Source organism: Micromonospora sp. NPDC006431 (assembly GCF_042870725.1).
Taxonomy (GTDB): Bacteria; Actinomycetota; Actinomycetes; order Mycobacteriales; family Micromonosporaceae; genus Micromonospora.
In genome coordinates this window covers 1-52,325 of record NZ_JBIAHQ010000033.1, presented here as the reverse complement: position 1 = coordinate 52,325, position 52,325 = coordinate 1, and the positions used below count along the sequence as shown (strand labels likewise).

Sequence of the window (52,325 nt, the reverse complement as noted above, 5' to 3'; positions counted from 1 at the left end):
GAACCCGCCACCGTCAAGAACTCCCGCCTCCTCGGCTACACCCCCAACTGAATGCTCATTGCTGATCGGAGCCCCGCGCCCGAGGACGGGGACGCGATGACCATGGCCGCTGTCATGCAAGCCTGCGGCTTGAGCCATTGCACCGTCGCCGACGCCCATCACCTGCTTTTTCTCAACAACTCCTTCGATGGGCATGGGCCGATCGCACCCTGCAACACCTCGCCGGTCCCCACGCCGCGATCAAGGAACTCATCAGGGTTGTTCGGCCGGGCGGCCGCATCGTCCTCGCAGACCCCGACTACGACACTCAGGTACTCGACATCGCCGACCAAAGTTTGGCCCGGCGCGTGCTGGGATTCCGGGCTGATGTGCTCCTCCCGCAACGGCAGCCTGGCTCATCAACATGCCGGCCTTCTCGCCGCACACGGCCTGGTCGACGTCACCGTCGAACCCCGAACGCTGCTGGTGCGGAGCCCGACCGCTGTCGACAACGTTCTCGGCCTCGGCAGCTGGGCTGCCACAGCTGCTCAACGCGGCGCTCTCAACCCAGCCGAAGCGCGTGCGTTCGAAGACCAGTTCGATGACGCCGTCGTTGCACGCCGGTTCACATACGCAGTCACGTTCTTTCTCACCGCCGCCGCCGTCACATGAGACGGAAGCACCCACCTGGAGAAGACAGACGTTGAAGCGGAACTTAGATGGGGCCTCCGGCAACGCGGCCGGCCACCATGAACAAGGCGATGTGCACCGATGACTCCCGAGCTGCCCCGCGACCTGCCGGTGCTGGAACGCCGGGCGGTGCGGCTGGTGGTGCTCGACGCCGCCGAGCGGGTGCTGCTGTTCCACACCCGCGACCCGGACCACCCCCGCCTCGGCGTCTGGTGGGAGCTGCCCGGCGGCGGGCTCGACGACGGGGAGACGTATCTCGACGCGGCGGTGCGGGAGCTGCGCGAGGAGACCGGCATCGTGGTGCCGCCGGCTGACGTGGGCGCGCCGACCTGGCGGCGGCGGGCCAGCTTCATCCACCGGCAGCGGCGCCACCTGCAGGACGAGGTGATCGTCCCGGTACGGCTGCCGGGGCGGGGACCGGACGTGGACGAGGCGCACCGGCTCGACTACGAACGGGAGGACTACTTCGGGTTCCGCTGGTGGCCGGTCGCCGAGGTGGTCGCCGCCCGGCCGCGCTGCTATCCGGGGCGGCTGCCCGAGCTGCTGCCGGCGTTCATGGCCGGCGAGGAGATCGACGAGCCATTCGAGCTGTGGTCATGACGAATCCGCCGGCAACCGGCACAGTGGAGCGGTGAACCCTATCCACGGACCTCTCGCCCACTACGCCGAGCGGCTGCACCGCGCCGCCGGCGACGCGCACCACGTCGCCTCCCCGCTCGGCGCCTGGCTGCTCCTCGCGCTCACCGGCCCCGCCGCCACCGGCGACCTGCGCGGCGCGGTGGAGGAGGCGCTCGGCACCGACGTGGACCGCGCCGCCACGGTGGCCCACGCGCTGCTGTCGGCGCCGCACCCGCTGGTCGCCTCGGCCACCGCCCTGTGGGAGCGGACGCCCGCCGAGGGACTGGCCGGCTGGCGCGCGACGCTGCCGGAGCGGACGCAGACCGGCCCGCTGCCGGACCAGCCGACGCTGGACGCGTGGGCGCGGGAGCACACCGACGGCCTGATCGAGCGGTTCCCGCTCACCGTCACCCCGCAGACCCTGCTGATCCTGGCCAACGCCCTGGCCACCAGGGTGTCCTGGGCGGAGCCGTTCCGGGTGGCGCCCGCCGAGCAGCTCGGCGCGGGCAGTGCCTGGGCGGGCCGGCTGGAGCGGGTGCTGCGGGCCCCCGCGTACCGGCACCGGTGCGGGATCGCGACCACCGCCCGGGCCGGTGACGTGGCCGTGCACGCCGCGCCCGCCCGGCCGGTGTCCATCGCCGGCGGGGAGGCCGGCCTGCTGGTGGTGTCCGTCGCCGCCGACCCGGACGTGCCGGTGCCGGACGTCCTCGCCGCCGCCCAGGAGCTCGCCGCCGGTGCCGCCACCACCCCGGACGGCATCGGACCGGGCCAGCGGTCGCTGTTCGACCTGCCGCTGGGCGACACCCCGCTGTGGACGATCCGGGAGGAGCCGGTGCGCACCTTCTCGCCCGACGGCCGGGAGGAGCGGGCGAGCGCCGTGCTGCCGTGCTGGTCGGCGGAGAGCCGGCACGACCTGACGCCGCCCGGGTTCGGCTTCGCCGTCGCCGCGCAGGCGCTCGGGAGGCTCATGGGGGTGGCGGATCCGCGGTACGAGGCGGCCCAGTCGGCGGTGGCCCGCTACGGGCGGTACGGCTTCGAGGCCGCCGCGGTGACCGCGTTCGCCACGCGGACGGCGCTGCCGCCGGAGGGCGTCGCCCGGGTGGCGGAGCTGCGGTTCGGCCACCCGTACGCGGTGGTGGCGGTGGCCACCGACAGCGCGGGCGGGCCGTGGCACGGCCTGCCGGTCTACTCGGCGTGGGTGGCGCAGCCGCAGGAACTGCCTGAGGACGAGCTGGCGGATCCGCCGGCACGGTGGTGAGCGCGGGGGCCTCGGGAGGCCCCCGCGCGCTACGTGCGTAAGAAGGAAGGGCCCTTCTCCACTGGAGGCGTGGAAAAGGGCCCTTCCTTGTGTCAGGCCGCGACCGGCTCCCGTTCGGCGGCCCGGGCGGCGAGCCGGCGTTCCCGCTCCTGGGCACCGATCAGGTCGTCCGGGAGCGAGTCATCCACCTCGATGTCGAACCGGCGCAGCAGCCGGATCGCGAACCCGCCGAGGGTGACCAGCACGAGGGCCAGCCCGAAGCAGACGTACGCGAATCCGATGCCCCGGCCGGGACCGGTGCCGATCACCGCGCCCACCGACCCCGCGAGCGCCCCGCCCGGGGTGAGCATCGGCTCGAACAGGGCGGTGGCGCCCGGTGCGAGCAGCGCGAACCCGATGGGCAGGGTGGACCAGGCGATGGTCTGGTTGAGGCTGAACACCCGGCCGTGGAACCGCTGCGGCACCTTGACCTGGACGATGGTCGCGTAGATCGACTGCGCGGTGGTCATCGCCATGGCCAGCCAGCACATGCCGACGCAGATCATCACCAGCGAGGCGTCCAGGCCGATCAGCATGCAGCCGATCGCGGTACCGAGGTTGGCCACGAGCACCCCGATCATCCGCCGCCGGCGCGGGCCGCCCCAGAGCGACATGAGCACGCCACCGGCGATGGCACCGACCGCCTCGGCCAACGCCACCTGGGCCACCTGGGTCGGGGTGCCGAAGGAGAGCACCAGCGGGGTGGTGAGCACCAGGGCGGGGGCCAGGAAGATGTTGCCCAGCGCGAAGTAGCCGAGCATCAACCGGAAGCCCTTGTGCTGCCAGGAGTAGCGCAGACCATTGGCGATGGCCACCAGGAGCCGTTCCCGGGGCCGCCAGCCGAGCAGGTCGGGGAAGCGGACCACGGCCAGGGTGGCCACCGCGACGATGTAGCTGGCCACGTCGACGAGCAGGATGCCCTTCAGCTCGATCGCGGCGAGCAGGCCGGCCGCGAAGACCGGCATGAGCAGGGTGGCGAAGCCGGTGGAGAGCTGGGTGATGCCCATCGCGTGGCCGAGGTAACGCTTCGGTACCAGCTGCGGCACCGCCGACTGGAACGCGATCCGTTGGAACGACCCGGCCACGGAGCTGAGCGCCACCAGGAGGTAGATGTGCCAGAGGACCAGGTTGTCGGTCCACAGCAGCACGGCCAGGACCAGCTGGATCGATCCGGCGATGGAGCTGGCCAGCATCATGATCCGGCGCCGGCTGACCCGGTCGACGATCGCGCCGGCCACCGGGAGCATCAGCACACCGCAGATCAGCGCGAGCGCCCAGAGCAGGCCGAGGTCGGCCACCGACCCGGTCCGGTTGAACAGCCAGATCGGCAGGGCGAACGCGGTCAGCGCGGAGCCGGTGCTGGAGACGAGCTGCCCGACGGTGACCGACAGGAATCGGCCCATGCTCGGCTTGACGGTGGCCTTGGGCGGCCCCTCCGCCGCGCCCACCCGCATGTGGTCGAGGACCGCCCAGCCGGCGTCCTCGCCCTGGGCGTCCGGGTTGAGCGTCGCGATGTCCCCGGCGACCACCGCGGGGTGGACCCGGGTGACGATCTCGGCCAACTCCTCGGCGCGGTACTTAAGGAAGAAGTGGCCGGCCTGGTCGAGGACCACCAGCCCGAGGGTGTCGCTGAGGAACTGCCACTCGGCGTACCGCTCACGGTAGTAGTCGGTGACCGGGTCCTCGGAGCCGACGACCGAGACGATCGGGGCGCGCAGCTTCGTCGCCCGCTGGTCGAGCAGGCGGGTGAAGTACTCCTCGGAGGCGCGGGAGTCGGCCCGCATGTTGCTGATGATCCGGTCGGCCTGCTCCGCGTCCAGCTCGTCGGTGTCCACACCCATCGACTTGAGCCAGCTCGCGTAGTGCTTGTTGCTGCGGAGCTGCTCCAGCCGGTTGCGCATGGTGGCGAAGAGGCCCTTGGGGCGGGCGAACGGGAACATCGCGCCGATGTAGACGGCCTCGAGGTCCCGCCCGGCCGCCTCGACCTTGCGGGCCACCTCGGCGACGATGGCGCTGCCGACACCGCAGTGGCCGTAGAGCGCGAGGGGTCCCTCGACCCGCTCGAGGATCTCGTCGGCGACCCGGGTGGTCAGTTCGTCGAAGGGCAGCGCGTCCTCGCTGAGCCCGACGTCGTGCCCGGGGATGGCCAGCGACCACAGGGCGTGCCCGGCCGGCAGCGCGTCGGCGAGCGGCTGGTAGACGATGGCGCTGCCGCCGCCGTACGGGACGCAGACGTAGGACAGCACCCGCTTGCCGGCGGGGATCGGCTTGGTCAGCTCGTAGAGCAGCCGGCGGGGCCCCTCCTCGCCGCCGTCGCCGGAGATGAACGCGGCGAGGTCACGGATGGTCCGCTGCTGGAACAGGTCCATCACGCCGACCGGCCGGCCGCCGAGCTCGGCCTTGCGGATCTTCGCGACGACCTGGGTGGCGAGCATGGAGTGCCCGCCCAGGTCGAAGAAGTCGTCGTCGATGCCGAGCGTGTCGACGCCCAGCACCTCGGACCAGATGGCGGCGAGCGTCCGTTCGGTGTCGTCGCGCGGCTCGACCAGCGCCACCGACGCCTCGCGGGTGACCACGGGCGCGGGCAGCGCCTTGCGGTCGAGCTTTCCGTTGGGGGTCAGCGGCAGCGCGTCCAGGGTGACGAACGCGGCCGGCACCATGTACTCCGGCAGGGTGTCCTTGAGCGCGGTCTTCAACGCGGTGTGCTCCGCGGGCCCGACCAGGTAGGCGGTGAGCCGCTTGTCGCCGGGGCTGTCCTCGCGGACGATCACCGCCGCCTCGGTCACCCCGGGCTGCTCGCGCAGTGCGCTCTCGATCTCGCCCAGCTCGATCCGCAGGCCGCGGAGCTTGACCTGGTGGTCGATCCGGCCGAGGAACTCGATGACGCCGGTCTCCCCCGCCGTGTCGGTCACCCAGCGGGCCAGGTCGCCGGTGCGGTAGAGCCGGGTGCCGGGCTCGCCGGAGAACGGGTCGGGGACGAACTTCTCGGCGGTCAGCGCCGGCCGGCGGTGGTAGCCGCGGGCCAGCCCGACGCCGCCGATGTGGAGTTCACCGACGACGCCCACCGGGCACTCGTGGCCCGCCGGGTCGAGCACGTGCAGGCGCAGGTTGGCGATCGGCGCGCCGATCGGGACGCCGGTGAGCCCGGCCAGCCGCGCCGGGTCGCAGGGCCAGGCGGTGACGTCGATGGCCGCCTCGGTGGGGCCGTACAGGTTGTGCAGCCCGCACCACGGCAGCCGGGCGGTGAAGTCGACGGCGGAGGCCAGCGGCAGTTCCTCGCCGGAGCAGATCACCCGGCGCAGCGCGGTGGCCGCCTCGATGCCCTCCTCGGCGAGGAAGACGGTGAGCATCGACGGCACGAAGTGCGCGGTGGTGATCCGCTCGGCGACGAGCAGATCGCGCAGGTAGCCGGCGTCCTTGTGGCCGCCCGGCCTGGCCAGCACCAGGCGGGCGCCCTCGCGCAGCGGCCAGAAGAACTCCCACACCGACACGTCGAAGCTGGCTGGGGTCTTCTGCAGCACGGCGTCGTCGGCGCCGAGGCGGTACGTCTTCTGCATCCAGTCGAGCCGGTTGACGATGCCCCGGTGGGTGTTCGGCACTCCCTTGGGCCGGCCGGTGGAGCCGGAGGTGTAGATGACGTACGCCAGGTGCTCGGGGCCGGCGGACGGCTCCGGGTTCGTGGTGGGCTGGTCGGCCCAGGCGGACGGGTCGTCCAGGGCGAGGACGGTGGCGGCGGTGTCCGGCAGCACGTCGCGCAGGTGCGCCTGGACCAGCACCACGGGTGCGTCCGCGTCGGTGACCATGAAGGCCAGCCGGTCCGCCGGGTACTCCGGGTCCAACGGCAGGTACGCGCCGCCGGCCTTGAGCACGCCGAGCAGGCCGGCGACCAGTTCGACGGAGCGTTCCGCGCAGACGCCGACCAGGGTCTCCGGGCCGACGCCGGCGGCGCGCAGCCGGTGCGCGATCCGATTGGCGTCGGCGTTCAGCTCGGCGTACGTCAGGCTGCGCCCGTCGATGGTGACGGCGACCGCGTCCGGGGTGGCGGCGGCCCGCTCCTCGACGGGGCCGTGCAGGGTCTGCGTACGCGGGAAGTCGGCGGTGGTGTCGTTCCACGCCGCCAGCAGCGCCCGCTCCTGCGGGGGCAGCAGCTCCAGCCGGGAGACCGGGGTGTCCGGCGCGGCGACGATCGCGGCCAGCAGGGTGGTCCAGCGCCGGGCCATCCGCTCGACGGTGTCCCGGGTGAACAGGTCGGTGTTGAAGACCAGCTTGCCCCAGAGCCCGTCGACGGTCTCCACCGCGTGCAGCTCGAAGTCGAACCGGGTGGCCCGCAGCTCCATCGGCGTCCACTCGAAGCTGACCTCGTCGGACCCGGAGACGCCGGTGAACCGGCCCATCTCGTAGTTCTGCAGCACGAACATGGCCTGGAACACCGGGGACCGGCTGACGTCCCGGGGCAGCCCCAGCTCGTGGACCACCTTGGCGAACGGCACCTCGGCGTGCTCGAAGCCGTCCAGCACGCTGCGCCGGGTGCGCTCCAGCAGCTCGCGGAAGGTGGGGTCGCCGGCCAGCTCGGCGCGCAGCGGCAGCATGTTGATGAACATGCCGACCACGTTCTCCAGCTCCGGCGCGGAGCGGCCGGCCACCGACGCGCCGACGGCGAAGTCGTCCTGGCCGGCGTGCCGGGACAGCAGCACCTGGTACGCGGCGAGCAGCGTCATGAACAGGGTGCCGCCGCTGTCCCGGGTGAGGTCGTTGAGTCGTTCGGTGGCCGCCGGGTCGAGCTGGAACTCGACGAAGTCGCCCCGGTAGGTCTGGGTGGCCGGACGGGGCCGGTCCAGCGGCAGCTCCAGCGGGGTGATCCCGGCGAGCCGCTGCTTCCAGTAGTCGACGTGCGCCCGGGCCTGCGGGCCGTCCAGCTCCCGCGCCTCCCAGACCGCGAAGTCGCCGTACTGGACGGGCAGGGTGGGCAGCTCGCCGCCCCGGTACCGGGTGATCAGGTCCCGCAGCAGCACGTCCACCGACCAGCCGTCCCCGACGATGTGGTGCTTGCCGAGGAAGAGCACGTGGTCGTCGGGGGCCAGCCGGACCAGCAGGGCGCGCAGCAGCGGACCGTGCGCCAGGTCGAACGGCTCGGCGGCGGCCGCCTCGACCAGGGCCTGCGCGGTCGTCTCGTCGGGGGCGTCCACGATGGTCAGCGGCACCTCGACGGTCTCCTCCACCACCACGGTGGGGCGCCCGTCGGCGTCGGCCGGGAAGCGGGTCCGCAGCGACTCGTGCCGGGCGGTCAGCGCGGCCAGGGCGGCGCGCAGCGCGGCCACGTCGAGCGGGCCGCGCACCCGCAGCGGCACCGCGATGTGGTAGGCCGCCTCGCCCGGAGCGAGCTGGTCCATGAACCAGACCCGCTCCTGGGCGTACGACAGCGGCACCTCGGCGTCGGCGGGCCGGGGCGTGATCCGCGCGGGGGCGGCCTGCCGGGCGCGCAGCCGTTTGGCGATCAGCGCCTGCCGGGCCGCCTCCCGGGTCGGATCCTTCAGGTCGGTCATCAGCTGTTTTCCTCTTCCGCCGCGAGCAGCGCGGCGACCTCGGTGTCGGAGAGCCCGTCGAGTTCGGCGGCGATCCGCTCCTCGATCTGGGCGGCCAGGTCCGCCACCACGGGGCTGCTGAACAGCGCCCGCATGGGCAGTTCGACGTCCACCTCGGCCCGGATCCGGGCCATCGCCCGCATGCCGCGCAGCGAGTTGCCGCCGAGGGCGAAGAAGTCGTCCAGGGCGCCGACCTTCTCCACCTGGAGGATCTCGGCGTACACCTCGGCGACCAGGGACTCGGCCTCGGTGCGCGGGGCGACGTAGCTGTCCTCGGCCGGGACGGCGGTGGCCGGGGCGGGCAGCGCGGCCCGGTCCAGCTTGCCGTTCGGGGTCAGGGGCAGCGTGTCGAGCCGGACCAGGGCCGCCGGGATCAGGTGGGCGGGCAGCTCCCGGGCCAGTTCGGCGCGGACCGAGTCCTCGTGGGCCGGGCCGACCAGGTAGCCGACCAGCATCGGCTCGCCCGAGTCGGTACGCACCGCCGCGGCGGCCGCCCGGACGTCCGGGTGGGCCAGCAGGGCCGCCTCCACCTCGCCCAGCTCGATCCGCATGCCGCGCACCTTGACCTGGTCGTCGCGGCGGCCCAGGTACTCCAGCGTGCCGTCGGGACGCCAGCGGGCCAGGTCGCCGGTGGCGTACATCCGCTCCCCGGGCGGGCCGTACGGGCAGGGCCGGAAGCGCTCGGCGGTGAGGCCGGGCCGGCGCAGGTAGCCGCGGGCGAGCTGGGTGCCGGCGACGTACAGCTCGCCGACCACGCCCGGCGGGACCGGCTGCAGGGCCGCGTCGAGCAGCAGCGCCCGGGTGTTCCAGGTGGGCGTGCCGATCGGCACCGGCCCGGCCGGGACCGGCTCGCCCGGGGCGATCCGGGCGGCGACGCAGCCGACGGTGGCCTCGGTCGGGCCGTACTCGTTGATCACCGCGACGTCCGGGTGCGCGGCCCGCCACCCGGCGAGCTGCTCGCCGGTGAGCGCCTCGCCGCCGACCACCAGATCGGCGGTGGGCGACAGCTCGCCGTCGAGCAGCGGCAGGTGGCTCGGGGTGACCTTGAGGAAGGTGGGCCGGCCGCCGACCCGGGCCGCCGGCTCGTCGATCGCGGCGAGCCGGACCGTCCCGCCGGCGGTGAGCGTGCCGAGCAGGCCGGTGACGGTGAGGTCGAAGGAGACCGGCGAGGGCAGCAGCGCCGTGCCGGCCAGGCCCGGGTAGGTGTGCCGGGCCCAGGCCAGGTAGGCGGTCACCGCCCGGTGCTCCACCACCACCCCCTTGGGACGGCCGGTGGAGCCGGAGGTGTAGAGCACGTACGCCGGGTGCTCGGGGCGCAGCGGGGCGAGCCGGTCGGCGTCGGTGAGGTCGTCGTCGGCCTGGTCCGAACCCACCTCCCCGTCCAGCACCAGCGCGCCGGCCGGCACCAGGCCGGCGGTCTCCGGGGTAGCCACCACGAGGGCCGGCTCGGCGTCGTCCAGCAGGTACGCGATCCGCCCGGCCGGGTAGGCGGTGTCCACCGGGACGTACGCCGCACCGGACTTGAGCACCGCGAGGATGGCCACCAGCAGCTCGCAGGAGCGGGGCACGGCGAGCGCGACCCGGGCCTCCGGGCCGGCGCCCCGGGCCACCAGCAGCCGGGCCAGCCGGTTCGCGGCGGTGTTCAGCTCGGCGTAGGTCAGCGGCACGCTGTCGCAGACCAGCGCGGTGGCGTCCGGCGTGGCGGCGGCCTGCCGCTGCACCTCGTCGACCACGGTGGTCGGCGGCACCTCGTGCGCGGTGTCGTTCCAGGCGCCCAGCACCAGGTCCCGCTCGGCATCGGCGAGCAGCGGCAGCGCGGCGACCCGCCGCTGCGGGTCGGCGACGGCAGCGGCGAGCAGCCGGACGTACCGGTCGACGACCGCCTCGGCGGTGCCGCGGTCGAACAGCGCCGTGCGGTAGACCAGCCGGCTCTCGCCGGTGGTGATGTCGAACGCCAGGTCGTCCTTGGTGGTGCCCAGCTCCACCGGGTCCAGGCCGGAGTCGGGGATGAAGTTCAGCGCGGTCTGGAAGATCGGCTGCACGGACGGGTCGCGCTGCGGGTCGACCGCCTCGACGATCTTCTGGAACGGGGTCTGCCCGTGCTCCATCGCGTCGACCAGGCCGTCCCGCACCCGGGCGAGCAGTTCGGCGAAGGCCGGGGCGCCGGAGACGTCGCAGCGCAGCGCCACCGGGTTGACGAACATGCCGATCAGCGGGGCCAGCTCGGCGCTGTCCCGGCCGGCGGTGGAGACCCCGACCACCACGTCGGTGTCGCCGGAGATCCGGGACAGCAGCGCCGCGAAGCCGGCCAGCAGCACCATGTACGGCGTGGCCGCCGCGCCGGTCGCGAGGGCGCCGACCCGGTCGAGCAGCCCCTCGGGCAGGTCGAACCGCACCTCGTCACCGGCGAAGCCGAGCTGGGCCGGGCGGGGCCGGTCCAGCGGCAGGCCGGTCACCGCCGGCGCGCCGGCCAGGTGGCCGGTCCAGAAGGCGATCTGGCGGTCCAGCTCCGCGCCGGTGAGCTGGTCGCGCTGCCAGACGGCGAAGTCGGCGTACTGGATGGGCAGCTCGGGCACGGCGGGCTCGGCGCCGGTCAGCGCGGCCGCGCTGAACGCGCCGAGTTCCTGGTGGAACAGCACCGCCGAGTGGCTGTCGAAGACCGCGTGGTGCACCACGAACGCCAGCGCCCAGGTGTCGTCGAGGCGGATCAGCCGGGCCCGCCACAGCGGCGGGCCGTCCAGCGGGATCGGGTTACGCGCCAGCTCCGTGCGGATCGCCTCGAACGCCGCGAGGCGTTCTGCCTCCGGCAGGTGCCGCAGGTCGTCGGTGGGGATCGGGACGGGCTCGTGGGCCCGCACCACCTGCACCAGGGCGCCGTCGTCGACGCGCAGGTGGGTGCGGAGCGCCTCGTGCCGGGCCACCACCTGGTTGACGATGTGGGCTGCGGTGTCCGCGTCGATCCCGGCCGGGAAGCGCCACGGGACGGAGACGTTGTAGACCGGCGAGTGGGCGTCGAGCTGGTTGGCCACCCACACCCGCTCCTGGGCGAAGGAGGCCGGGAAGGTCCATTCCTGAGTCATCGCTGTGGTCTCCCGTTCGCGACTGCGGGGCTCCGCTCCGCTCCACTCCTCGCGCTCACTGGTGGGCCTCGCGTACCGAGCGGGGGCGCATGTCGGTCCAGACGGTGTCGACGTGGGCCAGGCACTCCTCGCGGGTGCCGGCGAAGCCGGCGTCGTGCCAGCCCGCGGGGAGGTCCCGGTCGGCCGACCAGATCGAGTACTGCTCCTCGTCGTTGCGCACGACCAGGAATCGGGGTTCGGCCATGTCAGTTCGCTCCAGGGGTGTCGGGGGTGTGCGGCTCGGCCATCGCGACGGCGATCTTGCGGGGGCCGGTGAACGGCTCCCGGCCGTGGGCGGCGGTCATGTTGTCCACCACCAGCACGTCGTCGCGCTGGTAGTCGAAGCGGACGGTGGCCGCCCGGTAGGCGGCGCGCAGGTGGTCCATGACGTCGGCGGGGATCTCGCCGCCGTCGCCGTAGTAGGTGTTCGACGGCAGGCCGTCGGCGCCGAACATGGCCAGCAGGCCCTCCTGGTAGTCCTTCGGCAGGGTGCTGAGGTGGAAGAACGTGGCGTGGTTGAACCAGCGGGGGGTGTCCGAGCCGGGCCGGTGGTGCACCACGTTCCGGACCGCCCGGGTGCGCAGGCCGTCCTTGCCGACCCACTCCACGGTGATCCCGTTCGCCACCGCGTACGCCTCGACCTCGGCCCGGTTCTCGGTGTTGAACACCTCCTGCCAGCGGGTGCCGAAGTCGCCGTGGAAGTTGCGCACCAGCATCCAGCGCCGCCGGATGAACTCCTCACGCACCGCCGGGTCGATCTCCTGGTAGACCCGGCGCACGTCGGCGAGCGGGGTGGCGCCCTGCGTCTCCGGCGCGGTGATGCAGTAGAAGAACAGGGTCAGCGGCCAGCGCGCCTGGTACGAGTTCTCGTTGTGCAGGAAGATCTCCTCGTCCGGCGGGTAGTCGGTCGAGGTGTAGACCCGGCCCTTGATGGAGTGCCGGGGCGACGAGCGCTCCGTGTAGGTCAGCGGCTCGCCGGAGAGGGCGCGGACCACCCCGTCGAAGCCGTCCACCCCGCCGACGTCGAAGCCGCGGAAGAGCAGCCCGCCGTGTTCGACGAGGGCGGCGCGCAGCTCGGCGCGCCGGGCGTCGATCAGGTCGGTCAGGGCCCGGCCGTCGTTCTCGATGACCACCGGGAGTGTGGTGATCGTGTCGCTCATGGTGCGGTGTCTCCTGTTCGTCGTGGTCAGGCGCGGGGCAGTCGCGGGATGGCCGGGATGGCCGCCGGCGCGGCGGGCTCGTCGGCGGGCTGGCTGGCGCGCAGCTCCTCGATCCGGGCGGCCAGCCCGGCCACCGTGGGGGTCTCGAAGAGGCTGCGCATCGGTAGCCGTACCCCGGTGGCCTTGCGCATCGCGGCGATGAGCTGCACCGCGACCAGCGAGTTGCCGCCGAGGGAGAAGAAGTCGTCGTCCACGCCGACCTCGGACACGCCGAGGCCGTCCCGCCAGACCTGGGCGATCACCTTCTCCAGCTCGGTCGAGGGCGCGGCCGAACCGCCGCCGGTGGCGGTCGGCGCGGAGACCGCCGGGTCGATCTCCGCCTCCAGGCTGTCCGTGGTCACCCGGGCGGCCCGCCGGCGGATGTCCGCGACGGTGCGGGTGGCGATCACCACCTGCGCGCCGAGTCCGGCGGTGAGGCTGCGACGGAACGCCTCCGCCCCGTCCACCGGCCGGATGTCCTCGGTCACCGGCGCTGCGGCGGCGTCGGCCGCGGCGGCCGGGGTTTCGGTGAGGCCCCCGGTGACCGCGCCCTGGTCCACCCGCCGCAGCACGAAGTCGCTGATCGCGACGAGTTCCCGGCCGTCGGTGTCCAGCAGGGACAGGTCGGCGGCCACCACCTCGTCGGTGGCGCTGTCGCGGTGCCGCAGGTGGCTGAGGAAGGACGCCGGCAGCGCCCCGCGCACCACGATCCGGCCGTACGACAGCGGCAGGTAGGTGCCGGAGCCCTGGCCCCGGCCGAACGCGGTGGCCACGTCCAGCAGGGCCGGGTGCAGCCCCCAGGAGGGCAGGTCGGCCAGCGCCGCGGCGGGGGCCTCGATCCGGGCCAGCTCCTCCCGGTCGGCCAGGTGGTGCTCGGCGAGCGCGGCCCAGCGTGGCCCGAAGGTGAGCATGCTGGTCCGCCCCCGGCCGAACGACGCGTCGTCGTCGACCCGCCGGCCGGCGACGGTGGGCGTACCCGCCGGCGGGGCGGGTTCCGCGGTCCAGCCGGCCGCGCCCCGGACGTGGGTACGCAGCTGGCCGGCGGCCAGGCTGGCGACGGTGAAGTCCACCCCGTCCTCGGTGGGGGTCAGCTCCACCCGGTACTGGGCGACGGTGCCGTCCGGCACCGAGAACGGCTCCAGGAAGACCACGTCGCGCAGCTCCACCGCGGCCTGCGGGCCGGGGGCGGGCAGCGCGGCGGTCACCGCGGCGCGCACCGACTCCAGGTGGGCGGTGCCCGGCACCACCGGCACCCCGCCGATCCGGTGCTCGTCGAGCAGCCAGTGGGTGCTGGCGGAGACCAGGCCGTGCAGCACGATGCCGTCCGGGCCGGCCACCTTCGTGGTCAGCACCGGGTGGTCGACCTGGCTGGTGACGGTGTCCCGGCCGGCGGCCCGGAACGCGGCCGGCGCGTTGGTCTCCACGGCCATGCCGACCTCGGCCCAGCCGCCCCAGTTCTGCGCCACCACCGGCGCACGGAAGCCGACCCCGGCCCGCGCGAACGCGTCCAGGAAGTTGTTCGCCGCGCAGTAGTCGACCTGGCCGAAACCGCCGATCACCGCGGTGATCGAGGAGCACAGCGCCACGAAGTCCAGCGGCAGGTCGCCGAAGACCTGGGCGAGGGCGAGGGTGCCGGCCAGCTTCGGGGCGAGCACCCGCTCCGCCTCGGCCCGCTCCTTGATCTCCGCCATGCCGCCGCCGGGCAGGCCGGCCGCGTGCACGACGCCGTCCAGCCCGCCGAAGCGGCTCTCGGCGGCCTCGCGTACCCGGCGCAGGTCGGTGGGGTCGGTGACGTCGGCCGCGAGCACCAGCACCTCGGCCCCGGCCGCCTCCATCCGGCGGATCGCCGCGATGGCCCGGCCGGCCCGGTCGGCGCCACCGTGCACGGCCAGGTGCTCGTCCCAGTCCTCCCGCTCGGGCAGGCCGGAGCGGGCCAGCAGCACCAGCTTGGCGCGTACCCGGCGGGCGAAGTCCTCGGCCAGGGTGATGCCGATGCCGCCGAGACCGCCGGTGATCAGGTAGCGGCCCTCCTCGCGCAGCGTGCCCGGCTCGCCCTCGGCGTCCACGGTGACCTGCTCGTACCCGGTCACCCAGCGCCGGTCGCGGCGCAGCGCCACCTCCGGGTGCTCCGGGTCGACCGGGCTGCGCAGCTCGGCGACCAGGGTGCCGGCGCCCCGCGCGGCGGCGTCCGCGTCGACCAGGCGGACGGTGAGGCCGGGCAGTTCCACCGGCAGCACCCGGGCCAGGCCGGCCAGGGTGGCGTGCTCCGGCCGGACCAGGTCGTCGCCGCGCACGTCGGCGGTGCCGGCGGTGACCAGGTCGAGGGTGCGGCCCGGCTCGTCACCGGTCAGCCCGGCGCCGGCGAGCGCCTGCACCAGGTGCAGCACGCTGAAGAAACCCCGGTCCTGGGCGGCCCAGGCGGCCTCGAGGTCCGTCCCGGCCGGCTCCCCGTCCAGGGCGAACGCGTGCACGACGCGCCGTGGCAGGTCCGCGCCGAGCGCGGCGACCAGGGCGTCGTGGTCCTCGCGGACGCCGGGACGCAGCCGGAAACCGGTGGCCGTGGCGGCGAAGGTGTCGCCGGCACGTACCTCGACCGGGTCGTCGCCGGCGGCGCGCAGCGCGGCGACCAGCGCCTCGCCGCGCGGGCCGTCGGCCAGCACCAGGCACCGGCCCAGCGGGCTGGTGGTCCGGGCCGGGGCGGCCTGGCGCCACACCGGCACCGCGAACCATTCCGGCAGCGGCCGGGGCCCGGTCTCCACCGGCGCCGCCACCTGCGCCACCGGGTCCGGGTCGACCCAGTAGCGGCGGCGCTCGAACGGGTACGTGGGCAGCGGCACCCGCCGCGCGTCCGGGTCGACGCCCAGCCGCACCGGTACGCCCGCGCACCAGAGCGCGCCGGCGCTGCCGAGCAGGGTGGCCAGGTCGCCGGTGGACTCGCCCGGGCCGGGCAGGCTGCCCAGCGGGGTGAGCTTGCGCTGTGCCTCGCCGGCCTTGGCGACCTGCATCCGGGCCAGGTTGGCCAGCTGCTTGCCAGGGCCGCACTCGAGCAGCGCCCAGGTGCCCTCGGCGAGCAGCGTGGCCACGCAGGCGCCGAAGCGGACCGGCTGGCGCAGGTGCGCCGCCCAGTACGCCGGGTCGGTGGCCTGCGCCTCGGTGATCCAGGTGCCGGTCACGTTGGACAGGAACGGCACGGCCGGCGGCCGCAGCGGCACGGTGGCCATCAGCGCGGTGAACTCGTCGAGGATCGGTTCCATCATCGGCGAGTGGAACGCGTGCGAGGTGCGCAGCACCTTGCTCTTGCCCTTGAGGGTGGCGGCGAACTCCTCGACGGCCGCCGTCTCGCCGGCCACCACGCAGGTGCCCGGGCCGTTGACGGTGGCGATGGCGAGCGCCTCGGGCAGCCGGCCGGCGACCGCCGACTCGTCCAGCGCCACGGCCAGCATCGAACCGGCGGGCAGCGAGTGCATCAGCCGGCCCCGGGCGGCCACCACCCGCAGCGCGTCCGGCAGGCTGAGCACGCCGGCCATGGTGGCGGCGACGTACTCGCCGATCGAGTGGCCGATCATCGCGGCCGGGGTCACCCCGGCCCGCTGCCAGGCGGTGGCGAGGGCGTACTCGACGGTGAACAGGGCCGGCTGGGTGTAGCGGGTCTCGGTGAGCTTCTCCCCCGCCGCCGGGTCCCGGCCGAGGATGAGGTCGCGGATGTCCAGGCCCAGCTCGGGGCGGAGCAGCTCGGCGCACTGGTCCACGGTGGCCGCGAACGTCGGGTCCTCGGCGTAGAGCTGGGCGCCCATGCCGGCGTACTGGGAGCCCTGCCCCGAAAAGAGGAAGGCCACCCGCGGGGCGGGGCCGTCGGTGACGCCCCGGTGCCCCTTGCGGGCATCGCGCAGGGCAGCGGCCGCCGCTTGGGGGTCGCCGGCGACGACGGCGGCGCGGTGCGCGTACTCCTGGCGGCCGACCCGCAGGGTGTGGGCGACGTCGGCGAGCAGCCCAGCGCCGCCGCCGGCGCTGCCGGACAGCTCGGCGCCGCCGCCGTTCTCCAAGTGGTCGGCGAGCCGGCGCACCGCGGTGTCCAGCGCGGTGGGGGTCTTCGCCGACACCTGGAGCAGGTGCGCCGGGCGGACCCGCCGCTCGGCCCGGTACGCGGCCGGCGCCTCCTCCAGCACCACGTGCGCGTTGGTGCCGCCGATGCCGAAGGAGCTCACCCCGGCCCGGCGCGGCGCCCCGTCGGTGTCCCACTTGGTCAGCGTGTTCGCCACGTAGAACGGGGTGTCGGCGAAGTCGATCGCCGGGTTCGGGGTCTCGTAGTTGATGGTCGGCGGGATCAGGCCGTGCTCCATGGCGAGCACCGTCTTGATCACGCTGACGATTCCGGAGGGCTGGCTGAGGTGGCCGATGTTGGACTTCACCGAGCCGATGCCGCACCAGCCCCGGTCCTCGGTGTCCTTGCCGTAGACCGCGGAGAGGGCGGAGATCTCGATCGGGTCGCCCAGCGCCGTGCCGGTGCCGTGCGCCTCCACGTAGCCGATGGTGCGCGGGTCGATGCCGGCCAGGCCGACCGCCTGGGCGACCGCCTCCATCTGGCCGTCGATGCTGGGAGCGGTGAAGCCGACCTTGCCGGCGCCGTCGTTGTTGATCGCGTTGCCGAGCACCACCGCGCGGATGGTGTCGCCGTCAGCGATGGCGTCGGAGAGGCGCTTGAGCAGGGTCACCCCGACGCCGCTGCCCCACACCGTGCCGTTGGCGCCGGCGTCGAACGGGCGGCACCGCCCGTCCGGGGAGGTGAAGCCGTCCATGCCCAGGTAACCGACGTGCGGCAGCTCGATGTTGACGCCGCCGGCGAGCGCCATGTCGCACTCGCCGTTGCGCAGCGCCTCGCAGGCCAGGTGGAACGCGACCAGCGAGGTGGAGCAGGCGGTGTGCACGGTCAGGCTCGGCCCGCGCAGGTCCAGCCGGTACGACACGTTGGTGGCCACGTAGTTCGGGGAGTTGCCGGTGGCGATGGAGACCGCGCCGTGCGGGCTGCCGCCGACCCGCTTGTTACGCAGCACGTACTTGTGCAGGTAGGTGTTGCCGCCGGTGCCCGCGTACACGCCGACCGCGCCGTCGTAGCGGGCCGGGTCGTAGCCGGCGTCCTGCAGCGCGGTGTAGCAGCTCTCCAGGAACAGCCGGTGCTGCGGGTCGGTGATCTCGGCCTCGCGGGCGGTCATCCCGAACAGGCCGGCGTCGAACTCGTCGTAGCCGTCGACCAGCGGGGCCCGGTTCACCCAGCCCGGGTCGTCGACCTCCTCGGCGGAGGCGCCCCGGGCGAGCTGCTCCTCGCGGGTCAGCTCGGTGACCGACTCCACGCCGTCGACCAGGTTGCGCCAGAACTCCGCGAGGTCGGCGGCGCCGGGCAGGCGGGCGGCGAGCCCGACGATGGCGATCGGTTCGATGCCGTCGTCGGTGGGGTGCTCGGTGGCGATGTCGTTGTTCATCGGGGTCGTCCTTTGGTCACGCGGGTGCCGGGGTGGCCGGCGGGGAGGGTTGCGGCGTCACTGGTGTGGTCGTCGGGGCGGGGTACGGCGGGCCCGGCCGCGGCGGGCGGCGGCGCGCAGCGCGGCGCGGGCCAGTTCCGGCCGGTCGGCGGTGCCGTCGAGGCTGGCGGCGAGGGCCCGTACGGTCGGGTGGCGGAACAGGTCGAGCATGGTGATGGAGCGGCCGGTGGCCGCGGTGAGCCGGGCGTGCACCGCGGCGAGGGCCATCGAGTGGCCGCCGATGTCGAAGAAGTTCTCACCGACCCCGACCCGGTCCTTGCCGAGCACCTCCCGCCAGATCCCGGCGATCAGCTCCTCGGTTTCGGTGAGCTCGTCGGGCCCGACGGGAAGCGCGGCCCGGGCCGGCTCGGCGGCGGCGACGGTCATCGCGCCGAGGGCCGACACCCGGACCGCCGGCCGCGGCAGCTCGGCGGCGACCCGGTCGGCCGGCGCGTCCGGGTCGGCGGCCAGGGCGCCGACCAGGTCGGCCAGGTCGGCCAGGAGCCCCTCGATCCGGTCCGCCTCGAACAGGTCCGGGTTGTGCACCACCTCGACCCCGGCCCGGCCGGCCCGTTCCACCACGTAGACGGTGATGTCGAAGGGCGAGCCGGGCTTCGGCACCGGCACCGGCTCGACGGTCAGGCCGGCGAGGGCGAGGCGGGGCGGCACGAAGTTGAGCACGTTGAACAGCACCTGCACCAGCGGGGCGCGGGAGGTGTCCCGGCCGACGCCGAGCGCCTCGACGATCCGCTCCAGCGGGGCGCCGGGGTGCGTGGTGACCTCGTGCAGTTCGGCGGCGCAGCGGTCCACCAGCTCGGCGAAGCTGGCGCCGCCGCTGCGGACCCGGACCGGCACGGTGTCGATGAAGAAGCCGATGACGTCGTCGAACGCGGCCAGCCGCCGGTCGGCGACGATCGCGCCGAGCACGTGGTCGTCGGCCCCGGTGAGCCGGCGCAGCAGCTCACCGAAGCCGGCCAGCAGCACCGCGGCGACCGTGGTGCCGCGCCGGGCGGCCAGCTCGCGGACCGCCCGGTCGGCGTCCGCGGCGAGCACCACCGCCGCCTCCGCGCCGGCGTAGGTCTGCACCGCCGGTCGGGGCCGGTCCCGGGGCAGGTCGAGCAGGGTCGGCGCGCCGGCCAGGTGCTCGGTCCACCAGGCCAGGTCGGTGGTGCCCCGGCGGCGGTCCCGGTCGGCCCGCCAGACCGCGTAGTCGGCGTACGTGGCGGGCAGCGCGGGCAGGGTCGGCGGCGCGCCGGCGACCGCACGGGCGTACGCGGTGGCGAGGTCGTCGTAGAGCAGCGCCTCGGACCAGCCGTCGAAGACCGCGTGGTGCATGGTCATGGCGAGGACGTGCTCGTCGGCGCCGACCCGGTAGACGGTCAGCTGCCAGGGTGGCCCGGTGGCCAGGTCGAAGGCGTGCCCGGCCCCGGCGGCCAGCAGGGTGGCCAGCTCCGCCTCGGCGTCGCCGGCACCGGTCAGGTCCACCACCGGCACGGCCACGTCGGTAGGCTCCTCGCACACCGCGTACGGCACGCCGCCGGTCTGCGGGATGCGCCAGCGCAGCACGTCGTGGCGCTCCATCACGGCGCGCAGCGCCGCGCCGAGGGCGGCGGTGTCCAGCGGCCCGCGCAGCCGGTGCGCGACGGCGATGTTGTAGGGCGCGCTGGACGGGGCGAGCTGGTCCATGAACCACAGCCGCCGCTGCGGCGGGGAGAGCGTGGGCGGGTTGCCGGTGGTGAGCTCGTCAGCGCCGGCGGGGGCGGCGGCACGGACCCGGTCCACCAGCGCGGCGAAGGTGCGGCCGGTGAACAGGTCCCGGGTGTCGACCTGCCGGCCCAGCTCGGCGCGGAGCGCGGCGACCAGCCGCATCGCGGCGATCGAGTTGCCGCTGGCGGCGAGGAAGTCGCTGTCCGGGTCCGGGGCTGCGCCGAGCAGCCGGGCCCAGAGCCGCCGGACCGTGGCCTCGACCGGGTCGCCGCCGGCGACCTCGTCCACCGGGGTGTCCGCGGACCGGGCCAGGGCGCGCAGCGCCGGCCGGTCCAGCTTGCCGGTGGTCGGGCTGACCGGCAGTGCGGCCAGCCGCACCGTCCGGGCCGGCAGCATCGCGGTGGTCAGCCGGGGTCCGGCGTATGCCCGCAGCGCGTCGTCGTCGGGGGCGTCGGCCGGGGTGAGGAACGCGACCAGCTCGGTGCCGGCCGGTCCGGGCACCGCCTCCACGGCGACCCGGTCGACGCCGGGGTGCCCGGCCAGCACCGCCTCGACCTCGCCCAGCTCGATGCGCTGGCCGCGGACCTTGACCTGCCGGTCGGCCCGGCCCAGGTAGACGATCCGGCCGTCGGGCGCCTGGCGGACCAGGTCGCCGGTGCGGTAGAGCCGCTCGCCGGGCCGGTCGCCGAACGGGTCGGGGACGAACCGCTCGGCGGTGAGTCCGGGCCGGTTGAGATAGCCGTCGGCCAGGCCGGGCCCGCCGATCAGCAGCTCGCCGGTCTCCCCGGGCGGCAGGGGGCGCAGCTCGGCGTCCACCACGTACGCCCGGTGGTTGGGCAGCGGGAGGCCGATCGGCACCGGGTCGGCGTCGGCGGCGGTGAGGTCGCCGCTGACCGCCAGCACGGTCGTCTCGGTCGGGCCGTAGCCGTTGAGGAACCGCCGGCCGGGGGCCCAGCGGGCGACCAGCTCGGCGGGGACCGCCTCGCCGCCGCAGAGCACCACCCGCCAGGACGGCACGTCCGCCGGGTCGAGCAGGGCGAGCACGGTCGGGGTGATGAATCCCCAGTTCACCTCGTGCGCGGCGAGGAACCGGGCCAGCCGGACCGGGTCGGCCCGGTCGTCGGCGCCGAGCAGCTGCACCGCGCCGCCGAGCAGCAGCGGCACGAACAGGTCCATGGTGGCCGCGTCGAAGCCGAGCGAGGCGATGCCGAGGCTGCGTACGCCGGCGTCGGCGCCGGTCAGCGCGGTGACCCCGGTGACGAACTCAACCACGTTGCGGTGGGTGGTGAGCACCCCCTTGGGCCGGCCGGTCGACCCGGAGGTGAACAGCACGTACGCCGGGTCGCCCGGGCGCGCCGGGCAGGGCGCGAGCGGGGCCGGGCCAGGCAGCCCGACCGTCTTGACGACTGCTCCGGGTCGCGGCGTGGCGTCAGACACGCCGAGCCGGAGTGGTCGTCCGCCCGGCTCGTCGCCGAATTCGGTGGCCGCGGCGTCGCCGGCCACCACCCGGACGCCGGCGTCGCGGGCGATCTCGCGCAGCCGCTCGCGCGGGCCGCCCGGCTCCAGGGGCACGTAGCAGCCGCCGGCCAGGAGCACCCCGAGCACGGTGACCACCAGGTCGGGGGTGCGCCGGCCGCAGACGCCGACCCGGTCGCCCCGGCCGACGCCCCGCTCGCGCAGCGCGGCGGCCACCCCGGCGGCCTGGCCGACGAGTTCGGCGTAGGTGAGCCGCTCGTCCCACTGGCGTACGGCCACCGCGTCGGGGGTGCGGGCCGCCTGCGCGGTGATCAGGTCGGCGAGGGTCGCGTCCGGCCAGGGCAGGGCCTCGCCGTACGCGGCGCTGGCGGTCAGGATGTCGGTCACCGGTGGTCTCCCGTGGCTGGATCGGTGATCTGCAGGCGCAGTTCGCTGACGTGGCCGCGCCCCTGCGCGTCGGTCACCCAGGACTCGGCCGGGGCCGGCAGCAGCTCGCTGACCACCACGGGCACGTCCGGGCTGATCCGGTGGGCGGCGTCCACCATGGCGCACAGCGACTGCGCGTACAGCGGGCCGGTCAGGTCGACGTAGCAGGGCTTGATCTCGGTGCCGACCTTGACGAACACCCGCTCGGGCAGGCCGGTGGCCGCCCGCCACCGGCGTACCGCGAGGTAGCGGGCGGCCTCGTCGGCGTGCCCGGCCAGCCCGCAGGCGGCCGCCGTGGTGCGCCAGGTACGCCGGGCCACCACCAGCCGGTCGATGGTGATCCGGGGCGTGTGCGGCGCCGGGTCGAGCAGCTTGAAGGCGTCCAGCAGCAACGAGTCGAGCAGGCTGGCGAAGACCTCCATGAGCGGCCAGCGGGTGCCGTCCGGGAAGACCGCGGTGAGCTGGTCGCCGGCGCGCTCCACGGTGACGGCGGTGGCCGGCACCAGCCGGTCGACGTCGGCGCCGTGCGCGGTGTCGATGCCGAGTTCGCGGTCCTCGGGGCCCGTCAGCGCGTACGTGGTGCGGGTGGTCCGCCGGGGGTAGCTCTCCGGCCAGAGCACCCGCAGCCGGGCTGGGCCGAGGTCGGCGTCGAGGGCGGCCCGCAGCGCCGCCGGGTCCGGGTGGAACAGGCTGAAGACGGCGCTGTCGTAGGCGATGTGGGCCGGGTGCAGCTCGCCGAGGACGAGCAGGAAGTCGCCCCGAGCAACCGCATCGAGGGAGGCCGCGCTGAGCTGGACGTCCGGGTTGTGCAACCGGGCCGACGGCCAGCCGGGCCGCGTCGCGGGAAACAGCTGCCGGACCCGCTCGGCCAGGTCGTCGGCGCGCAGCCGCAGCTCCACCTGGTCGGCGGGCAGGTCGCGCAGGCCGAACAGCTGCGTCCACCGGTCGGTGAACGCCGCGCCGGCCCGGCCGATCGGGCCGTCCGGGGCGATCAGGGTGCCCTGGGCCAGCAGCCAGAGGTCGGCCAGCCGCACCGGGCCGTCGGCGGCCAACTCGTCGTGCAGCTCGACGAAGAGTTCGGCGCACCGGGCGGCGACCTCCACGGTGAACCACCGGGCCGTCTGGAGCACCACGGCGAGCGGGGCGGCCAGCGTGTCCAGGACGTCGGCGCCGATGCTGAACTCCAGGTCCCGGGTGGTCTCCTCGTAGCAGACGGTGCGGCCGGCGTACATCTGGCCGCTGTGCCGGGTGGCGGGCCGGCCGGTGACGGCGGTGAACTCGGTGTTCAGCGCGGCCAGAGCGGCACCGAGCCGGTCCGGGTCGCCGGTGGATGCCGACACCCCGTCCCGGGCCGCGCGGAGCCGGTCGAAGCCCGCCCTCACCTCGGCCCGCACCCGGTCGTCGCCGATGACCGCGATCCGCTCGGCGAGCACCCGCTCCGCGTCCGGGCTGACCGGCAGGTTCGCGCCCCAGCTGAGCCGGCCGCGGTCGACCCACCGGTCGAGCAGCAGGTAGACGTCGTCGGCGCCGTGCACGTCGCCGGCGGCGCGCATCCGCTCGGCCAGCTCGACTGCGGGGGTGCGTCCGTCGCAGGCGGCGAGCAGCCGGGCCTCGGTCGGGGTCAGCGCGATCGGCGGGTGCAGCGGCCAGCGCAGCTGGCGCCCCTCGACGCTCAGGTGGGGTTGCAGCGCCGGGGCCCACCAGCGGCGCACCGCCAGGTCGTCGGCGAGCCGGTCGGCGTACGCGATCAGCGCCCACGCCTCGAAGACCACCTTCCGGCGGTCGACCAGCGCCGGGCCGGGCGACAACCGGACCGTGGGCTCCTCGGGGTCGATGGTCCCCCAGCAGACCGGCCCGAAGAACCCGATGGTCTCCGCCTTGCCGCAGTACCGCTGCCAGTAGCGCAGGAGGGCGATCTCCCGCTTGCGGCGGGGCTTGTTGCGCACCGCCGGGTCGGTCCGCAGCAGGCCGTCGAGCGCGACCAGCATGTCCGGGTTCTGCCAGGTGACCGCCTCGCGCAGCAGCGGGTCGGCGGCCAGCTCGGTGGCCACCGCGGAGGACGCGTAGAACGCCTCGCGCAGCGTCTTGTCGAACAGTTCGGGGCTGCTCGTGCCGTCCATCAGCGCGTCGGCGGCGGCGGCCGCCTCGGGGGCGGCGAACCGGTCGAGCCCGTCCGCGGGGAAGCCGGCGGTGCGCAGCACCACGTCCCGCCAGACCGACCAGCCGGTCTGCCCGAGCGGCAGCAGGTGGCTCACGCGTCCTCCCCGGGCGTGTCCACGATGTGCAGTCGCAGCTCGCTGAAGTAGCGGTGGCCGGCTACGTCGGGCACCCAGGCCTGGTCCGGCGTGGGCAGCATCTCGCTGACCACCAGCGACACGCCGTCGCCGCCGTCGACCCGGGCGGCCCGGACCATGGCGCAGAACATGTTCGCGAAGGCGGGGCTGCCCAGGTCCACGAAGCAGGGCTTGGTCTCGGTGCCGAGCTTGACGTACACCTGCTCGGGCAGGCCGAGCCGGCGGCGCCAGTCCCGGACGGCGAGGAACCGCTGCCGCTCGCCGGTCGCCGTGGCCAGGCCGCTCTCCTCCACCGTGGTCCGCCAGGTCTGCCGCGCCACCACCATGTTGTCGAGGGTGATCCGGGGCGTGTACGGGGCGGCCGCGACCAGCTTGAACCCGTCCACCGCGTGCGCGCTGAGCAGCTCGGCGAAGATCTCGGTGAGCGCCCACCGCTGCCCGTCGGAGGCGGTGGCGACGAGCTGCCCGTCGACGTCGGTGACGGCGAGGTCCACGGTGGGCAGCACCCGGCCCGGCTCGCCGCCCGGGGCCGCCTGGAAGGCGAGGTGCCGGTCGGTCGGGCCGGTCAGCGACTCTGAGGTGCGGCTGGTCCGGCGCGGCCAGTCGGTCGGGAAGAGCAGCCGGATCCGCCGCTGGCCCAGGTCCTCGGCCAGCGCCGCGCGCAGCCGCTCGACGTCCGGGTGGGACGGGGTGAAGACCGCGCAGTCGAACGACGACCAGGCGGCGTGCAGCTCACCGAGGACGACGGTGTATTCGCCCCGGCGCAGCGCCTCCGCGTCGGTGGCGCAGATCTGCAGGTCGGGGCTGTGCATCACGGCGTTGGACCAGTCCGGTCGGGTGCCGGGGAAGACCTCGTCGATCCGGTCGGCCAGGTCGGCCACCCGCAGCCGCACCTCGGTGGTGCCGGGGGGCAGCGTGTCCAGCCCGAACAGCCCGGCCCAGCGGGCGGCGAACTCGGCGGCGACGTCGTCCACCGGCCGTTCCCCGCCACCCCAGAACAGCCCCTGGGCCAGGAACCACAGGTCCGCCAGGGCGACCGGGCCGTCGCCCGCCTCGGCGCGCAGCTCCTCGTAGAGCCCCCGGAACACCTCCCCGTACGCCTCGGCCAGCGCGTTGGCCATCCAGCGGGCGGCGCGCAGCAGCACGTCCAGCGGGGCGGCGAGCTCGGCCAGCAGCGGCGCGCCGAACACCACGGCCAGGTCGCGGGCGGTGTCCTCGTAGCAGATCGTCCGGCCGGCGTACATCTGCCCGGCCCGGCGGTTGGCCGCGGCGCCGGTCAGCTCGGTGAAGGTGGCGTCGAGGGCGTCGAGGGCGGCGCGCAGCCGGTCCGGGTCCCCGGCCGCGGCGGCGACGGCGTCCCGGGCGGCGCGCAGCCGGTCGAACCCGGCCTGGGCGGCCGTGCGGGCGGCCGGTTCGCCGATCGCCGCGATCCGGTCGGCGAGCACCTGCTCCGCGTCGGGGCTGACCGGCAGGGCGGCGTCCCAGGTGATCAGCTCCCGTTCCACCAGGCGGTCGAGCAGCGCGTACCCGTCCTCGGGCCGGCGCAGCCCGACGGCCGGGTCGGCCACCAGGTCGGCGGCGGATCGGTGGCCGTCGGCAGCGGCGAGCAGCGCGGCCTCCACCGGGGACAGCGGTAGCGGCGGGCGCCCGGGGCGCAGCACGGTCCGGTCGTGGACGGCGAGCTGCGGCAGCAGCATCGGGGGCCACCAGCGGCGCACCGACAGGTCCGCGCCGATCCGGTCGGCGTACGCGGCCAGCGCCCAGGACTCGAACCACACCCAGCGGCGGCCGGTGAGCTGCGCGCCGGGGCGTACCCGCACGGTCTCCGGCTGCGCTGGGTCGAGGGTGACCCAGCAGCTGGGCCCGAAGAAGCCGACCGTCTCGTTCTTGCCGCAGTAGCGCTGCCAGTACTTGAGCAGCGCCCGTTCCCGGTCCCGGCGCCGCACGTTGCGGGACGCGTCGCCGCCGCCGCGGACCAGCCCGTCCAGTGCCACCAGCGCGCCCCGGTTCTGCCAGGTCACCGCCTCGCGCAGCAGCGGGTCGGCGGCCAGTTCGCTGAGCCGGTGGGCGGCGGCGCGGACGGCCTCGTCGAACTCCTTGTCGTAGCGGTCCTCGCCGGACCCGGTGGCGAGCAGCTCGTCCGCCGCCGTGACGGCCCGGGGGGCGGAGAACAGGTCGAGGCCGGTGGCCGGGAAGCCGGTGGTACGCAGGATGGCGTCGCGCCAGACCGACCAGCCGGTGTCCCCCAGCGGCACCCGGTGCGCGCCCGCGGCGGCGCCGGCTGCGCCGCCGCCCGCCGGTACGTCGGTGGTCAGCGCGCCGGCCAGGTCGGCGCGGATCGCGGCCAGCACCTCGGGGAGCTGGTCGTGCAGGAAGAAGTGCCCGCCGTCGATCTCCCGGAGGGTGAACCCGGCGGCGGTGTGCTCCGCCCAGGCGGCACTGTGCTCGCGGGTGACCGCCCGGTCGTGGGCGCCGCTGAACGCGACGATCGGCACCGGCAGCGGCTCGCCGGGCACGTACCGGTAGCTGTCCACCCGGCCGAAGTCGGCCCGCAGCAGCGGCAGCAGCAGCTCCACCAGCTCGGGATGGTCCAGCAGTTCGGCGGGGAGGCCACCGCCCTCGCCGAGGCGGCGCAGCAGCTCCTCGTCGTCCACCCGGGACAGCCCGTCGAAGAGGCTGGGCGCGTCGACGTGCGGGGCCCGGGCGCCACCGACGTACAGGCGCAGCGGCAGCGGCCCACCGGACCGGCGCAGCTCCCGGACCACCTCGAAGCCGACCCGGCCGCCCATCGAGTGGCCGTAGATGGCGTACGGGCGGTCAGCCCGGGACGCGATGGCGGCGGCCACGTCGGCGACGTCGAAGCGCGGATCCTCGCTGATCCGGTTCTCCCGGCCGGGCAGTTGCACCGGCAGCACCTCGACGTCCGGGCCGATGCCCTCCTGCCACCGCCGGAACGCGCTGGCGCCGGCACCGGCGTAGGGCAGGCAGAACAACCGCACCGGCGCCTGGGGTCGGCTTCCGGCGGAGACGAACCAGTTCACCGCGGACCTTTCTGCACGGGGTCGATCCAGTACCGCTGGCGCTGGAACGGATAGGTGGGCAGCCCGGTACGCCGGACCGTGCCCTCGGGATGCAGGGCGTCCCAGTCGACGTCCCGCCCGGCGACCCAGTCGGCCGCCAACTCGCGCAGCGGGCCACCGTCGCCGGCGATCCGGGCCTCGGTGTCGAGCAGCACGTCCAGCGCGGCGAGCGCGCCCGGCAGGTCGGCGGCGACCGCGGCGGCCCGGTGGGCGAACGCCCGCCGGCCGAGCGCCAGGGTGGCGGCGACCTCGGGCAGCGCCGGGGCGGCGCCGGCCAGGTGGGCCCGCAGCCGGGTCAGCGCGGCCCGCAGCGCCGCCGGGGTACGCGCGGACACCGGCAGCAGCCAGGGACCGTCGCCCGGGGCGTCGAGCGGCTCGTCCGGCGGGGGCTGCTCCACCACCACGTGCGCGTTGGTGCCGCCGAGCCCGAAGGCGCTGACCCCGGCCACCCGGCGCGGGCCCTGCGGCCAGTCCCGCGCCTTGGTGGGCACGTAGAACGGGCCGGCGGCCAGGTCGATCTCCGGATGCGGGCGGGTGAAGTGCAGGTTCGGCGGGATCACGCCGTGCCGCACGGCGAGCACCGCCTTGATCAGCCCGGCGATGCCGGCGGCGGCGTCCAGGTGGCCGATGTTGGTCTTCACCGAGCCCAGCGCGCAGGAGTCGGCGGGCGCGGCGCCGGCGTACACCTCGTGCAGCGCGGCGACCTCGATGGCGTCGCCGAGGGGCGTGCCGCTGCCGTGGCCCTCGACGAAGCGGACCTCGCCGGGGGCGACCTCGGCGGTGGCGAGCGCGTTAGCGACGGCGGCGGCCTGCCCGGCCGGGCCGGGGACGGCGAAGCCGGCCCGCTCCGCGCCGTCGTTGGTGATCGCCCAGCCGGGCAGGACGGCGTAGATCCGGTCGCCGTCGGCCTGCGCGTCGGCGAGCCGGCGCAGCGCGACCACGCCCACTCCGGAGCCGAAGCCGGACCCGTTGGCGCCCTCGTCGAAGGCGCGGCACCGGCCGTCCGGCGAGGCCAGCCCGCCCGGGGTGTGCCGGTGCCGGGGCCAGGTGACGGTGACGCCGCCGGCGAGGGCGATGTCGCACTGGTAGTCGGCGAGGCTCTGCGCGGCGAGGCAGACCGCGACAAGCGAGCTGGAGCAGGCGCTCTGCGCGGCGAGGGCGGGCCCGGTCAGCCCGAGCCGGTACGCGACCTGCCCGGGCAGGTGGTCGGTGAACTGCCGGCCGATCAGCCGGGCCTCCCAGTCGTCCGGGTCCACGTCGCCGGCCACTGCGGGGTTGTCGAGCAGGTGGAAGAGGAAGTACCGGTTGGCGGAGGCGGCCGAGTAGACGCCGATCAGGCCGGGGAACCGCGCCGGATCGTGCCCGGCGTCCTCCAGCGCCTCCCAGGCGGTCTCTAGGAAGAGGCGGTGCTGCGGGTCGGTCCGGGCGGCCTCGTCGGCGCCGAACGAGAAGAACTCGGCGTCGAAGTCGGCCACCCCGTCGAGCCGACCGACCGCCCGTACGTGCCGCGGGTCGTTGCGCAGCCCCGGCCCGATGCCGAGCGCGGCCAACTCCTCGTCGGTGTGGTCGTGGACGGAGTCGACGCCGGTGCACAGGTTCCACCAGAAGGTGGCCACGTCGGGGGCGCCGGGGAACCGGCCGGCGAGCCCGACCACGGCGATCTCGTCGCCGGTGTACTCCCGGGCCGCGGCGGCCGGCGCGGCCGGCACGGGCAGCACCGGCGCGCGCACCGCCTCGGGCGGGGCGTCGAGCAGCGCTGCCTGAGCGGCCACCGTGGGGTGGTCGAACAGGCGCAGCAGCGGCAGCCGCACCCCGAAGTGCTCGGCCAGCCGCTGCTGCACCTGGCCGAGGAGCAGGGACTGCCCGCCCACGTCGAAGAAGCTGTCGGTCCGGGCGACCGCGTCCCGGCCGAGCACCGCGCACCAGATGTCGTGCACGACCTGCTCGGTGTCGCTGGTGGGGGCGGCGTCGGCGGGTACCTCGCGGGCCGGGTCGGGCAGGGCCCGCTCGTCCACCTTGCCGGTCACGGTCAGCGGGAACTCGTCGAGCACCACCACCGCGCGGGGCAGCGCGTACTCGGGCAGCGCCGTGGCGAGGGCGGCCCGCAGCGCCGTCGCGTCCGGCCGGGTCCCGTCGGCCGGTCGGGCGTACGCCAGCAGCTCGCCGTCGCGGGCGATCGCCCGTACGCCGGCCACGCCGGGCTGGGCGGCGAGCACCGCCTCGATCTCGGTCAGCTCGACCCGGTGCCCGCGTACCTTGACCTGCCGGTCGAGCCGGCCGAGGCAGACCAGCTCGCCGCCGGGCAGCCGCCGGCCGAGGTCACCGGTCCGGTACCCGCGCACCCCGTCGGCGTCCACCGTGAAGCGCTCACTGTCCTGGTTGAGGTAACCGCGGGCGAGGTGCCGGCTGCGCACCACGATCTCGCCGGTGTCGGGGGCGAGATCCACCTGGTAGCCGGGGAACGCGCCGCCGATCGGCAGTGGACCGGTGGCGACGGAGTCCACCTCGGACAGCGGCAGCGCGTACCGGGCGACGAAGGTCATCTCGGTGGCGCCGTAGCCGTTGACCAGCTCGCAGTCGGGCGCGAACCGGTCCCGGCCGCGGGCCGCGTCGGCGTACGTGGCCTGCTCGCCGCCGAGCAGGACCACCCGGACCGCGTCGAGCCGCCGGTCGCCGAGGGTGTCGAGCAGGAATCGGTAGACCGTGGGCGTGCAGTGCAGCACGGTCGCCCGGTGCCGGTCGAGCTGCTCGACGGCGTACGCGAGGCCCTGCCGGCGCAGGTCGACCGGGACCACGGCGGCGCCGGTGAGCAGTGCCGGGTACAGGTCCGGGATGGCGGCGTCGAAGCTGAACGAGGCGAGCAGGCTGAGCCGGTCGGTCGGGCCGATGGCCAGCGCGGCGATCTGGTTGTCGACGACGTGCGCCAGGTTGCGGTGGGTCTGCCCGACCGCCTTGGGCACCCCGGTGGAGCCCGAGGTGAACAGCACGTAGGCGAGCGCGTCCGGGTCGACCGGGACCGGTCGCAGCGGGGCGGGCGGCACGTCGTCCAGCGGCACCACGGTCCGGCCGTCGGCGAGCCCGCTGGCCAGCTCCCGGTGCTCGGCGGCGCAGGCGATCGCGTCGACCCCGGCGGCGGCGAGCATGTGGCGCAGCCGCTCGACCGGGAACCCCGGGTCCAGCGGCACGTACGCGCACCCGGCCGCGAGGGCGCCGAGGAGCGCCGCGACGGTCGGCGCCCCGTGCGCGGTGAGCAGGGCGACCCGGTCGCCGGGTCGGACGCCGGCGGCGGCGAGCGCGGCGGCGTGGCCCCCGGCCGCGCCGGCCAGCTCGGCGTAGCTGACCTCGTGGGTCTCGCCGAGCAGGGCCGGACGATCACCGTGCCGCGCCGCGACGTCGCCGAAGCGATTGATGATCATAGAATTTGCCATGTCAGGGGGTTGACGTTTCCCCACAGATGGCAGGCGCGCAGGATTCCACGCTTGTGATCATGATCCCCCCCAGGACTTCACAATGGATGCAGAATAAAACTCAATCTCTCGATGGGAAGCGGATCGATGAAGGTCGAGCCGAAGGGGGGACGGGGGGCTGGAACCTCGGACGGCGGAATTCGTCCGATCATCCCTCTAGCGCGAAGACGATTTTCAGCGTAGAGAGCTACTCGCAAGTTATTTTCCGGTGAAAGTACTTCCGAACCGTGGAATCTTCGGTCAAGCGGTGCAATTGCCGGAGCTCAACCCGGTCTACTGGGGAGCGTCCTCACATATCGTACGGCGGACGCGGGATCGGGTCCACCATGACGTCGAAACCCCTCGGCAGCTGCGCCAGCAGATCCTGGAACTCGCCGACCGTCACCGCCTCGCGCAACGTGATGAGCACCGCCCGGGTGCCCACCTCGGCGACCGCGGGGTCCACCTCGGCCCGCTCGGCCACCCGCTGCACGAAGGCGACCGCTCCCCCGCCCCCGGCGGGCCCGACCGGCGCGGAGAGATAACTGCCCAGCTCGTCCGGCAACTGCGCGGCCAACTCCGCCGACTCGTTGCCGGTCACCCGCTCGGCGAGGGTCTGCAGCACCGCCCGGGAGATCGTGGCCGCCTGCTCGGTGGGCAGCTCGGCGCGGCGGGACACCGCCTCGACGAATCGGGGAAACCGCACGCCGCCCTCCTGTCGTCGCCGGCCCGGCACCGGGTTGCCGACGACCCCAGTTCAACCGCCTGACGACCGGCGACGACCTGGAGCCGCCGGTGGGTACCCGCGACCCGGCCGGGCAAACGCGGTCACCGCCCGACAGGCACCGCCGCGCCGGCGTCCGCCGGGGCCGTCAGCTCCTCTGGGCGCGGGAAGTCCCGGGTACGCCAGACCGGCGAGCAGCGGGTGACCAGCGCCGCCCGCCCATGCCCAGCGCCCGAGGTCGCCACCCAGCTCGTGCTGAGAGGGCACGCCCACCAGTTCGCCGCCGCCCGGCCCGGCCTGTGGATCAGCCTCAGCGCCGACGAGGACACGTCCGCACCGCGCTGCACGCCCTGGCCGGGCTGCTACCCGGCTGATCAGCGCAGCCACCCGGCCGTCGCCGCCGCGGGCCCGCTCAGCGCAGCGTGCCGGTCGAGCGCAGGTGCTCGAAGACGAGCTGGTTGGCCGGGGAGACCCGGTGCCGGTCGGCGTAGCCGAGCCAGGCCAGCTCCTCGATCTCGCTCGCCGGCCGCAGCGTGCCCCGGTAGTCGGCGGCGTAACAGGTCATCCGCACCAGCGTCCCGGCGGCGCGCCCGTGCGCCTGCGCGGTGAACGTGCCGGCCGGCACGGCCGACTCCGGCACGATCGCGACACCCAACTCCTCGGCGATCTCCCGGGCCAGGGTCGCCAGGTCGGCCTCGCCCGGCTCCCGCTTCCCGCCCGGCAGGTACCAGACGTCCTTTCCCCGGGACCGGGCGCACAGCACCCGGCCGTCCTCGATCCGGATCCAGGCCACCTTGTCGATCTCACGCACGGCACTCTCCCGGCTCGGCTGCCGCACGAGGTTATCGGACCTGATAGGTAGGCTGCCCGCATGGCCCGCACCACCCACCCCGGCGCCTGCCCGCTGGACTGCCCGGACACCTGCGTCTGGCAGCTCACCGTCGAGGACGGCCGCGCCGTCGCGCTGCGCGGCGACCGCGACCACCCGTTCACCCGGGGCGCCCTCTGCGGCAAGGTCAACCGCTACCTCGACGCGGTCAACGGGCCCGACCGGCTGACCACCCCGTACGTCCGGACCGGGCCGAAGGGCGTCGGGCGGGTCGCCTACCGCCCGGCGAGCTGGGACGAGGCGGTCGAGCGGGTGGCCGCCGGGCTGCGCACCAGCATCGACCGGGACGGCCCGGAATCGGTCCTGCCCTACTACTTCGCCGGCACCATGGGCCATGTGCAGGGCTGGACGATGGGTCCCCGGCTCTTCGCGTACCTGGGCGCGTCGCGGCTGGACACCACCATCTGCACCGGCGCCGCGCGGGCCGCGCAGCGCTCGATCTACGGCGGCTCGGTCGGCTTCGAGCCGGAATCCATCGTGGACGCCCGGCTGATCGTGCTCTGGGGCGCCAACCCGCTCGCCACCAACCTGCACCTGTGGCCGTTCGTGCAGCAGGCCCGGGAGCGCGGCGCACACCTGGTGACCGTCGACCCGCTGCGCACCGACACCGCGGCACGCAGCGACGAGCACGTCGCGCCGCTGCCCGGCACCGACGCGGCCCTGGCGTTGGGGCTGATGCGGCACGTCGTCGACGCCGGCGCGGCGGATCAGCAGTGGCTGGCGGCGCACACCGTCGGCTGGCCGGAGCTGGCGGCCCGGCTCGGCGAGTGGCCGGTGGAGCGGGCGGCCGCCGAGTGCGGCCTGCCGGTCGAGGTGGTACGCCGCCTCGGCGAGCGGATCGCCACCACCCGGCCAACCGCCGTCCGGGTCGGGCTGGGCCTGCAACGGCACCACGGCGCGGGCCAGGCGATCCGGGCGATCTGCGCGCTGCCCCTGGTCACCGGCGACTTCCGGTACCCGGGCGGGGGTGCGCTCGTCTCGACCAGCGGGCACCACCCGATCGACGAGGGACCGGTGATCCGGCCGCCGGACATGCCCGCCCCGCGGGCCAGGTCGGTGAACATGAGCCGGCTCGCCGCCGTGCTCACCGGCGAGGCCGACCCGCCGGTGACGTCCCTGGTGGTGTTCAACGCCAACCCGGCCGCCACCGCCCCCGACCAGACCCGGCTGCTCGCCGGCCTCCGCCGCGCCGACCTGTGCACCGTCGTGCTGGAGCAACGCTGGACGGACACCTGCGACTTCGCCGACGTGGTGCTGCCGGCCACCATGCAGCCCGAGCACCTCGACCTGCACTCCTCCTACGGGCACCACTACACGACGCTCAACCTGCCGGTGACCCGGGCGCCCGGCGAGGCGCTGCCGAACACCGAGATCTTCCGCCGGATCGCCGCCGCGCTCGGGATCGACCATCCCCGGCTGCGGGACAGCGACGAGGACCTGGCCCGGCAACTCCTGCGCGGCACGCCGGTCAGCTTCGAGGAGCTGCGCGCGCGGACGTACGCCCGGACCAGCGGGGTGGCGGTCGGGTCCGCCCCGTACGCCGACGGCGGCTTCCCCACCCCGGACGGGCGGGCCCGGCTGCACGACCCGGCGCTGGCCCGGCACGGGGTGGATCCGGTCGTCGGCTACACCCCGCCGATCGAGGCCGCCGACCTGGCGCTGGCCCGCCGGTTCCCGCTGGTGCTCATCGCCCCGGCCGGCCGGTACCTGATGAACTCCACCTTCGCCTCGCTGCCCTGGCACGCCCGGCGGACCGGGCCGCCCCGGGTGCATCTGCACCCCGACGACGCGGCGGCGCGCGGCCTCGCCGACGGGGACGCGGTGCGGGTGCACAACGACCGGGGGGCGTTCCTGGCGGCGGTCGCCGTGGACGACGCGACGCGGCCCGGGCTGGCCTTCACCTACAAGGCGTACTGGGCGCGGCTGAGCCCGGGGCGGGCCACCGTCAACGCGGTCACCGCGGTCCGCGACGCCGACCTGGGCGGCGCGCCGACCTTCCACGACTGCCGCGTGGAGGTCGAGCCGGTGCCGGCCGAGCTGCTCACGGCGCAGCCGCCCCAGGACGACGAGGCCACGCCGCCGCCCCGTAGTCCGGCCGGGCCCGCGTCACGATCGCCGGAGGCCGTGCCGGCCGGATGAGGCGGCGGATTCCGCTCGGCGGGTACGCCGTCCTTCACGCCGGCCAGCACCCGGTCGGCGTCCCCGGGGCCGCATGGCCCGGACCCTTCCGTCCGCCATGACCCGCCGGATACCAGCGGGGCGGCTCACCCCTCGGCGAGGGCGTCCAGCAGCAGGGCGGCGGTCCAGCTGAACGCCGGCGAGCCCAGCCCCGCCCCGGTGTCCGGGTGGAAGTACTCGTGACAGCCGCTGCGGGCGACCAGCGCCAGCATGGACTCCCGCAGCCCGGCGGCCAGGTCCGGGCGGTGGTGGCTGAGCAGCCCGCGCCACAGCAGCCAGCTGGTGTTCAGCCAGCTCGGGCCGCGCCAGTAGCGCAGCGGCTCGAAGTCCGGCGCGGTGCGGTCGTAGGTGGGCAGCGGGCGATCCATCCGGGCGGCGAGGCCGAACCGGGGCGAGCCCGCCTCGGCGAGCACCGCCTGCACCTGGCGGGCCGGCAGGTCGGGCAGGACGAGCGGCATCAGCCCGAGCACCGTACGGGCCGGGATCAGCCGGTCGGCGCGTACGTCCCGGGGATGGAAGGTGCCGGTGGCCGGGTCGTACAGCCGGTCGACCAGGGCCTCGGTGATCCGGGCCGCTCGTTCCCCGTGCGGCCCCGGGTCGGCGCCGACCACGGTGGCGATCCGGGCCAGCGCGTGCTCGGCCAGCCCGAGCGCCGCGTTGACCAGCGGGCACTCCACCAGGAACGGGTGCCGGCCGAGCAGCCCGTCGTCCCGGTAGCGGCCCTCCCGGTAGGCGTCGACGAGCGCCACGTAGCGCGCGTAGTCGAGGTCCGTGGGGCGGTGCGCCGCGTCGGCGTGCGCGGTGTCGTGCCGGCGGTACGCCCGCATGATGTCGGCCTCGGCGGGCACCGCGGCCAGCGGGGCGTCCCAGGCGGGACTGTTGTCCAGCCCGGACTCCCACGGGTGGACCACGGCGGCCAGCCCGGCGCCACCGACGTCGCGCCGCCCGGTCAGGTAGCGCTGCTGGGCGACCAGCCGCGGGTAGAGCTCACGCAGCGCCCGCACCGACGCCTCGGAGGGGGCACGGCGGTGCACCAGCCAGGCGGCCGGGGCGTGCACCGGCGGCTGGACGATCCCGGAGGTGGCCGCGGCGGGGGCGCCGTCGACGCGGGTGGAGTCCCAGAACTCCGGTCCGGGGAAGTACGAGCCGGCCCGCAGCGCGGGGTTGAAGACGATGTGCGGCACCCGCCCGTCGGCCCACTGCGCGGCGAACAGGGTGCGCAGCTCCCGCCAGGCCCGGTCCGGGCGGAAGTGGGCCAGCCCGACCGCGATGAACGCCGAGTCCCAGCTCCACTGGTGCGGGTAGAGGGTGCGCGACGGCACCGTGTGGTCGTGTTCCCAGTTGGCGTCGAGGGTGGTGATCGCCAGCCGGCGCAGCGCGGCGGCGCGTTCCGCACCGGCCACCCGAGCCGACGGATCCCCCGCACGCAACTCGGCGGGTGTGCCGGCGCTCATGTGGCCACCTCGCTCCGCTCGGCAGCCCCATGAGACTCCCCGGCACTGTGCCCGATGATTCGCTCACTGCGCTCGCTCATGCGGCCACCTCGCTCCGCTCGGCAGCCCCATGAGACTCCCCGGCACTGTGCCCGATGATTCGCTCACTGCGCTCGCTCATGCGGCGGCCTGCCGGGGGCGGGCCTGGGCGAGCACGGCGGCCGCCTGGCGCAGGGCGGCGACGGGCTCGCCGCGCAGCCGGCACTCGACGGCCAGCCAGCCGGCGTAGCCGAGGTCGTCGAGGGTACGCAGCAGCGCCGGCCAGTCCAGGTGGCCGGCGCCGGGCTGGTACCGGTTGGAGTCGCTGACCTGCACGTGCCCCAGGTATGGCGCGGCCGCGCGCAGCGCCGCGGGCACGTCGTCCTCCTCGATGTTCATGTGGAAGGTGTCGGCGACCACGCGCACTGAGGGCAGGCCGACGGCCCGGCACAGGGCGACCGCCTCGTCGAGGCGGTTGACCATGTGGTCCTCGTACCGGTTGAGGGGTTCCAGGAAGAGGGTGACCCCCTCGGCGCGGGCGTGCTCGCCCAGCTCGCCCAGGGCGTCGACGAGCACCTGCCGGTCGCCGTCGGGCGAGCGGGGCGGCTCGAACGGCGGCAGCCGGCGGGAGAACATCCCCCAGGCGGCGGGGGTCATCGCGCCGATCCCGCCGATCTCGGCGATCACCGAGAGCTGGGAGCGGAGGTTGCGCACCGCGTCCCCGGCCCGCTCCGGGTCGAAGTCACCGATGAAGTGGTCCATCTCGACGCAGACGGTGGGCAGCACCACGCCGTCGGCGCGGGCCCGGCGCAGCTCGGGCAGCCGCCGGGCGAACGCCAGCTCGCCGCGGCCGCGCAGCTCGATGCCCTGGTAGCCGAGCGAGACGGCGAGGGCGTACTTGTCGGACAGGCTGGCGCCGGGGAGCAGCTGCTCCTGGCAGGCGAGTGGAATTGCCATCAGAACCTCAGCACGACTTGGAGGACGGCATCGTCACCGCGGTCGAGCAACGCCAGCGCGTCGGCCACCGCGCCCGCGTCGACGACGTGGCTCACCAGCGGCAGCGGGTCGACGCTGCCCTCGGCCACCAGGTCCATGAAGGTGTGGGCGATCCTGGGCCCGGTCCAGCGGCCGGCCGTGCCGGGCGCCGGGGTGGGCCCGGAGACCTGGGCCGCCACCAGCTGGATCCGGTTGTGGTGGAACTCCTCGCCGAGCCCCAGCCCGTGGGCGTACCCCTGGTAGAAGCCGGCGGCCACGACGCGGCCGGCGTGGGTGGTGGCGCGGATGGCCTCGTGCAGCGCCGGGTACGACCCGGACAGCTCGAGGCAGACGTCCGCGCCGCGGCCGTCGGTGGCCGCGTGCAGCACGGCGGCGGCCGAGTCGACGGCGACGTCGACCACCCGGCGGGCGCCGAACGCGGTGGCGTGCGCCAGCCGGGCTGGCACCCGGTCGACCGCGACGACCCGGGCCCCGGACAGGACGGCGAGCCGGGTGCCGAGCAGCCCGATCACCCCCTGCCCGAAGACGCCGACCCAGTCGCCGAGGTGCAGGTCGCCGGCGAGCACGGCGGTCAGCGCGATGGCGCCCGGGCGGGCGAAGACGGCGGCGAGCGGGTCGAGGCCGGGGGCGAGCGGGGTGACCGTGGCGGCGGGCACCACGGCTTCGGCCCGGTGCCCCCAGATGCCCCAGACGAGCTGGCCGGGCCGGCGGTCGGCGACGTCCGGGGCCACCTCGACCACCTCGCCGACCTCCTCGTAGCCGAAGCCGACCACCGGGTACGGGGGCGCGGCCTGCCGGGGCACGAACATGCGGGTGGCGTCGTCCCAGTCCTTGCTGAGCCGGGGGTTGCTGCCCCGGTAGAGGGTCAGCTCGGTGCCGGCGGAGATGCCGGAGTAGCGGGTGCGGACGCGGACCTGGCCGGGGCCGAGCGGGTCCGGGGGGCAGGGCTCCAGGCTGACGCGTCGGGGCCCGGCCAGAGAGACAACCCAGTTGGCCATGGCGTCGCTCCGAGGGAAGTGCCGGCCCCGATTCTAACCGAAAAAATCGGCATATGTGGTTAGATTGATCAATCGATGGGTATTGAAGGCACGCCGTACTCTTTCGAGAGGAGTGCCACCGATGTCATCACCCTCGAGGCGGCTGCTCGCCACCAGTCTGATCCTGGCACTTGCCGGGACCGGGCTGCTGGCCTGCAGCGACGACCAGCAGAAAGACGACAGTTCCCGGCTCACTGTGTGGAGCCTGGAGGACGTGGCCGACCGGGTCAACGCGACCAAGGCGATCATCGCCGACTACACCGCGAAGACCGGGGTCAAGGTGGACCTGGTCACCGTCAACGAGGACCAGTTCCCCTCCCTCATCGCCTCCAGCGCCGCCGCCGGCGACCTGCCCGACGTGGTCGGGTCGCTCCCGCTGGCCGGCGTCCGGACCCTCGCCGGCAACGAACTGCTGCACCCGGACGCCAACGCGGCGATCGTCGACAAGCTGGGTCGGGACACCTTCTCGCCGCGCGCACTGGAGCTGACCGCCGAGGACGGCAAACAGCTCGCCGTCCCCAGCGACGGCTGGGGGCAGCTGCTGATCTACCGCAAGGACCTGTTCGCCGCCGCCGGCCTGCCCACCCCCGACACGTACGAGAAGATCGCCGCCGCGGCGGCGAAGCTGAACACCGGCGGCGTCGCCGGCATCACCGCGGCCACCGCCCCCGGTGACGTGTTCACCCAGCAGACCTTCGAGCACCTGGCCCTGGCCAACAACTGCCAGCTCACCGACGACTCGGGCGCGGTGAAGCTGGACTCCCCGGAATGCGTCGAGGCGTTCCGCTTCTACGGCGAGCTGATGCGCGACCACTCGGTCAAGGGCGCGCAGGACGTGGACACCACCCGGGCCACCTACTTCGCCGGCAAGGCGGCCATGCTGATCTGGTCGCCGTTCATCCTCGACGAGCTGGCCGGGCTGCGCAACGACGCCAAGCCGACCTGCCCGCAGTGCCAGCGGGACCCGGCGTTCCTGGCGAAGAACAGCGGCTTCGTCACCGCGATCAAGGGCCCGAACGGCACGGAGCCGGCCCAATACGGCGAGATCAGCTCGTGGGCCGTGCTCGACGGCGCGGCCGACCCCGCGAAGTCCTTCGTGGAGTACATGCTCTCCGACGGCTACCCGCGCTGGTTCGGGATGTCCCCCGAGGGCCGCTTCCCCGTCCGCAAGGGCACCGGCGACGACAAGGAGAAGTTCCTCACCGCCTGGAACACCAGCCAGGCCGGCGTGGACACCAAGCAGCCACTGGCGCAGGTGTACGGCGAGGACGTGCTGGCCACCCTGCGCCGCAGCCCGGACACCTTCCAGCGCTGGGGGCTCACCCAGGGCCAGGGCAAGCTGGTCGGGGCGATCCTCGGTGAGCTACCCGTGCCGAAGGCCCTCGCCGACGTGATCGCCGGGAAGTCCGACCCGGCCGGCGCCGCCAGGCGGGCGAAGAAGGACGTCGAGGCGATCAAGGCGGGCGTCAATTGACCACCACCGCACCGCAGGCCGGCCGCTCCCCCACCCGGGACCGGCCCCGCCCCGGCCGACGCCCGCTCACCCTGCGCCGCCGCGAGTCCCGCGCCGGGCTCGCGCTGGTCACCCCGACGCTGCTCGTCGTGGTGGCGGTGATCGGCATCCCCATCGTCTGGACGATCGTCCTGGCCTTCCAGCGGGTACGCCTCGCCACCCTGCGCAAGACCGGCCTGTTCGGCGAGCTGACGCTGAACAACTTCGACCGGGTGCTGCACACCCCCGGCTTCGCCGGGACGCTCTGGACCACGCTGGTCTACAGCGTCGGCGGCACCGCCGGGTCGATCCTGGTCGGGCTCGTCGCGGCCCTGGTGGTCCGCCGCCCGTTCCGGGGCCGCACCGTGGTCCGGGCGTCCATGCTGCTGCCGTACGTGGCGCCGGTGGTCGCGATGACCTTCGTCTGGCAGGTGATGCTCGACCCACAGCTCGGCATCGTCAACGACTGGGGACGGCGGTTCCTCGGCTGGGACACGCCGATCCCGTTCCTCTCCCAGGACTCCACCGCGCTCTGGACGGTCATCGCGTTCGAGGCGTGGCGGTACTTCCCGTTCGCCTTCCTGTTCCTGCTGGCCCGGCTGCAGGCCGTACCCGGTGAGCTGGAGGAGGCGGCCCGGGTCGACGGGGCCACCCCGACCCAGCGGTTCCGGCACATCCTGCTGCCGCAGCTGATGCCGGTGATCGCGCTGCTGGGGGTGCTGCGGTTCATCATGACGTTCAACAAGTTCGACGACGTCTACCTGCTCACCGGCGGCTCGGCCGGCACCGAGGTGGTCAGCGTTCGGGTCTACCAGTTCCTCACCGCACGTACCGACATCGGCGCGGCGGCGGCGCAGGCCGTCGTGCTGGCCGTGGTGCTGATCGTCTTCGTCGCGATCTACCTGCGCTTCTTCGCCCGGCGAGGGGAGCCGTGATGGACCGGGACCGGATCGAGACGGTCAGCCTGCGCTGGCTGCGCCGGCTGGTGATCGCCGGCTTCCTGCTGGTCACCCTGCTGCCGTTCTGGTACATGCTGGTGCTCTCGGTACGCCCCATCGAGCGCCTGCTGCTCGACCCGGGCTCGCTGCTGGTGCCGGCCGGCGAGCTGACCGTCGCCACGTACGTCGAGGTGCTCAAGGCCACCGAGGACGGCGGGCAGGGCTTCCTCACCTTCATCCGCAACAGCGGCCTCGTCGCGCTGGCCGCCACGGCGCTCACCCTGCTGGTCGCCATCCCCGGCGCGTACGCGGTGGCCCGGCTGCGGTTCTTCGGCCGGCGGCAGGTCCACGCGCTCTTCCTCGCGGTGTACCTGTTCCCGTCGATCGTCATCGCGATCCCGCTCTTCGTGGTCTTCACCCGGGCCGGGCTGCGCGGGTCGCTGGTCGGGCTGGTGCTGGTCTACCTCTCCCAGACGCTGCCGGTCTCGGTCTACATGCTCAAAAACTACTTCGAGACCATCCCGGTCAGCCTGGAGGAGTCCGCCGCGATCGACGGCGCCGGTCGGCTCGGCGTCATCCGCCGGGTCAGCCTCCCCCTGGCCGCGCCGTCGGTCATGGCGGTCGCCCTGTACGACTTCATGATCGCCTGGAACGAGTTCCTGTTCGCGCTGCTGTTCCTCGTCGACCGGCCGAACCGGTGGACCGTGTCGCTGGGCCTGTCGCTGCTCTCCGACGGGGTCGAGGTCCCGAAGACCGTGCTGATGGCCGGGTCGGTGATCCTCACCCTGCCCATCGTGGTGCTCTTCTTCGCCAGCGAGCGGCTGCTCACCGAGGGGCTCACCAGCGGCGCCGAGAAGGGCTGACCGCCCCGCCGCCGGGCGCCCGGATTTCACCCCCGCGCCTGGCGGCACCGCCCTTCCCGCCCGGATCATCCGATTCTCGGCCTGTTCCCGGAAAGCGCTGGCCAGCCGGGCGATAGTGGCCACGCTCTCGGTGAACCTGTGCCCTGCCGGGGCCGCTCACGAGATCAGTTACCGTGGCGGCATGGGCAAGCCGACCCGCTGGGTGACCGACACCCAGCCCGGACACTCGCAGTGGTACATCGACCGGTTCCGCCGGCTCACGGCCGAAGGAGCGGACCTGGCCGGTGAGGCGCGGCTGCTGGACGCGCTGGTCCCGCCGCACGCCCGCATCCTGGACGCCGGCAGCGGCACCGGCCGGGTCGGCGCCGCACTCGCCGCCCGCGGCCACCGCGTCGTCGGGGTGGACGCCGACCCGGCGCTGATCGAGGCGGCACAGGCCGACTACCCCGGGCCGCGCTGGCTGGTCGGCGACCTCGCCGAGCTGGACCTGGCCGCGCAGGGCGAGCCGGAGCCGTTCGACGCCGCCCTATGTGCGGGCAACGTGATGACGTTCGTCGCGCCCGGCACCGAGCGGGCGGTGCTGAGCCGGATCGCGGCGCACGTCCACCCGGACGGGCTCGTGGTGGTCGGCTTCGGCACCGACCGCGGCTATCCGCTCGCCGACTTCGACGACGACGCGGTGGCGGCCGGGCTCCGGCTGGAGCACCGCTTCGCCACCTGGGACCTGCGCCGGTGGCAGGAGGACGCCGACTTCGCGGTCACCGTCCTGCGCAAACCGGCCGCCTGACCCGCGGCGGCCGACCTCGCCACCGGCACGCGCGACTCGCGAGAGCGACGCGACTTCGGCGACCTTGCGGCTTCCGGCCTGCCATGATGCCGCAAGCTCACCGAGCCGGTGTGGATCTTGGAGGCGGGTGCCGCAGCGCGGGCGAAAGGCCGCTCAGGCCGGGGCGGCGACCGTGCGGGCGGCGGCCGGGTCGAGCGGGCTGCCGGCCGGCACCAGGCTGACCAGGCTGGCGGGCAGCCGGACCGGGCGGACGCCGGCGTAGCCGAGCATGCCGAGCACGTCCGCGCCGGTGAGCGCGTACCGCCGGCCGAGGTCGGTGACCACGTTGACCGCGCCGCCGGTGGCACCGGGCCCGGCGACGGACTCGACCACGGCACCCCGCCCCGGTTCGACCACCAGGTGGTCGACGAGGCCGCCACGCCCGGTCGGCGTACCCGGGGCGGCGGAGAGGTCCGGCGGGGTGGCGCCCACCCGGACGTCGCGTACGCCGGTGTCGTCGCCGACCCGGGCGCAGAGCGCCCCGCCGTCCGCGGTGGCCAGCCGGGGCGGCACGGCCGGCGGGGCGGTGGGCCCGGCGGGCACCCGGTCGCGGAGCTTGGGCAGGGCGGCGAAGCGGCCGAGAGTGATCGGCTTCGGGTCGCCCTGACCGGTGCGGGCGAGCAGCAGGGCGGCCTGGAGCTCGGTGACCCCGGCCAGCCCGTCCCGCTCGGCCACCGCGTACTGCCGGCCGCCGCCGGAGTTGCGGACCAGGTAGACGTCACCGACGGTGGCGCCGGCGACCCGGTCGGAGGGCGCACCGAGGCCGGGTACCGGGGGCGGGGCCAGGTCGGCGCCGGCCGGCACGGCGTGCAGCAGCGCCGGGGCCACCGGCACGGCCCGTTCCCGGGTCGCGGCCAGCGCGGCCAGCACCCGGTCGGTGTCGCGGAGCAGGTAGCGCCGGTCGTGCCAGAGCAGGTGCAGGGTGCCGTCCGGGTGGCGCAGCAGCAGCCCCTGCTCGCCGAGGGGCCGGCCGCCGGTGGCGTCCCGCCCGACCAGCAGCGCCGACCGCGCCCCGGTACGCCCCGCCTCGGTCGCGCTGACCGAGCAGACGGTCCACGCTCCGGTGACGAGCCGCCCCGGGGCGGGCAGCGAGTCCGGGGCGTCGGCGATGCCGAGCGGCAGGCCGCGCGGCACCCCGTCGATGGTGCGGCGGGAGACCAGCACGGTCTTCGGCCGCTCCGCCCCGATGATCAGCAGCGCGGAGGCGTAGTTGAGCACCGGGTGGAGCTTCTCCTCGCGGTAGACGAACCGCGCGCCGGACTCCTTCTCCACGATCACCGCAGTCGGGTCGCGCCAGGAACTGCCGCCGCCGGCGAAGAGGCCGTACAGGGCGACGCCGCCGAGCGCGATCACGGCGACCAGCACGCTGGCCAGGCCGGCGCCGGCCAACCGCCGGAACGGCGACTGCGCCGGGTCGGTCTCCCGCATCACCAGTGCGGCGACCGCCCGCTGGACGGTGAACTGGTACGAGTGGAGCTGGTCCTGCCGCGACGGCATCGGGTCCCTTCCGGTGGATCGTCGGGGCCACAGGATAAGCGCTGCGTCGATCTATCGTTGACCCTCCGTGTCAGCGGCCCGCGGCCGGTCCGAGAGCGGGCCGGTGCGGATCTGGCCGAGACCCCGATCAGTGGCACACGGGTACCCCCCGGGGTATGTTGGGGTACGGGAGGTAACGCCATGAAGCTTCAGCCCGAGATGACCAGTGAGGCGCTGACCCGGCTCAAGCGGGCCCGGGGCCAACTCAACGCCGTCATCGAGATGATGGAGAACGGCGAGGACTGCCGGGCGGCGTTGACCCAGCTCGCCGCCGTGTCCAAGGCGATCGACCGGGCCGGCTTCAAGATCATCGCCTCCGGGATGCGGCACTGCAGCACCGCCCGCGACCGGGGCGAGCAGCCGGAGATGACCGAGGAGGAGCTGGAGAAGCTCTTCCTCGCCCTGGCCTGACAAAAGAATTCGACGCCCACACCGCCTGAGCGCGGCGTGGGCGGGTAATTGCGCCCGTAACCCGGGCCGAAGTCTGTCTCCCATATACCCCCCCGGGTATAGAAGAACAGGGAAGGAGAACGGCAAATGGCAGTCGAGGTGTCCGTCGTGGCGACGTCCTCGCTCGGCGACCGCAGCTACCTGGCCTCCGACGGACGGGTCGCGATCGCGGTCGACCCGCAACGGGACATTGACCGGATCCTGTACCTGGCCGGGGCGAAGGGGGTGCGGATCACTCACGTGGTGGAAACGCACATCCACAACGACTACGTCTCCGGCGGGCTCGAACTGGCCCGGTTGACCGGCGCCCGCTATCTGGTGGCCGCGGCCGACGAGGTCGGCTTCGACCGGGTGCCGGTCTCCGACGGCGACGTGGTGCCCATCTCGGACGCCCTGCGCCTCCGGGTGGTGGCCACCCCGGGTCACACCTTCCACCACCTGTCGTACGTTCTCGACGAGGTCACCGACGGCGGTTGGCAGCCGGCGGGAGTTTTCACCGGTGGTTCCCTGCTGTTCGGCACGACCGGGCGCACCGACCTGCTCGGCCCGGAGCACGCCCACGAGCTGGCCCACCACCAGCACACCTCGGCGAAGCGGCTGGCCGACCTGCTGCCCGACGGCGCCCAGGTGTGGCCCACGCACGGCTTCGGCAGCTTCTGCTCGGCCGCCCAGGCCGACGCCCCCGACTCGACCATTGGCCGGGAGAAGCAGGCGAACCCGGTGCTGCGGCTCGCCGCGGACCAGTTCGTGACCGAGACCCTGGCCGGGCTCGATGCCTACCCGGCGTACTACGCCCACATGGGGGTGGCCAACCTCGCCGGGCCGGCCCCGGTGGACCTCACCCCGGTGACCCGGGCCGACCCGGCGCAGTTGCGCGAGCGGATCGCCGCCGGCCAGTGGGTGGTGGACCTGCGGCACCGCAAGGCGTACGCCGCCTCGCACCTGGCCGGCACGGTCAGCCTCGGGCTGGACGGGCCGATGTCGACCTGGCTCGGCTGGCTGATCGACTGGGGAGTGCCGATCACGCTGCTCGCGGAGACGCCGGAGCAGGTCGCCGACGCCCAGCGCGAGTTGGTCCGGATCGGCATCGACCGGCCCGCCGCCCAGGCCACCGGCACGGCCGAGCAGTGGGCGGCCACGCCCGACCAGCTCCGGGAGCTGCGGATGGCCGACTTCTCGGCGTTGGCCGCGGCCCACGCGGGCAACGCGCCCGCCGGCCTGCCCGCGCCGGACGTGGTCCTCGACGTGCGGATGACCTACGAGTGGCGCGCCGGCCACGTCGACGGCGCGGTGCACATCCCGCTGCCCGACCTGCCCCGGCGGCTCACCGACATACCGGCCGGCGTCGTCTGGGTGCACTGCGGCTCCGGCTACCGCGCCACCGCCGCGGCGTCGCTGCTGGCGAACGCCGGCCGCGAGGTCGTCGTGATCGACGACAGGTTCGACCGGGCCGCTGAGGCCGGCGTGGCCATGGCCGGCAACGCCTGATCCGTACCCGAATCCGGCCGGCGCGTCCTGGCGCCGGCCGGTGCCCCACGCTGCCGCCAAACCAGGACGATTCGCCCCAGAACGAGGAGAGATGAGCGCTTCCGAGCCCACCCGCCCGGCCACCCTGGACGCCGCCGCGCTGCGCGAGCTGATCGACTCTGGGCGGTCCCCCCGCCTGCTCGACGTACGCACCCCGGCTGCCGGCGCTCCGCGTCGTCCTCGACGGGATCGTGGTCGGGCTGGTCACCGGCCTGGTCGGCGCCGGCGGCGGCTTCCTGGTGGTGCCCGCCCTGGCCCTTCTCGGCGGGCTGCCGATGCCGGCGGCGGTCGGCACCTCGCTGGTGGTCATTGCCATGAAGTCCTTCGCCGGCCTCGCCGGCTACCTCTCCAGCGTGCACATCAACTGGGGTCTGGCGCTCGCGGTGACCGCCGCGGCCGTGATTGGCAGCTTCCTCGGCGGCCGGCTCGCCGGGCGCGTCCCGGCCGACCTGCTCCGCAAGTCGTTCGGCTGGTTCGTTGTGGTGATGGGCGTCTTCGTGCTCGCCCAGCAGCTCCCGGCGAAGCTGGGACCGGCGGTGGCCGCGATCGGGGCGCTCGCACTGGCCGGTACGGTCACCGTGGCGGCGGGGCGACGCCGCCGAAGGAGGAAACCCAGTGGACAGCAACGGCTGGGATGCGCGCTACGCGAGCAGTCCGGATCTGGTGTGGGGCGTTGAACCGAACCGGTTCGTCGTCGAGTCGGTCGACGGGCTCACCCCCGGCAGCGCGCTCGACCTGGCGGCCGGCGAGGGACGCAACGCGGCCTGGCTGGCCGAGCGCGGCTGGCGGGTAACCGCGGTGGACTTCTCCCCGGTGGGCGTCGAGCGGGGTCGCGAGCTGGCCGCCCGCCGGGGCGTACCGGTGGAGTGGCGGGTCGCGGACGTGACCGCGTACCGGCCGGTGCCCGGCAGCTACGACCTAGTCCTGATCAGCTACCTGCACCTGCCCGCCGAGGACCTGGCGCGGGTGCTCGACGCGGCGCGACAGTCGCTGTGTCCCGGCGGCACTCTGGTCGTGATCGGCCATGACCGGGCCAACCTCAGCGGCGGCACAGGCGGCCCACAGGACCCGGCCATCCTGCTCACCCCGGAGGCGGTGGTCGACGGGCTGGCCGGGCTGCGGATCCAGCGGGCCGAGACCGCCCGCCGTCCGGTGCCCACCGGCGACGGCGGCAGCGTCGACGCCCTCGACACGGTCGTCGTGGCGACCCGACCCGACGCCTGATCCGCACCGCCAGCCCCGGGGACTAGCGTCGGGTCATGGACGCCGACCGGCCGCCGATCCGGCCCGCCCTACCCGATCAGGTCCGCCCGGCGGGCGGCGCCCCGGCCGAGGCTGGGACGACCGACGGCCCGTGCCGGGCGGCCCGGCGCCGACGGAAGCCGGCACGACCGGTGCCCCCTCGGAGGCCCGGCCGGGCGACGCCCGACCGGCGTCCTGGCGGCGACCACGTCTCGTCGTGGACGCGGTGGCGCTGCTGGCGGCCGTGTTCGACGGGCTGGGCTTGATCGGCGTCGCCTGCGGTGGCTGGATGGCCGTGGACGCGCGGAACAGCCCCGAGGGCATGGCCGGGCTGGCCGCGTACGTCATGCTCATGCTCTCCGGCATGGTGGCCGTGGGGGCCACCACCGTCACGGCGGTCGGCCTGTACGCGCGCGGGTCGAACCGTGTCGCGACCGCCCTCGGCGCGCTCGCGATCGCCGGCGTGGTCGGGCTCTTCCTCCTTCGGTTGACGGCGTGAGGGCGGCGTTCTCCGGGTTCACGGGCGCAGGATCAGGCGGATCGGGTTGCCCTGCTTCTCCTGGACCCGGCGGACCGCCTGCGGCGCGTCGGCCAGGGACAGCACGTCGCTGACCGACGCGGACAGGTCGAGCCGGCCCAGCCCGGTGAGGGTCACCAACTGCCCGACGTGCTCGGCCTCGGAGCCGTAGTGGCCGAGCACCGCCTGCCGGTTGTAGGTGAACCGGCTGTCCGACGGGATGCTGATCGGCTGGTTGGCGATGCCGGCGAGCACGAGCCGGCCGTGCCGGCCGAGCACGGTCAGGGCCTGTTCGCGGACCGCGGGGACGCCGGCGAAGTCGAAGGCGACGTCGAGCCCCCGGGTGCCGACCAGCTCCAGCATGGCGTCCTTGAAGCCGCCGTCCTTCGGGTCGAGGGCCAGGTCCGCGCCGAGGGCGAGCGCCCGGTCCCGGGCCGCCGGCAGCGGGTCCACGGCGATCACCGGGGCCGCGCCGACCAGCAGCAGCAGCTGCACCGCGTGCGCGCCGAGACCACCGACGCCCCACACCGCGGTCGCTTCCGCCGGTCGGACCCGCCCGGTGTCGGTGATCGCGGCCCAGGGCGTGGATACCGCGTCCGGGATGATGCAGGCCTGCTCGAACGGGAGCAGGTCCGGGACGGGGACCAGGGTGTCCTCGCGGGCCAGGGCGTACTCGGCCCAGCCTCCGTCGTAGTCCACGCCGCGGGTGAGCACCAGGCCGAAGCGGTCCCGCTCCCCCGCCTGGAGCAGCACCCGCTGGCCCGGCTCCCAGCCCCGCACCCCCTCACCGAGCGCGTCCACGGTGCCCGCGACCTCGTGGCCGAGGGTCACCACGTCGCCGGGCAGGTCCAGCGGGCTGAGGGTGCCGTCGATCAGGTGCACGTCCGACAGGCACACCCCGGCGGCGGCGACCCGGATCCGGACCTCGCCGCGTCCCGGCTCGGGCACCGGGACCCGCTCCATCCGCAGCGCCCGCTCAGTCAGGTGCAGCCGTCCGGCCAGCATGTCCGCCACGCTCGCTCCTTCCTCCGCCGTCCTCGCTCCCGACGGCTCCAGGTCGCTGCGCGGCAGCGGACCGGTATCCGGTCCGGAGCGCCGTCTGGCGGCGCGGAGGCCGCGTCCTGGCCGCCAGCCGAGCTGGAGTCGTCGTGGGCGTACCCGGGGTGGCCCGGGCGATGCCCCCGGCGGCGGAAAAAGGGGGTCCGAGCCCGGTGGACGGCCGGGCCGGGCCCGGACGGGCCGGTAACATCCGCCTCACGGAACCGGCGGAGAGGACCACCCCCGTGGGCGCGCGATTCGAAGAACTGGCCTGGCGGGAGACGCCGATCGGTGAGTTGAGCCTGCGCCGGCGCCGCGAGCCGTCGCTCGACGTCGACGTGTACGAGGTGAAACTCGACGACGAGTACCTGATGTCCAGCCTGTTTCCGGTCGCGGAGATCGAACTCGCCCGGCTCGGGCTGGCCACGCTGGCCGGGGACGCTCTGGACGTGGTGGTGGGCGGCCTCGGGCTCGGCTACACCGCGCGGACCGCGCTGGAGGACCCGCGGGTCCGGTCGCTGCTGGTGGTCGAGGCGATCGAGGACGTGATCGACTGGCATCGGCAGGACCTGCTGCCGTTCGCCGCCGGGCTGGCCGCCGATCCGCGTACCCGGTTCGTCCGGGCGGACTTTTTCGCGGCGGTGGCCAGCGGGGTCGGCTTCGACCCGGAGTCGCCGGGTCGGCGGTTCCACGCGGTGCTGCTCGACGTGGACCACTCGCCGCGTCAGGTGCTGCACCCCAGTCACGCCGGCTTCTATACGGTGGACGGGCTGCGCCGGCTCGCCGCGCTGCTGCACCGCGACGGGGTCTTCGCGCTGTGGTCGAACGACCCGCCGGACCCGGCGTTCCAGCGGGTGCTCACCGCGGTGTTTCCGACCTCGGTGGCGCACGTCGTCCGTTTCCCCAACCCGCTGCAGCGTCGGGAGTCCGCGAACACCGTCTACGTGGCCCGGCACTGACCGGCCCCCGGTCGTGCGGGCAGCTCCCGGCACGCCGGAAGCCGTCCGCGGTGGGGGATCTCAGGCGAGCACCAGCGCGGGGTTCGCCCGCAGCGCGGCGACCACGGGGGCCGGCGCGGTTTTCGGCGACCCGGCGGCGTACGGGGGCTGCGGGTCGTACTCGATGCCGAGCTGGAGGGCCTGGGCGACCTCGTCGCCGGCGATCCGGCCGGCCAGGGTGAGCGCCATGTCGACGCCGGCCGAGACGCCGGCCGCGGTGACGTACTTGCCGTCGACGACCACCCGCTCGGCGGTCGGCTCGGCGCCAGGGGCTCTTCACCAAGGTGATCGCCGGTTGGCGTCCGGAGAGCTACCTGCCGCTGGTGTCGCCGGAGACCGACGAGGCAGCCCCGCCGGCGTAGGACGCTGGCGGGTCGGTGGTGGCCGGCGCAGCGCGCCCGGCCACCACCGATGACGAGGAGACGGCGAATCGCCGCGGCCGCCCGCGGCAGCGCGACGCTCTCATCGCCTTCCGTAGTGCTCGGCGATGGTGGTGAACGCGGCTTTGGGTTCCCACGGCAGGTCCGGGTAGGTGTCTCCGTGGCGGTCGTCGAAGACCTTGACGATGCCGTAGCTGGCCAGGTCCAGGTCGTCGCGGGGATCGCCGTCGGGGCGGTGCGGGTGGTCGTAGAGCGCGAAGAGGAACACGAAGGCGGTGTCGACGCCCTCGGCGTCGAAGACCTCCAGCAGCTCGCGTAGGTAGGCCGCCTGGCCGGCCTCGTCGCGGACGTACTTCCCGTTGAGTCGGACCGGGCCGGTGTCCTGGTCGTACTCGACGATCTCCAGTCCTTGCGCGCCCCGGTCGCCCGCGCCCTGGTAGGTGGCCGAGCCGAATTCGGTGATCGCGACCGGCTTTCCTTGAAGTGCCGGGCTGCGCATGCCCTCGGCGACCATCTCGGCGAACGTGTCGGCGGTCGCGGCCGACCGGTAGACGTCCATGGACACGATGTCGAAGGGCGTCCAGTCGACGCGGTCAATTGGCACCGAGGCGTAGGTGAGTTTGCCACCGAACCGCTCGCGGACCAGGGCTACGGCTTTGCCGAGGAAGTCGTTGACCCGGGCGCCGGCCTCGGCAATCAGGTCGCGCACGCGGTGCGGCTGGCTCAGCAGCCCGATCCGTTCCTCGGTGGTGTCGCCGGGCAGGAATCCCGGGTTCATCAGGCTCAGCTCGGCGCCGGTGACGAACACGACCTCAGCGCCGCGCCGCCGCAGCCGCTCCGCCCGCTCGGCGCAGTCGGCGAACAGCGACAGCATCTCGTCGGCAGTCATCTCGAGCGGATACGGCGAGAACCAGACCTCCAGGCCCAGGTCGACGGCGAAGGTCGCGGCGGTCTCGATCCGCTCGGGATCGCCGCCGGTCACGCGGACGGCAGTGCAGTGCAGATCGTCCCGGATGATGCGTAGTTCGCGTTCGACCAGCTCCGGCTCGAAGCGTTGGCGGGAGTTCACGCCATGGCGGACGAATCCGGTGTCGTAGGTGATGCCTCTGGCACGCACGCGTGGGTCCCTTCCGCGTCTTTGTAAGGTACTGGCAGTACCGTATTTTGACTGAGGTCGCACGTCAAGTGGATGCTTGGAAGGAACGAGAAGTACCGATCGCAAGGAAGATCATGCCGGACGACCCGATGACGCAGACCCGTGCTGGACAGACCCGACGACGGGGCGCGGCACTGGAGGAGGCGATCCTGCGCGCCGCGGCCGATGAACTCACCGAGTCCGGGTACGCGGGGCTGTCCATGGACCGGGTCGCCAAGCGGGCAGGCACCAACAAGAACGCGATCTACCGCCGCTGGCCAGACCGCCTCACTCTCGGCATCGCCGCCTACAAGCAGTTGGCCACGACGATCCAAGCCCCCGACACCGGTGAGCTGCGCGAGGATGCCCTGGAACTGCTGCGCCGAGCCAATCGGCACTGGAGCTCGCCGCTCGGCACCATCCTGCGGGAACTGCTGGCGGCGGCCGGCAGCGCGAAGAACCTCGCGGCGCAACTACCGGAGCAATCCACCGACGGGATGACCGCCATGTGGCTGACGATCCTGGGACGCGCCGTCGCCCGCGGGGAAGCCTCCCCTGAATCCCTCCACCCCCGGGTCGCCACCGTGGCGATCGTCCTGCTCCGGAACGAGTTCGTCACGCGAGGCGTGCCCACCGCACCCGACGAGGTCCTCATCGACATCGTCGACGAGGTATACCTGCCACTCGTGCGGAAACGCGCCACGGCATAGCCCGCGCCCGTTCCGGCATCGATCAGCTACACCAGGCCGGACAGGTACTCCCTCCGTCGCTGCGGTTCGAACTTTTCGATCGCGTACCGCAGCATGACCCGTGGCATGCCCCGGTAACGGCGGGCCAGGAACTCCTCCTCCGCCGCCCGGTCCCGGTTGCCCACCTCGCGCAGCATCCAGCCCACCGCCTTGTGGACGAGGTCGTGTGGGTCGCGCAGGAGCCGGTCGCAGAGCCGGAAGGTCCAGTGGAAGTCGCCGGCTTTGATGAAGGCGAGAGTTGCCATGATGGCGATCCGCCGATCCCACACCAGGCGCGACTCGGCCAGCCGATCCAGCACGCTCCGGTCCTTGTCGATCAGCCAGGGGCCGACGATGTACGGCGCGGACGAGTCCACCAGGTCCCAGTTGTTGATGCGGCCGGTGTTGGCCAGGACGATGCTGAAGATCTCGCCCCGTTCGGCCTCGTCCCCCCTGGCGAACTTGCGCACCAGGATGAGGAGCGACGTCAGCCTCTCCTCATGCACGCCGCTCGTCAGCAGCACCGCCGTTTCGGCCAGAGAGAGGTCCCGCCAATAGCGGCCAGCCACCTTGCGCTGTTCCGGCACGGAGACGCCGATGGCCCGGTCGCCCTCGCCATAGCCGCCCGGAACCATCTGCAGATACCGGCTCACTCCCTCGACCCGATCCGGGTCGGCGAGGCTGGCAAGGTCGTGACGGACGTCGTCGATCGTGGCCATCACTGTGCAACCTATCGCGACCAGCGCGTCCGGCCCCATCCCTGAGCAGGAGACGGCCCATGGGCGCGACCGCCGAACGGCGCTGGGCCCGCGACCAGCCGATCGCGGGCTAGGCCCAACGCCGTTCAGTTAGGGCGGTGGCTGGTTCGTCAAGGGTCGTCGGTGATGACGTCGATTCTGGTGGTGGCCTTGTAGGTGCGGCGGTCGATGT

General features: G+C 74.4%; 33 protein-coding genes and 1 pseudogene. 15 read left to right on the top strand and 19 right to left on the bottom strand.

Features of this window, described 5'->3' with window-relative positions; all coding sequences use genetic code 11:
* Positions 1 to 96: 96 nt before the first annotated feature.
* The 3 genes from ACFYM6_RS32885 (at position 97) to ACFYM6_RS32875 (ending at position 2,545) form a co-directional block, all read left to right on the top strand.
* Positions 97 to 651, top strand: coding sequence for a hypothetical protein (locus tag ACFYM6_RS32885; protein ID WP_387281358.1), 555 nt, complete (start codon positions 97 to 99; stop codon positions 649 to 651).
* A gap of 99 nt (positions 652 to 750) precedes the next feature.
* Positions 751 to 1,269 (top strand): NUDIX hydrolase, encoded by a 519-nt coding sequence (locus ACFYM6_RS32880; RefSeq protein ID WP_387281357.1) that lies wholly within the window; start codon positions 751 to 753, stop codon positions 1,267 to 1,269.
* A 31-nt stretch (positions 1,270 to 1,300) separates the two neighbouring features.
* Positions 1,301 to 2,545 (top strand): hypothetical protein, encoded by a 1,245-nt coding sequence (locus ACFYM6_RS32875; protein ID WP_387281356.1) that lies wholly within the window; start codon positions 1,301 to 1,303, stop codon positions 2,543 to 2,545.
* Positions 2,546 to 2,637: 92 nt separating this feature from the next.
* On the opposite strand, the gene ACFYM6_RS32870 is transcribed toward ACFYM6_RS32875, so the two are convergent.
* The 11 genes from ACFYM6_RS32870 to ACFYM6_RS32820 all read right to left on the bottom strand — a co-directional run bounded on the left by ACFYM6_RS32870 (position 2,638) and on the right by ACFYM6_RS32820 (position 31,964).
* The gene (locus tag ACFYM6_RS32870; protein ID WP_387281355.1) at positions 2,638 to 8,127 is read right to left on the bottom strand and encodes an amino acid adenylation domain-containing protein; all 5,490 of its coding nucleotides are present in this window, start codon (positions 8,125 to 8,127) and stop codon (positions 2,638 to 2,640) included.
* The gene (locus ACFYM6_RS32865; RefSeq protein ID WP_387281354.1) at positions 8,127 to 11,246 is read right to left on the bottom strand and encodes an amino acid adenylation domain-containing protein; all 3,120 of its coding nucleotides are present in this window, start codon (positions 11,244 to 11,246) and stop codon (positions 8,127 to 8,129) included. The genes ACFYM6_RS32870 and ACFYM6_RS32865 overlap by 1 nt, the downstream gene beginning before the upstream one ends.
* 55 nt (positions 11,247 to 11,301) lie before the next feature.
* Entirely contained in the window at positions 11,302 to 11,490 is a 189-nt protein-coding gene (locus ACFYM6_RS32860) for an MbtH family protein (RefSeq protein WP_387281353.1), read from the bottom strand.
* A 1-nt stretch (position 11,491) separates the two neighbouring features.
* Complete coding sequence (locus ACFYM6_RS32855; RefSeq protein WP_387281352.1) at positions 11,492 to 12,445, bottom strand: TauD/TfdA family dioxygenase; 954 nt, start codon at positions 12,443 to 12,445, stop codon at positions 11,492 to 11,494.
* 26 nt (positions 12,446 to 12,471) lie between these two features.
* Complete coding sequence (locus ACFYM6_RS32850) at positions 12,472 to 17,961, bottom strand: SDR family NAD(P)-dependent oxidoreductase (RefSeq protein WP_387281351.1); 5,490 nt, start codon at positions 17,959 to 17,961, stop codon at positions 12,472 to 12,474.
* Positions 17,962 to 18,018: 57 nt separating this feature from the next.
* On the bottom strand, positions 18,019 to 21,570 hold the full coding sequence (locus ACFYM6_RS32845; RefSeq protein WP_387281350.1) for an amino acid adenylation domain-containing protein: 3,552 nt from the start codon (positions 21,568 to 21,570) through the stop codon (positions 18,019 to 18,021).
* The gene (locus ACFYM6_RS32840) at positions 21,567 to 23,864 is read right to left on the bottom strand and encodes a lantibiotic dehydratase (protein ID WP_387281349.1); all 2,298 of its coding nucleotides are present in this window, start codon (positions 23,862 to 23,864) and stop codon (positions 21,567 to 21,569) included. Before ACFYM6_RS32840 ends, ACFYM6_RS32845 begins: the two co-directional genes overlap by 4 nt.
* Complete coding sequence (locus tag ACFYM6_RS32835; RefSeq protein ID WP_387281348.1) at positions 23,861 to 26,944, bottom strand: thioesterase domain-containing protein; 3,084 nt, start codon at positions 26,942 to 26,944, stop codon at positions 23,861 to 23,863. The genes ACFYM6_RS32840 and ACFYM6_RS32835 overlap by 4 nt, the downstream gene beginning before the upstream one ends.
* Positions 26,941 to 30,399 carry an AMP-binding protein gene (locus ACFYM6_RS32830; protein WP_387281347.1) on the bottom strand — a complete coding sequence of 1,153 codons (3,459 nt, stop codon included), beginning with the start codon at positions 30,397 to 30,399 and terminating at the stop codon, positions 26,941 to 26,943. Before ACFYM6_RS32830 ends, ACFYM6_RS32835 begins: the two co-directional genes overlap by 4 nt.
* A 340-nt stretch (positions 30,400 to 30,739) precedes the next feature.
* On the bottom strand, positions 30,740 to 31,135 hold the full coding sequence (locus tag ACFYM6_RS32825; RefSeq protein ID WP_387281346.1) for a DUF2267 domain-containing protein: 396 nt from the start codon (positions 31,133 to 31,135) through the stop codon (positions 30,740 to 30,742).
* Between the two features lie 430 nt (positions 31,136 to 31,565).
* Positions 31,566 to 31,964: an NUDIX domain-containing protein gene (locus ACFYM6_RS32820; RefSeq protein ID WP_387281345.1), complete on the bottom strand. Its 399-nt coding sequence runs from the start codon at positions 31,962 to 31,964 to the stop codon at positions 31,566 to 31,568.
* 60 nt (positions 31,965 to 32,024) lie between these two features.
* Here ACFYM6_RS32820 and ACFYM6_RS32815 point away from each other — a divergent pair, with 60 nt between their 5' ends.
* Entirely contained in the window at positions 32,025 to 34,181 is a 2,157-nt protein-coding gene (locus ACFYM6_RS32815; protein ID WP_387281344.1) for a molybdopterin-dependent oxidoreductase, read from the top strand.
* 125 nt (positions 34,182 to 34,306) lie between these two features.
* Here ACFYM6_RS32815 and ACFYM6_RS32810 read toward each other — a convergent pair whose 3' ends face one another.
* The 3 genes from ACFYM6_RS32810 to ACFYM6_RS32800 form a co-directional block, all read right to left on the bottom strand.
* The gene (locus ACFYM6_RS32810; protein ID WP_387281343.1) at positions 34,307 to 35,674 is read right to left on the bottom strand and encodes a hypothetical protein; all 1,368 of its coding nucleotides are present in this window, start codon (positions 35,672 to 35,674) and stop codon (positions 34,307 to 34,309) included.
* A 156-nt stretch (positions 35,675 to 35,830) separates the two neighbouring features.
* Positions 35,831 to 36,649, bottom strand: coding sequence for a sugar phosphate isomerase/epimerase family protein (locus tag ACFYM6_RS32805; protein WP_387281342.1), 819 nt, complete (start codon positions 36,647 to 36,649; stop codon positions 35,831 to 35,833).
* A complete protein-coding gene (locus tag ACFYM6_RS32800) occupies positions 36,649 to 37,686 on the bottom strand; it encodes a zinc-binding alcohol dehydrogenase (protein ID WP_387281340.1) in 1,038 nt (345 codons plus the stop codon). The genes ACFYM6_RS32805 and ACFYM6_RS32800 overlap by 1 nt, the downstream gene beginning before the upstream one ends.
* A 121-nt stretch (positions 37,687 to 37,807) precedes the next feature.
* Between ACFYM6_RS32800 and ACFYM6_RS32795 the strand changes: the two genes are divergently transcribed.
* The 4 genes from ACFYM6_RS32795 to ACFYM6_RS32780 all read left to right on the top strand — a co-directional run bounded on the left by ACFYM6_RS32795 (position 37,808) and on the right by ACFYM6_RS32780 (position 41,805).
* Complete coding sequence (locus ACFYM6_RS32795) at positions 37,808 to 39,199, top strand: ABC transporter substrate-binding protein (protein WP_387281339.1); 1,392 nt, start codon at positions 37,808 to 37,810, stop codon at positions 39,197 to 39,199.
* Entirely contained in the window at positions 39,196 to 40,152 is a 957-nt protein-coding gene (locus ACFYM6_RS32790; RefSeq protein ID WP_387281338.1) for a carbohydrate ABC transporter permease, read from the top strand. The genes ACFYM6_RS32795 and ACFYM6_RS32790 overlap by 4 nt, the downstream gene beginning before the upstream one ends.
* Positions 40,152 to 41,018 (top strand): carbohydrate ABC transporter permease, encoded by an 867-nt coding sequence (locus tag ACFYM6_RS32785; protein ID WP_387281337.1) that lies wholly within the window; start codon positions 40,152 to 40,154, stop codon positions 41,016 to 41,018. The genes ACFYM6_RS32790 and ACFYM6_RS32785 overlap by 1 nt, the downstream gene beginning before the upstream one ends.
* A 181-nt stretch (positions 41,019 to 41,199) precedes the next feature.
* Positions 41,200 to 41,805: a class I SAM-dependent methyltransferase gene (locus tag ACFYM6_RS32780; protein WP_387281336.1), complete on the top strand. Its 606-nt coding sequence runs from the start codon at positions 41,200 to 41,202 to the stop codon at positions 41,803 to 41,805.
* A 153-nt stretch (positions 41,806 to 41,958) separates the two neighbouring features.
* Here the strand turns inward: ACFYM6_RS32780 and eccB are convergent, their stop codons facing one another.
* Complete coding sequence (eccB, locus tag ACFYM6_RS32775) at positions 41,959 to 43,341, bottom strand: type VII secretion protein EccB (RefSeq protein WP_387281335.1); 1,383 nt, start codon at positions 43,339 to 43,341, stop codon at positions 41,959 to 41,961.
* A 180-nt stretch (positions 43,342 to 43,521) separates the two neighbouring features.
* Here eccB and ACFYM6_RS32770 point away from each other — a divergent pair, with 180 nt between their 5' ends.
* From ACFYM6_RS32770 to ACFYM6_RS32750, 5 genes and pseudogenes are all read left to right on the top strand, one after another.
* A complete protein-coding gene (locus ACFYM6_RS32770) occupies positions 43,522 to 43,791 on the top strand; it encodes a metal-sensitive transcriptional regulator (RefSeq protein ID WP_387281334.1) in 270 nt (89 codons plus the stop codon).
* Positions 43,792 to 43,917: 126 nt separating this feature from the next.
* Positions 43,918 to 45,318, top strand: a complete 1,401-nt coding sequence (locus tag ACFYM6_RS32765) for a rhodanese-like domain-containing protein (RefSeq protein WP_387281333.1) — start codon at positions 43,918 to 43,920, stop codon at positions 45,316 to 45,318.
* Positions 45,319 to 45,479: 161 nt separating this feature from the next.
* Positions 45,480 to 46,034: pseudogene (locus tag ACFYM6_RS32760) on the top strand (sulfite exporter TauE/SafE family protein); the annotation flags it as partial.
* A complete protein-coding gene (locus ACFYM6_RS32755; RefSeq protein WP_387281332.1) occupies positions 45,973 to 46,581 on the top strand; it encodes a class I SAM-dependent methyltransferase in 609 nt (202 codons plus the stop codon). The pseudogene ACFYM6_RS32760 and the gene ACFYM6_RS32755, both read left to right, overlap by 62 nt.
* Positions 46,582 to 46,816: 235 nt before the next feature.
* Positions 46,817 to 47,098, top strand: a complete 282-nt coding sequence (locus tag ACFYM6_RS32750) for a hypothetical protein (RefSeq protein WP_387281331.1) — start codon at positions 46,817 to 46,819, stop codon at positions 47,096 to 47,098.
* Between the two features lie 18 nt (positions 47,099 to 47,116).
* Here the strand turns inward: ACFYM6_RS32750 and ACFYM6_RS32745 are convergent, their stop codons facing one another.
* Positions 47,117 to 48,121 carry a zinc-binding dehydrogenase gene (locus ACFYM6_RS32745; RefSeq protein ID WP_387281359.1) on the bottom strand — a complete coding sequence of 335 codons (1,005 nt, stop codon included), beginning with the start codon at positions 48,119 to 48,121 and terminating at the stop codon, positions 47,117 to 47,119.
* A 278-nt stretch (positions 48,122 to 48,399) separates the two neighbouring features.
* Between ACFYM6_RS32745 and ACFYM6_RS32740 the strand changes: the two genes are divergently transcribed.
* A complete protein-coding gene (locus ACFYM6_RS32740; protein ID WP_387281330.1) occupies positions 48,400 to 49,113 on the top strand; it encodes a spermidine synthase in 714 nt (237 codons plus the stop codon).
* Between the two features lie 60 nt (positions 49,114 to 49,173).
* On the opposite strand, the gene ACFYM6_RS32735 is transcribed toward ACFYM6_RS32740, so the two are convergent.
* Positions 49,174 to 49,395, bottom strand: a complete 222-nt coding sequence (locus ACFYM6_RS32735) for a hypothetical protein (protein ID WP_387281329.1) — start codon at positions 49,393 to 49,395, stop codon at positions 49,174 to 49,176.
* A gap of 219 nt (positions 49,396 to 49,614) precedes the next feature.
* Positions 49,615 to 50,649, bottom strand: a complete 1,035-nt coding sequence (locus ACFYM6_RS32730) for a hypothetical protein (RefSeq protein ID WP_387281328.1) — start codon at positions 50,647 to 50,649, stop codon at positions 49,615 to 49,617.
* Between the two features lie 113 nt (positions 50,650 to 50,762).
* Between ACFYM6_RS32730 and ACFYM6_RS32725 the strand changes: the two genes are divergently transcribed.
* Positions 50,763 to 51,377, top strand: a complete 615-nt coding sequence (locus tag ACFYM6_RS32725; protein WP_387281327.1) for a TetR/AcrR family transcriptional regulator — start codon at positions 50,763 to 50,765, stop codon at positions 51,375 to 51,377.
* Between the two features lie 26 nt (positions 51,378 to 51,403).
* Here the strand turns inward: ACFYM6_RS32725 and ACFYM6_RS32720 are convergent, their stop codons facing one another.
* On the bottom strand, positions 51,404 to 52,114 hold the full coding sequence (locus ACFYM6_RS32720) for a DNA alkylation repair protein (RefSeq protein WP_387281326.1): 711 nt from the start codon (positions 52,112 to 52,114) through the stop codon (positions 51,404 to 51,406).
* Between the last annotated feature and the right edge of the window lie 211 nt (positions 52,115 to 52,325).

Bases quoted from the DNA above. Each gene is read 5' to 3' on its own strand.
- ACFYM6_RS32830 (WP_387281347.1), bottom strand. From the start codon at position 30,399: ATGATCATCAATCGCTTCGGCGACGTCGCGGCGCGGCACGGTGATCGT.
- ACFYM6_RS32860 (WP_387281353.1), bottom strand. From the start codon at position 11,490: ATGGCCGAACCCCGATTCCTGGTCGTGCGCAACGACGAGGAGCAGTAC.
- ACFYM6_RS32880 (WP_387281357.1), top strand. From the start codon at position 751: ATGACTCCCGAGCTGCCCCGCGACCTGCCGGTGCTGGAACGCCGGGCG.
- ACFYM6_RS32785 (WP_387281337.1), top strand. From the start codon at position 40,152: ATGGACCGGGACCGGATCGAGACGGTCAGCCTGCGCTGGCTGCGCCGG.
- ACFYM6_RS32770 (WP_387281334.1), top strand. From the start codon at position 43,522: ATGAAGCTTCAGCCCGAGATGACCAGTGAGGCGCTGACCCGGCTCAAG.
- eccB (WP_387281335.1), bottom strand. From the start codon at position 43,341: ATGCCGTCGCGGCAGGACCAGCTCCACTCGTACCAGTTCACCGTCCAG.
- ACFYM6_RS32855 (WP_387281352.1), bottom strand. From the start codon at position 12,445: ATGAGCGACACGATCACCACACTCCCGGTGGTCATCGAGAACGACGGC.
- ACFYM6_RS32720 (WP_387281326.1), bottom strand. From the start codon at position 52,114: ATGGCCACGATCGACGACGTCCGTCACGACCTTGCCAGCCTCGCCGAC.
- ACFYM6_RS32780 (WP_387281336.1), top strand. From the start codon at position 41,200: ATGGGCAAGCCGACCCGCTGGGTGACCGACACCCAGCCCGGACACTCG.
- ACFYM6_RS32810 (WP_387281343.1), bottom strand. From the start codon at position 35,674: ATGAGCGCCGGCACACCCGCCGAGTTGCGTGCGGGGGATCCGTCGGCT.
- ACFYM6_RS32745 (WP_387281359.1), bottom strand. From the start codon at position 48,121: ATGCTGGCCGGACGGCTGCACCTGACTGAGCGGGCGCTGCGGATGGAG.
- ACFYM6_RS32850 (WP_387281351.1), bottom strand. From the start codon at position 17,961: ATGAACAACGACATCGCCACCGAGCACCCCACCGACGACGGCATCGAA.
- ACFYM6_RS32870 (WP_387281355.1), bottom strand. From the start codon at position 8,127: ATGACCGACCTGAAGGATCCGACCCGGGAGGCGGCCCGGCAGGCGCTG.
- ACFYM6_RS32865 (WP_387281354.1), bottom strand. From the start codon at position 11,246: ATGACTCAGGAATGGACCTTCCCGGCCTCCTTCGCCCAGGAGCGGGTG.
- ACFYM6_RS32805 (WP_387281342.1), bottom strand. From the start codon at position 36,649: ATGGCAATTCCACTCGCCTGCCAGGAGCAGCTGCTCCCCGGCGCCAGC.
- ACFYM6_RS32885 (WP_387281358.1), top strand. From the start codon at position 97: ATGACCATGGCCGCTGTCATGCAAGCCTGCGGCTTGAGCCATTGCACC.
- ACFYM6_RS32795 (WP_387281339.1), top strand. From the start codon at position 37,808: ATGTCATCACCCTCGAGGCGGCTGCTCGCCACCAGTCTGATCCTGGCA.
- ACFYM6_RS32815 (WP_387281344.1), top strand. From the start codon at position 32,025: ATGGCCCGCACCACCCACCCCGGCGCCTGCCCGCTGGACTGCCCGGAC.
- ACFYM6_RS32765 (WP_387281333.1), top strand. From the start codon at position 43,918: ATGGCAGTCGAGGTGTCCGTCGTGGCGACGTCCTCGCTCGGCGACCGC.
- ACFYM6_RS32800 (WP_387281340.1), bottom strand. From the start codon at position 37,686: ATGGCCAACTGGGTTGTCTCTCTGGCCGGGCCCCGACGCGTCAGCCTG.
- ACFYM6_RS32725 (WP_387281327.1), top strand. From the start codon at position 50,763: ATGCCGGACGACCCGATGACGCAGACCCGTGCTGGACAGACCCGACGA.